General features: G+C 61.6%; 61 protein-coding genes (1 of these 61 running past the window's edge). 14 read left to right on the forward strand and 47 right to left on the reverse strand.

Annotation, left to right across the window (positions count from 1 at the left end):
- From R3F07_15160 to gspG, 11 genes are all read right to left on the reverse strand, one after another.
- The coding region (locus tag R3F07_15160) for a hypothetical protein (protein MEZ5277718.1) at positions 1-330 on the reverse strand (330 nt) is incomplete at its 3' end.
- A gap of 290 nt (positions 331-620) precedes the next feature.
- Complete coding sequence (locus R3F07_15165) at positions 621-2,345, reverse strand: GspE/PulE family protein (protein MEZ5277719.1); 1,725 nt, start codon at positions 2,343-2,345, stop codon at positions 621-623.
- Positions 2,346-2,377: 32 nt separating this feature from the next.
- Positions 2,378-3,007 carry a hypothetical protein gene (locus R3F07_15170; GenBank protein MEZ5277720.1) on the reverse strand — a complete coding sequence of 210 codons (630 nt, stop codon included), beginning with the start codon at positions 3,005-3,007 and terminating at the stop codon, positions 2,378-2,380.
- 20 nt (positions 3,008-3,027) lie between these two features.
- Positions 3,028-5,241 (reverse strand): secretin N-terminal domain-containing protein, encoded by a 2,214-nt coding sequence (locus R3F07_15175; GenBank protein ID MEZ5277721.1) that lies wholly within the window; start codon positions 5,239-5,241, stop codon positions 3,028-3,030.
- A 28-nt stretch (positions 5,242-5,269) separates the two neighbouring features.
- On the reverse strand, positions 5,270-5,818 hold the full coding sequence (locus tag R3F07_15180; protein ID MEZ5277722.1) for a hypothetical protein: 549 nt from the start codon (positions 5,816-5,818) through the stop codon (positions 5,270-5,272).
- Positions 5,815-7,305 (reverse strand): hypothetical protein, encoded by a 1,491-nt coding sequence (locus R3F07_15185; protein ID MEZ5277723.1) that lies wholly within the window; start codon positions 7,303-7,305, stop codon positions 5,815-5,817. The genes R3F07_15180 and R3F07_15185 overlap by 4 nt, the downstream gene beginning before the upstream one ends.
- Positions 7,305-8,372, reverse strand: coding sequence for a type II secretion system protein GspK (locus R3F07_15190; GenBank protein ID MEZ5277724.1), 1,068 nt, complete (start codon positions 8,370-8,372; stop codon positions 7,305-7,307). The genes R3F07_15185 and R3F07_15190 overlap by 1 nt, the downstream gene beginning before the upstream one ends.
- A 379-nt stretch (positions 8,373-8,751) precedes the next feature.
- Positions 8,752-9,579, reverse strand: coding sequence for a prepilin-type N-terminal cleavage/methylation domain-containing protein (locus R3F07_15195; protein MEZ5277725.1), 828 nt, complete (start codon positions 9,577-9,579; stop codon positions 8,752-8,754).
- On the reverse strand, positions 9,576-10,115 hold the full coding sequence (locus tag R3F07_15200; protein ID MEZ5277726.1) for a prepilin-type N-terminal cleavage/methylation domain-containing protein: 540 nt from the start codon (positions 10,113-10,115) through the stop codon (positions 9,576-9,578). Before R3F07_15200 ends, R3F07_15195 begins: the two co-directional genes overlap by 4 nt.
- Positions 10,105-10,587: a hypothetical protein gene (locus R3F07_15205; GenBank protein ID MEZ5277727.1), complete on the reverse strand. Its 483-nt coding sequence runs from the start codon at positions 10,585-10,587 to the stop codon at positions 10,105-10,107. Before R3F07_15205 ends, R3F07_15200 begins: the two co-directional genes overlap by 11 nt.
- Before the next feature lie 43 nt (positions 10,588-10,630).
- Positions 10,631-11,065 carry a type II secretion system major pseudopilin GspG gene (gene gspG, locus R3F07_15210; protein ID MEZ5277728.1) on the reverse strand — a complete coding sequence of 145 codons (435 nt, stop codon included), beginning with the start codon at positions 11,063-11,065 and terminating at the stop codon, positions 10,631-10,633.
- A gap of 124 nt (positions 11,066-11,189) precedes the next feature.
- On the opposite strand from gspG, the gene R3F07_15215 reads away from it, so the two are divergent.
- From R3F07_15215 to R3F07_15225, 3 genes are all read left to right on the forward strand, one after another.
- Positions 11,190-11,867, forward strand: a complete 678-nt coding sequence (locus R3F07_15215) for a YceH family protein (protein ID MEZ5277729.1) — start codon at positions 11,190-11,192, stop codon at positions 11,865-11,867.
- A 238-nt stretch (positions 11,868-12,105) separates the two neighbouring features.
- A complete protein-coding gene (locus R3F07_15220) occupies positions 12,106-12,747 on the forward strand; it encodes a response regulator transcription factor (GenBank protein ID MEZ5277730.1) in 642 nt (213 codons plus the stop codon).
- Positions 12,748-12,784: 37 nt separating this feature from the next.
- On the forward strand, positions 12,785-14,815 hold the full coding sequence (locus tag R3F07_15225; GenBank protein MEZ5277731.1) for a PAS domain S-box protein: 2,031 nt from the start codon (positions 12,785-12,787) through the stop codon (positions 14,813-14,815).
- Here the strand turns inward: R3F07_15225 and R3F07_15230 are convergent.
- From R3F07_15230 to fliD, 6 genes are all read right to left on the reverse strand, one after another.
- A complete protein-coding gene (locus R3F07_15230) occupies positions 14,779-16,254 on the reverse strand; it encodes a sigma-54 dependent transcriptional regulator (GenBank protein MEZ5277732.1) in 1,476 nt (491 codons plus the stop codon). The genes R3F07_15225 and R3F07_15230 overlap by 37 nt on opposite strands.
- Before the next feature lie 185 nt (positions 16,255-16,439).
- On the reverse strand, positions 16,440-16,817 hold the full coding sequence (locus tag R3F07_15235) for a hypothetical protein (protein ID MEZ5277733.1): 378 nt from the start codon (positions 16,815-16,817) through the stop codon (positions 16,440-16,442).
- A gap of 3 nt (positions 16,818-16,820) precedes the next feature.
- A complete protein-coding gene (gene fliS / locus R3F07_15240; GenBank protein MEZ5277734.1) occupies positions 16,821-17,249 on the reverse strand; it encodes a flagellar export chaperone FliS in 429 nt (142 codons plus the stop codon).
- Between the two features lie 73 nt (positions 17,250-17,322).
- Positions 17,323-17,598: a hypothetical protein gene (locus R3F07_15245; GenBank protein ID MEZ5277735.1), complete on the reverse strand. Its 276-nt coding sequence runs from the start codon at positions 17,596-17,598 to the stop codon at positions 17,323-17,325.
- Between the two features lie 112 nt (positions 17,599-17,710).
- Positions 17,711-18,358, reverse strand: a complete 648-nt coding sequence (locus R3F07_15250; GenBank protein ID MEZ5277736.1) for a hypothetical protein — start codon at positions 18,356-18,358, stop codon at positions 17,711-17,713.
- Between the two features lie 61 nt (positions 18,359-18,419).
- Positions 18,420-20,132, reverse strand: coding sequence for a flagellar filament capping protein FliD (fliD, locus tag R3F07_15255; GenBank protein ID MEZ5277737.1), 1,713 nt, complete (start codon positions 20,130-20,132; stop codon positions 18,420-18,422).
- Between the two features lie 316 nt (positions 20,133-20,448).
- Here fliD and R3F07_15260 point away from each other — a divergent pair, with 316 nt between their 5' ends.
- Positions 20,449-21,246 carry a flagellin gene (locus tag R3F07_15260; protein ID MEZ5277738.1) on the forward strand — a complete coding sequence of 266 codons (798 nt, stop codon included), beginning with the start codon at positions 20,449-20,451 and terminating at the stop codon, positions 21,244-21,246.
- A gap of 381 nt (positions 21,247-21,627) precedes the next feature.
- Here R3F07_15260 and R3F07_15265 read toward each other — a convergent pair whose 3' ends face one another.
- From R3F07_15265 to R3F07_15335, 15 genes are all read right to left on the reverse strand, one after another.
- Complete coding sequence (locus tag R3F07_15265; GenBank protein ID MEZ5277739.1) at positions 21,628-21,840, reverse strand: hypothetical protein; 213 nt, start codon at positions 21,838-21,840, stop codon at positions 21,628-21,630.
- Positions 21,841-21,921: 81 nt separating this feature from the next.
- Positions 21,922-22,749 (reverse strand): flagellin, encoded by an 828-nt coding sequence (locus R3F07_15270; protein MEZ5277740.1) that lies wholly within the window; start codon positions 22,747-22,749, stop codon positions 21,922-21,924.
- 24 nt (positions 22,750-22,773) lie between these two features.
- Complete coding sequence (csrA, locus tag R3F07_15275; protein MEZ5277741.1) at positions 22,774-23,040, reverse strand: carbon storage regulator CsrA; 267 nt, start codon at positions 23,038-23,040, stop codon at positions 22,774-22,776.
- Between the two features lie 15 nt (positions 23,041-23,055).
- Positions 23,056-23,502 (reverse strand): flagellar assembly protein FliW, encoded by a 447-nt coding sequence (locus R3F07_15280; GenBank protein MEZ5277742.1) that lies wholly within the window; start codon positions 23,500-23,502, stop codon positions 23,056-23,058.
- A 43-nt stretch (positions 23,503-23,545) separates the two neighbouring features.
- Positions 23,546-24,292 carry a hypothetical protein gene (locus R3F07_15285; protein MEZ5277743.1) on the reverse strand — a complete coding sequence of 249 codons (747 nt, stop codon included), beginning with the start codon at positions 24,290-24,292 and terminating at the stop codon, positions 23,546-23,548.
- Between the two features lie 173 nt (positions 24,293-24,465).
- Positions 24,466-25,899, reverse strand: a complete 1,434-nt coding sequence (gene flgK / locus R3F07_15290) for a flagellar hook-associated protein FlgK (protein MEZ5277744.1) — start codon at positions 25,897-25,899, stop codon at positions 24,466-24,468.
- Between the two features lie 9 nt (positions 25,900-25,908).
- Positions 25,909-26,415 carry a flagellar protein FlgN gene (locus R3F07_15295; protein ID MEZ5277745.1) on the reverse strand — a complete coding sequence of 169 codons (507 nt, stop codon included), beginning with the start codon at positions 26,413-26,415 and terminating at the stop codon, positions 25,909-25,911.
- A complete protein-coding gene (locus R3F07_15300) occupies positions 26,399-26,737 on the reverse strand; it encodes a hypothetical protein (protein MEZ5277746.1) in 339 nt (112 codons plus the stop codon). The genes R3F07_15295 and R3F07_15300 overlap by 17 nt, the downstream gene beginning before the upstream one ends.
- A gap of 10 nt (positions 26,738-26,747) precedes the next feature.
- Positions 26,748-27,857: a flagellar basal body P-ring protein FlgI gene (locus tag R3F07_15305; protein ID MEZ5277747.1), complete on the reverse strand. Its 1,110-nt coding sequence runs from the start codon at positions 27,855-27,857 to the stop codon at positions 26,748-26,750.
- A gap of 1 nt (position 27,858) precedes the next feature.
- A complete protein-coding gene (locus R3F07_15310) occupies positions 27,859-28,503 on the reverse strand; it encodes a flagellar basal body L-ring protein FlgH (GenBank protein ID MEZ5277748.1) in 645 nt (214 codons plus the stop codon).
- Positions 28,475-29,296 carry a flagellar basal body P-ring formation chaperone FlgA gene (flgA, locus tag R3F07_15315; protein ID MEZ5277749.1) on the reverse strand — a complete coding sequence of 274 codons (822 nt, stop codon included), beginning with the start codon at positions 29,294-29,296 and terminating at the stop codon, positions 28,475-28,477. Before flgA ends, R3F07_15310 begins: the two co-directional genes overlap by 29 nt.
- 2 nt (positions 29,297-29,298) lie before the next feature.
- Positions 29,299-30,078: a flagellar basal-body rod protein FlgG gene (gene flgG, locus R3F07_15320; GenBank protein MEZ5277750.1), complete on the reverse strand. Its 780-nt coding sequence runs from the start codon at positions 30,076-30,078 to the stop codon at positions 29,299-29,301.
- Positions 30,079-30,104: 26 nt separating this feature from the next.
- The gene (locus R3F07_15325; GenBank protein MEZ5277751.1) at positions 30,105-30,842 is read right to left on the reverse strand and encodes a flagellar hook-basal body protein; all 738 of its coding nucleotides are present in this window, start codon (positions 30,840-30,842) and stop codon (positions 30,105-30,107) included.
- Between the two features lie 459 nt (positions 30,843-31,301).
- A complete protein-coding gene (locus tag R3F07_15330; protein MEZ5277752.1) occupies positions 31,302-31,826 on the reverse strand; it encodes a TlpA disulfide reductase family protein in 525 nt (174 codons plus the stop codon).
- Positions 31,827-31,949: 123 nt separating this feature from the next.
- Entirely contained in the window at positions 31,950-32,846 is an 897-nt protein-coding gene (locus R3F07_15335) for a LysR substrate-binding domain-containing protein (GenBank protein MEZ5277753.1), read from the reverse strand.
- Positions 32,847-32,918: 72 nt separating this feature from the next.
- Here R3F07_15335 and R3F07_15340 point away from each other — a divergent pair, with 72 nt between their 5' ends.
- From R3F07_15340 to R3F07_15355, 4 genes are all read left to right on the forward strand, one after another.
- Positions 32,919-33,626, forward strand: coding sequence for a YggS family pyridoxal phosphate-dependent enzyme (locus R3F07_15340; protein MEZ5277754.1), 708 nt, complete (start codon positions 32,919-32,921; stop codon positions 33,624-33,626).
- A 139-nt stretch (positions 33,627-33,765) separates the two neighbouring features.
- Positions 33,766-34,635 (forward strand): transglutaminase-like domain-containing protein, encoded by an 870-nt coding sequence (locus R3F07_15345; GenBank protein ID MEZ5277755.1) that lies wholly within the window; start codon positions 33,766-33,768, stop codon positions 34,633-34,635.
- A 74-nt stretch (positions 34,636-34,709) separates the two neighbouring features.
- Positions 34,710-35,618, forward strand: coding sequence for a shikimate dehydrogenase (locus tag R3F07_15350; GenBank protein MEZ5277756.1), 909 nt, complete (start codon positions 34,710-34,712; stop codon positions 35,616-35,618).
- A gap of 72 nt (positions 35,619-35,690) precedes the next feature.
- Positions 35,691-36,596, forward strand: a complete 906-nt coding sequence (locus tag R3F07_15355) for a prepilin peptidase (protein MEZ5277757.1) — start codon at positions 35,691-35,693, stop codon at positions 36,594-36,596.
- 37 nt (positions 36,597-36,633) lie between these two features.
- Here the strand turns inward: R3F07_15355 and galK are convergent, their stop codons facing one another.
- From galK to R3F07_15375, 4 genes are all read right to left on the reverse strand, one after another.
- Complete coding sequence (galK, locus tag R3F07_15360; GenBank protein MEZ5277758.1) at positions 36,634-37,794, reverse strand: galactokinase; 1,161 nt, start codon at positions 37,792-37,794, stop codon at positions 36,634-36,636.
- Between the two features lie 77 nt (positions 37,795-37,871).
- Positions 37,872-38,147: an HU family DNA-binding protein gene (locus R3F07_15365; GenBank protein MEZ5277759.1), complete on the reverse strand. Its 276-nt coding sequence runs from the start codon at positions 38,145-38,147 to the stop codon at positions 37,872-37,874.
- Positions 38,148-38,269: 122 nt separating this feature from the next.
- Positions 38,270-38,518 (reverse strand): hypothetical protein, encoded by a 249-nt coding sequence (locus R3F07_15370; GenBank protein ID MEZ5277760.1) that lies wholly within the window; start codon positions 38,516-38,518, stop codon positions 38,270-38,272.
- Positions 38,511-39,434, reverse strand: coding sequence for a folate-binding protein (locus R3F07_15375; protein MEZ5277761.1), 924 nt, complete (start codon positions 39,432-39,434; stop codon positions 38,511-38,513). Before R3F07_15375 ends, R3F07_15370 begins: the two co-directional genes overlap by 8 nt.
- Before the next feature lie 262 nt (positions 39,435-39,696).
- Here R3F07_15375 and R3F07_15380 point away from each other — a divergent pair, with 262 nt between their 5' ends.
- Complete coding sequence (locus tag R3F07_15380) at positions 39,697-40,752, forward strand: 3-deoxy-7-phosphoheptulonate synthase (protein MEZ5277762.1); 1,056 nt, start codon at positions 39,697-39,699, stop codon at positions 40,750-40,752.
- Positions 40,753-40,837: 85 nt separating this feature from the next.
- The gene (locus R3F07_15385; GenBank protein ID MEZ5277763.1) at positions 40,838-41,821 is read left to right on the forward strand and encodes a malate dehydrogenase; all 984 of its coding nucleotides are present in this window, start codon (positions 40,838-40,840) and stop codon (positions 41,819-41,821) included.
- 108 nt (positions 41,822-41,929) lie between these two features.
- On the opposite strand, the gene R3F07_15390 is transcribed toward R3F07_15385, so the two are convergent.
- Together R3F07_15390 and R3F07_15395 are read right to left on the reverse strand one after the other, a co-directional pair.
- Entirely contained in the window at positions 41,930-42,271 is a 342-nt protein-coding gene (locus R3F07_15390) for a hypothetical protein (GenBank protein ID MEZ5277764.1), read from the reverse strand.
- 49 nt (positions 42,272-42,320) lie between these two features.
- Positions 42,321-43,364 (reverse strand): Gfo/Idh/MocA family oxidoreductase, encoded by a 1,044-nt coding sequence (locus tag R3F07_15395; GenBank protein ID MEZ5277765.1) that lies wholly within the window; start codon positions 43,362-43,364, stop codon positions 42,321-42,323.
- Between the two features lie 53 nt (positions 43,365-43,417).
- Here R3F07_15395 and R3F07_15400 point away from each other — a divergent pair, with 53 nt between their 5' ends.
- Positions 43,418-44,410 (forward strand): Gfo/Idh/MocA family oxidoreductase, encoded by a 993-nt coding sequence (locus R3F07_15400; GenBank protein ID MEZ5277766.1) that lies wholly within the window; start codon positions 43,418-43,420, stop codon positions 44,408-44,410.
- 86 nt (positions 44,411-44,496) lie between these two features.
- On the opposite strand, the gene R3F07_15405 is transcribed toward R3F07_15400, so the two are convergent.
- Genes R3F07_15405 through R3F07_15415 form a run of 3 tightly spaced genes read right to left on the reverse strand, consistent with a single transcriptional unit; the run spans position 44,497 to position 47,745 of the window.
- Positions 44,497-44,871 carry a RidA family protein gene (locus R3F07_15405; protein MEZ5277767.1) on the reverse strand — a complete coding sequence of 125 codons (375 nt, stop codon included), beginning with the start codon at positions 44,869-44,871 and terminating at the stop codon, positions 44,497-44,499.
- A complete protein-coding gene (locus tag R3F07_15410) occupies positions 44,868-46,388 on the reverse strand; it encodes a M81 family metallopeptidase (protein ID MEZ5277768.1) in 1,521 nt (506 codons plus the stop codon). The genes R3F07_15405 and R3F07_15410 overlap by 4 nt, the downstream gene beginning before the upstream one ends.
- A 16-nt stretch (positions 46,389-46,404) precedes the next feature.
- Positions 46,405-47,745: an aspartate aminotransferase family protein gene (locus R3F07_15415; GenBank protein MEZ5277769.1), complete on the reverse strand. Its 1,341-nt coding sequence runs from the start codon at positions 47,743-47,745 to the stop codon at positions 46,405-46,407.
- Positions 47,746-47,798: 53 nt separating this feature from the next.
- Here R3F07_15415 and R3F07_15420 point away from each other — a divergent pair, with 53 nt between their 5' ends.
- The 3 genes from R3F07_15420 to R3F07_15430 are packed head-to-tail and all read left to right on the forward strand — an operon-like array spanning position 47,799 to position 50,453.
- Positions 47,799-48,554, forward strand: coding sequence for an SDR family oxidoreductase (locus R3F07_15420; protein MEZ5277770.1), 756 nt, complete (start codon positions 47,799-47,801; stop codon positions 48,552-48,554).
- Complete coding sequence (locus tag R3F07_15425; GenBank protein ID MEZ5277771.1) at positions 48,551-49,645, forward strand: alanine racemase; 1,095 nt, start codon at positions 48,551-48,553, stop codon at positions 49,643-49,645. The genes R3F07_15420 and R3F07_15425 overlap by 4 nt, the downstream gene beginning before the upstream one ends.
- Positions 49,646-49,664: 19 nt before the next feature.
- Positions 49,665-50,453, forward strand: a complete 789-nt coding sequence (locus R3F07_15430) for an SDR family oxidoreductase (GenBank protein ID MEZ5277772.1) — start codon at positions 49,665-49,667, stop codon at positions 50,451-50,453.
- Positions 50,454-50,485: 32 nt separating this feature from the next.
- Here the strand turns inward: R3F07_15430 and R3F07_15435 are convergent, their stop codons facing one another.
- The 6 genes from R3F07_15435 to R3F07_15460 form a co-directional block, all read right to left on the reverse strand.
- Positions 50,486-51,430, reverse strand: coding sequence for a dihydropteroate synthase (locus R3F07_15435; GenBank protein ID MEZ5277773.1), 945 nt, complete (start codon positions 51,428-51,430; stop codon positions 50,486-50,488).
- Positions 51,431-51,480: 50 nt separating this feature from the next.
- Positions 51,481-52,458: a corrinoid protein gene (locus R3F07_15440; protein MEZ5277774.1), complete on the reverse strand. Its 978-nt coding sequence runs from the start codon at positions 52,456-52,458 to the stop codon at positions 51,481-51,483.
- 68 nt (positions 52,459-52,526) lie between these two features.
- Positions 52,527-53,582 carry a uroporphyrinogen decarboxylase family protein gene (locus R3F07_15445; protein ID MEZ5277775.1) on the reverse strand — a complete coding sequence of 352 codons (1,056 nt, stop codon included), beginning with the start codon at positions 53,580-53,582 and terminating at the stop codon, positions 52,527-52,529.
- Between the two features lie 60 nt (positions 53,583-53,642).
- On the reverse strand, positions 53,643-53,978 hold the full coding sequence (locus R3F07_15450; GenBank protein MEZ5277776.1) for a hypothetical protein: 336 nt from the start codon (positions 53,976-53,978) through the stop codon (positions 53,643-53,645).
- Positions 53,975-55,207: a hypothetical protein gene (locus R3F07_15455; GenBank protein MEZ5277777.1), complete on the reverse strand. Its 1,233-nt coding sequence runs from the start codon at positions 55,205-55,207 to the stop codon at positions 53,975-53,977. The genes R3F07_15450 and R3F07_15455 overlap by 4 nt, the downstream gene beginning before the upstream one ends.
- Positions 55,200-55,577: the end of an ASKHA domain-containing protein gene (locus R3F07_15460; protein ID MEZ5277778.1), read on the reverse strand. 1,323 nt of this gene lie beyond the right edge of the window; the window shows 378 of its 1,701 coding nt (coding positions 1,324-1,701); the start codon falls outside the window, past its right edge — the gene reads right to left on this strand; its stop codon occupies positions 55,200-55,202. The genes R3F07_15455 and R3F07_15460 overlap by 8 nt, the downstream gene beginning before the upstream one ends.

The raw sequence follows: 55,577 nt of genomic DNA on the forward strand, positions 1-55,577 counted from the left end.
GGTCAACCGTTTGGCGAGCAGCCGGATGGCGTCGCCCACCTGAATGCCGCAGGCCAGCAGATCGGAGAGCGACCGGAAGAAAGGCAGCATCTGTTTGCGGGAAAAGCCCGCCCTGGCCGACCGGGTCGCCCCGTTCTTGCCGAAGAGACGGCCGAGCCCGCTCCTGCCCTCCGAAGGGCTCTGCACCTTCTCCGCCCGTTCGGTCAGGCTGACCGGCCGAAGCTTCAGGCCGCCCAGTTGCTGAACCGCCCGTTTGCGGTCGGGCGCCTCCAGGCGCCCCTTGACCACCTGACCGTTGGCATTGCGCGCGGTATAAGCGAAGGTGGCCATCGGTCAGAAGTTGCGGCACGGACCAAGGTCCGGCCCTGCAGGGTGCCGCCCGGAATCATCCTGTAGGAGAGGGTTTATCCCTCGATTCCACGACGATTCGAGGCATGGAGCCTCTCCTATCGATGGCATGAATCCGGATTCCCAGCTTGAAGGCTGTAGCCACTTCGCTGTGTCGAAGTGCCTGAGCAACCGACGGGAACGCCGACGCAGCGGCGTTGCTACAAGGCTGTTCAGATCGAGTCCGGATTCGAGGCGTAAAGCCTCTCCTACAGGCGATGCGGCGACGCCCATCATCCCCCCTCCTTCATCGAGATGATGCGGATGACTTCATCCGGCGAGGTCAGGCCGGCCTTGATCTGCATCCAGCCGGATTGCTCGAGGGTGCGCATGCCGGCCTGAAGGCCGAGCTTGCGGATGGCCCGGGCGGATTCCCGCCGGACGATCAGATCGTGAAAACGCTCATCGAGCCGCAGGATCTCAAACAGACCGACCCGGCCCCGATACCCGAGATTGCGACAGGCCTCGCATCCGACGGCATGCGGCAGGTGGGTGACCGTGTCCGCCTCGGCCGGATCGATCTCCAGCACCCGGAGGGTTTCGCGGAGAGAGACCGGATCGACCGGACGCATCTCCTTGCAGGAAGGGCAGAGCCGGCGGACCAGACGCTGGGCCAGGACCATCTCCACGCTGGACGCAATCAGGAACGGCTCGATCCCCATGTCGATCAGGCGGGTGACCGCCCCGGGCGCGTCGTTGGTGTGGATGGTAGAGAAAACCAGGTGACCGGTCAGCGAGGCGCGAATGGCAATGTCCGCAGTGTCCCGGTCGCGGATTTCCCCGACCATGATGACGTTGGGATCCTGACGGAGGATGTGGCGGAGCGCTTCCCCGAAACCGAAGCCGATCTCTTCCCGGACCTGCATCTGGATGACGCCGGGGACTTCATACTCGATCGGGTCCTCGATCGTGATGATCCGCAGGTCGATCGAATTGATCTGCCGGATGAAGGCGTTGAGCGAAGTCGACTTGCCCGATCCGGTCGGGCCGGTCACCAGGATGATGCCGTGCGGCACGGTCAGGGCCCCGTCGATCATCTTGCGATCCGAAGCGGGGAAACCGAGTTGCTCGAGGGTGAGCGGCTCGCTCTTCTTGTTAAGCAGGCGCAGGCTGACGCTCTCCCCATACATGGTGGGCATGGTGGAGAGGCGGATGTCGAGGGTATTGCCCCCCAGCCGGTAGTTGATGCGGCCATCCTGGGGCAGGCGGCGCTCGGAGATATTGAGCTTCGCCATGATCTTCAGGCGCGAAGTGATGGCGTCCTGAAACCGGCGGAGGTTCTCCGGCACCGGCACGGTGACAAGCAACCCGTCGATCCGGTAGCGGATGCGAAGCGACTCTTCCTGGGGCTCGAAATGAATGTCCGTCGCCCCGTCCTCGATCGCCTGGGAGATGACCTGGTTGACAAAGCGGATGACGGCGGCCGTCTCGTCCTCCTCCTCGTCGGCCGCCGCGGCCTCGTCGCCCAGCTCTTCGAGCGATTCTTCCAGGCTCTCCGCGCCGACGCCGAGATTGGCTGTAATGAACTTCCCGATACGATCGGCCGGCGCCAGCCACCATTCCGGTTCCCGGCCGCAGGCCGCGAAGACCCACTCACTCATGGTCGGGTCGGGCGGCCAGCCGGTGGCCAGCCGCAGGGGGGCCTCCGGGTTGTCGGCGGACTCCCCGCCGGTTGCCGGCGCTGCGTCCGTTTCGAAGCGCACCGGCACGCAATGGAATTCGTTGATCAGGCGGATGGGCAGGCCTTCAAGCCGTGCCAGGTCGAAGTGCTCGTGGGAGGCGATGGGCAGGCCGCTCTCCTCCGCCAGCCGGGCCGTGACCTGGTCGAGAGGCAGTTCAAGGAAACCGGCGAGAGCCTCGGCCCGCTGAGCCCTCGAAAGGGCCGCCAGGGCGGCCCGCTGCTCGTCGGTGAGCCGCGAGAGGGTCGGCAGGATTTCCGGTTCGGCAAAGAGAGTCATTGAAGTGAATGGGGGGACGGACTCCGATCGTCTCACTGCTTGGGCTGGCCGGCGGCCTGTTCGGCCATCTCACGGCGCATGGCCCGGCGGCGGCGGATCTCCTCCGCCACTTTCTGCATACGTGCCCGGACTTCGTCGTCCGAAAGATTGTTGATGGCGGCCGGGGGCGCCCCGGTGTTGACCGCGGTCCCGGTCGTCATGTTCGGGGCTCCCGCTGCGGCAGTGACTGCCGGCCCCCCGCCAACGGAGGGTTGCACACTGGGGGGCGGCACAGTCAGGGCGATGATCTTTGCTTCCTTGAGCTTCAGACGCTTGGAGAATCCACCGCTACGGACAAGCACGCTGCCTTCCGACTTGTTGTAATCGGAGACGGAAACGCCCTGAATCGTCTCGTTCAGCTTGATCCAGAAGCCCTTCGAAGTGGAGGTGTCGTAAAGGCTGAAGTGCTGAACCCCGGCCAGGACACTGACGCTCCTGAGCTCGAGCTTGTCCAGCGGACTGGCCTGAGGGGGGGGCGGCGGGGCGGCGGGCTCCTGCTGGTAATCCGCCGGCAGGAAAGGCGAATCCTCCTGCAGGTCCTGGCCGGAGGCCGAGGCGACGGCGGCCAGAGCCACCACCCACCCGGGAAAACCACCGAACAACCTCCAACAGATCGCCTTCATGACCGGATGATAAACCAGAATTACTTTTTGTGAAAGTGCGATGTGGGTTTGGTGGAATCCTTCGAGGACTCATTCTCTTCGTTGGATTCCTCCGGCTCGTTCTCCATAAACGCTCGAACCGACTCTGCGTCTTTTGTCTGGTTCAAACGCTTTGTAGCGTCGACAAAAGCATCGTCCGTGTTGCGAATGACCACTGGACGGATAAAAACGACCAGTTCCTGGTCGATGTCCTTATCCGTATAGCGAGTAAATAGCGGAGCAATTCCCGGCACATAACCAAAGGGAAACATGCGAGACTTGTTGCGCTCAATTGTCTGACCACGCAGACCGCCAAGAACGATCATCTCGGAGCTTCGCACGCTGACAAATGAGGTCGCCTGGCGGCGGCCGATTACGGGCTGCTCGTTGCTGTCGATCGTGACATTCCCAATGATGTCATCGACGGTCTGGTCAATCTCCATCTGAATGACATCGTTCGGACCAATCAGTGGCTTAACCTTGAGGGTTATACCGATGTCCTGAAACTGAAAGGTTGAACGGGTCGAATCGCCGATATTCAAGCTAGTCTGGCTTGAGGTAATGATCGGTCTGGATTCGGCCACGATAATGGTCGCCTCCTTGTTGTGCGTCGTGACAATGGTGGGCGCCGAGAGCAGCTTGATATTGTTGTTCTGTTTCGCTGCTTTGAAGACAGTATCGAGGATATAGTCGTCTCCTGTGGCACCCTCTCCGGTGATCAGGTCGCCGGCAATCTTGATTGTCGGCACATCCACGCCAAACGAAGTCACCCGCCCCAAAGCCGTGTCATAGGTCAGGTTGAACTGATCGATCCCGCGATCATTGTTCTCCTCCAGGCGGACTTGTGCGATTATTACTTCAATCCGAACCTGAGCCAGCACGATGTCGATCTGCTTGATAATCGCCACAATTAGGTCGAGGTCGTTGTTCGTTCCTGAAACAATGAGCGCGTTGCTGCGCTCGTCAGCCACTATCGTCATAAATTCGCTGAACTGACTTTCGCGACCTTCCAAAGTTGTGGCCACCGCATCAAGCACAGCGGCTCGGGCCGAAGCATTCTGAGTCCCAGGCTGCCGACCACCCGCAGTAGAGTCACCCGAACCAAAAGTCGGGCGGCTGGGAGTCGCCCGTTCTTGCCCGGTATTCGTACTCACATCGAGGCCCTGCTGCTTGGTTTCGCCGGAAACAAGCTGACTGAGCAGCGAACCCACCTCGGTCGCGTCCGCGTGCTGGAGAGGGATGACTTCGATACGGGTCGGGGGATCGGCTGCGATGTCGAGTTTTTCGATGATATTGTCGAAAAAGGGCAGGTTAGAGGGATCGGTGATGACGATCAGCTGATTGGTCCGGTCGTCCCAGTTGATCGAGGTATTGCCGCCGAGGACCACCTCAATGGGAACGCTGCCTTCACCGGTTGGCGCGGGAACCGGGGGTCCGACCGGCTGGACTGCCGCCTGGGGATCCTGCCCCCGGTTGGGCGTGGTCTTCTGGGTGCCGAACCCGCTGCGGGCCGATTCGATGAGCGAATTGATCTGCCCGCCGACCTCGCTGGCCGTGGCGTATTGAAGGGTGTAGAACTTGGTTTCAATGTTCAACCGGGACGGGCGGTCGACTTCGCTGACCACATACTCGAGCCGCTGCAGGTTGCTGATCGTGTCGGTCACGATGACGGCGTTGGAATTCTGGAACGGAATGATCGTCCCGAAACCCGGACTGAGGAACGGCTGGATCTGGGTCTGGAAAGTGGCCGAGTCCAGGTAGGTCAGGCGGAAGAGTTTGCTGACGACCTTGCCGCTCGGTGGGTCTCCGATCAAGGAACGGACCACCAGTTCGGGCGCTTCGGTCCGGATGGTTGAGATGGGCACCACCTTGATGAACTTGTCCCCGAGGGGGGCGACGCCGATTCCGTTGATGCTGAGCAGACTCTCGATCGCAAGGATGGCCTCCTCGCGGGTCAGGGGCTGCAGGCTGTTGAAGGTGAAGGTGGGCGAAGGCAGGGCCTGGGGGCGGATGACCGAGCGGCCGGTCAGCTGCTCGAGGAGGTAAAGCACCTGGGCGAGGGTCTCATCGCGCAGGGAGAACTCGATCACATCATTGGGGTCGCCGGCCGGCTCGATCCCCACCGGGGTGGTGGCATCCTGGGCGGTGGCCACGGTCGCGAGGAGGAGTCCCGAGGCCAGGAACCACCAGCGGATTCTGCGGATTATTGAGGACATGGTCAAAAAAGAATACGGTTAAGTCGGATCACCGATTGAATTCGATCGCCACCAGGCGGAGGCGGGCATCAATCAGCGCGGGATTGCGGCGATCGGGAATGAGGGTCAGTTGTTCGAGACCGACGTAGGGAAATTGTTCCTTGATCTCCCGGGTAAACTCGATCAACGGCGCCAGATTGGCCTTTTCGATCGATACGGTGACCGTGTGTTCGGAGATGGTGTTCCGGGCCTTGGTCTGGGGCGGGTCCACCCGGAACCCGAATTGGTACTTGCGCAGCATGGTGTCGATCTGCCCGGCGAATTCGTTGCGGGTGGGCAGCTTGGCTTCGTTCAGGCGGGAGAGCGAAGCCTGGTAATTGCTGTCGATCGTCTTCCGGTCCTTCAACCATGCATCCTGCACTTCCTTGTTGGCAAAGAGGGTCCGGCTCTCCTCCCTGACCGCCTTGACCCGGCCGGAGAAACTGGAAAACCAGATGGCCGCCATCACGAGGAGGAAAAGAACGGCGAGCACCTTCTCCCGACGGGAGCGGGCCATGAAGGCCGGACGAAGACTGAAGTTTTTCAGGAATTCCTTCATCGGGATGCGGTCTTGACCCCTCCCGCGGCGTTTTCAAAGGCCCCCGGACGGAAAGTCACCACCAGGGTGAAGGTGGTCCCGTCATCGCGGGGCTTCAGGTTGCGGACTTCGACTTCGAGCACCTCGGGGGTGGCCCGCAAGGCGGCTTCGTACTGGTTGACGTCGGCCACATTCTTGGTCGCCGCGTCGATGATCAGGCTGCTCAACCCTTCGGTCGCCGCCCGCGTGAAATAAACCGTCCGGGGACGAGCCGTATTGATGGCCCTGAGCATCTCGAAGGGAATGAGGTTGCTGCGATCAAACTCGGCCAGTCGTTCGACGATCTTCTGACGCTCCTCGATCCGTTCCACCTCACCCTGGCGCCGGGTCGTCAGGTTCGCGATGATGCCCAGCGAAATCTTTCCACCGACGAGCAGGAACTCCCCGGCGAGCAGGATGACCAACAGAACGGCCACCCCAAGCACGCCGCGCCACATGAAGGTGTCGATCCGGACCGCCTGCTTGCGGCCGGCAAGGAACTCCGGATCGCGGATGTCCATCGCCCAGAGATCGCTGAAGGACACGGTCTCGACGTAATCCGGCCGGGGTGGAGGCGAGTCCGACAACACGGAGGCCTTCACATCGTCCGACTCCACTTCCGTCTCGATTCCCGACACCGGCTCGCCCGAGGCTTCAGACTGCGCTTGAGTTTCGGTCGGTGTCGTCTGCGCAAATTCGAACGGCACTGAGTCAGGCCGATCTTCCGGCTCAGACTCGGGAATTTCTACTCGCTCGTTTGTCTGGTGTAGCCGCCCCAGTCTCTTGGGGCGTTCCGACGTGGATTCGCGGCAAGAGACTGCCGCGTCAACATCTCCTGATCCGTGATGAACGCCCCCTGACTCAGTGCCATTCTGCGCTGAAGCCATTTGAAAGGTCAGACCAGAGGTATTCTCCTGGACAACCCAGCGCCCTGAAAAACAGACCTGATGATCGAACAGGAGGCCGCGGCGACCGGCCGCTTCCCTCAACGCCTCACGCCGTGCCGTCCGGGCGGCCGGATCGGCGGTATCCGGAAGGGGCCGCGAGAGGACCGCTTCAGGAAGCGACTCTCCGGCCCGGAAAGCCAGGACCGAGGTGTCGTCCGCCGTTTCCAGAAAGACCGTCGTATCCTGATCGTGGGAACGGCGCAGGAGTGGAAGAAAATCAGGAAGGACAAAGGACTGTCCCGGCCAGTCACGGGTGACCTCGGCCGGAAAACGTCTCCGGTAGGCGGCGTAGACAAAGACTGCCCCCCCACCCTCGGCGGCCACATACCCGTAGAAGAGCTGGTCGGTCGGAAAAGGGGAAAGACCCTCGAGACTCAACTCAACAAACCCGTCCAGTTCAGATACTTGGACCTCCCCAGGCAAGGTCAGGCGCCGCGTAAAAAACACCGAGCCGGGCGCAAAGGACACCGCAGGCGGCGTCGCCTTGAGCAACCGGGCGAGATTGGTGGGAATGGACGGCATCAGGTCTTGGGCGTTTCCTCTTCTTCCTCCAGAGGTACATGCGCCATTTCGTTGTGAGATACGTCTTCGGTCAGCTCAAGAAAAACAAAAGGATACTCGATGGCGGTCGTCGAGGCGGTTGAGCGGCTCACCTGACTCAAGGGCGCTGACGAAGCCGCTTGGCCAGTTCCCGTCTGAACCGACGGAATTCCACTCCCGTCAAGTGAGAGAACCGCTTTCAGTTCAAAAACCGAGTCGCCTTCCTTGACCTGGATGAGGATCGAGAGGACCGAGATATCCACTCCCAGGGTCAGACCGGCCGGCATCTCCACGATCACCTCGAGCAGCTCATCCGTGCTGGCGAAGTAGCGGTCGTCACTGGTACCGGGCTTGCGATCCGCGCCCGCCAGGTAATCCGCGATCGCTTCCAGTTGGGCGTCTCCGACACTGGCGGCGGCCCGCAGGGTCATGGCACTCGCCGCATTGGCGTTGAGCCTACTCCCCCCATAGGGCGAGACCATTTGAGCAAACGCATCAAAAAGCGCATTGGGCCGGCCATCCTCATCGAAGAAGTAGAGGTCGAAACCCTCGATCACCGCGAGTTCGTCAAGGTTGCGGATCGGGCGGTTGGCCGCCCGGTGCGGGATCTCACGGAAGCTGTATTCGTCGGATTCCGCCCCTTCGATCCGGGTATCGTCATCTTCGTCGATCCAATCGAGCAGGCTGTTGGTCAACAGAAGACTGTCCTCCGGGGTGATGCCCATCTCGTCAAAGAGCAGGTAAAGGGTGCCTTCATCGAGGCTGTTCAGGGGAAGCTTGGCCGATTCATCCTCGAAGGAGACCGTGACCTGCAGACCTTTACCGATCTCCACCCCGGCAAAGCCGATCGGGTCGCCCCATCCCTGGGCCGGTGACTGCAGGCCGCCTTCGATCTCCCTGAAGTCGGCCAGGACCGCCAGGGTCGTCTCAAGAGCGCCGTAGGCTGCGTGCCGAAGCCGGTCGCGCTCCACATAATAGCCCTCCCCGGCAATTTCCGACAGACCGCGCTCAATGAACTGGGTCAGCACATAACCCATGACCACGACCATGACCAGGATGAGCAGGAGGATCGACCCCCGACGGGAGTTCCCAGCGGTCGGAAAGGCACTCCTCAGGCCCCTTCCACCTGGTGCAGGAGAGGCTTCACGCCTCGATCCGACTTGTGTAAGAGAGGCTTTATGCCTCGATCCGACTTGGGTAGGAGAGGCTTTATGCCTCGATCCGACTCGTGTAGGAGAGGCTTCACGCCTCGATCCGACTCGTGTAGGAGAGGCTTCACGCCTCGATCCGACTTGGGTAGGAGAGGCTTTATGCCTCGATTCAGCGGTTGATCGAGGCGTAAAGCCTCTCCTACAGGTTCGCCAATGGCGGAGCACGCTGTCCCTGACATCATCCAATACCGTAAACGAAGTCATTCGCAGGCGCATCTCAATAAAGCGGTACACTCGCGGTGGCGCGGGGGAGGATCAGGTTCACCGTCCGTGTCTCCTCCTCGTAGGTGAAGGTGATCCGCAGGCGGCTCGGGACCATCGGTTTCCCGTCGGAATCCGTTTCCGGATCCGGCGACTGTTCCCAGACCGGCGGATCCGATTCTTCGTCATAATAGTAGTATTCGATTTCCCGGGCAAAGGGTGAAATCCGGGTTCGCCGCGGAGACACGTCCCCATAATCCGTCTCAAGCCGCGATTTCCAGACCAGGAACAGACCGTCGCGGTCCAGGAGAAGGGAACAGACCACGTTCGGAAGGGCCTCCCCCGGCCAGACGAGAACCCCCGGGCTTTCCTGCACTTCAAAAGTCAGCAATTCCTCTCCGTTGAACTCATTCCCGGCCGGCTCCTCCCACCAGATGGCGCCGGTCCCGCCGGAGGCACTGGAATTGGCCGCCGCATCCCGGAGCAAACCATCAAGAAACCGGCTGACGCCACGGACGTGGCGGTCGAAAAGGCGTTCGTCCGTCCCCCTTCCCCAAAGCTCACCCATCGAAAAGACAAAGGTTGATGCCGCCACCATCAACATGGCCCCGATCGTGATGGCCATGAGAACCTCCAGCAGGGTGAAACCTGCTGGGGCCCGGCGTGCCCGATTGCGAGTCGCTGGAGAATCCGTAGGAGAGGCTTTACGCCTCGATCCACCGTCGTATCGAGGCGTAAAGCCTCTCCTACAGGTATGGATCATAGGCCCTGGATCAATGCCTCCGAGGATCCCAAAATCCGGAAATAAGCCGCTGGACCGTCGACGGGTGGGAAACTCGCTCATAGCGGCCGGTTCAGTTTGAGCTCGGCGATGCGCTCCTTCGACTCCGCCCGCAATTCCTCCCGATCGACCGGCTCCGACCAGCCGGGTCGGAGAACGATCAAACGCTCGTTGAGGGTCTTGCCCTCCGTTTCCCGGGTGCCCTCAATCGTGATCGAGACACGGACAACGAAGAGGTCGGCAATCGCCGTTGGCTCCAGCTCCGCTTCCCAATAGGCCAGCCCCAGCTCGCCGGTCGGCAGTTCGCCGCCCTCTTCGAGCGTCTCCAGATCCGGAGCAGTCAGGACAGCCGATCGGACAAACGCCATCTCCTGCTCAAGGACGCGATCGACCCGAACCGACTCGAGACCGACGATCACGTTGATATAGGCCGACGCCAAGACCACGACCGAGACCGAGAAGAGGGCGAGTGCCAGCAGGACCTCGATCAGAGTGAAGCCGGAACGCCGGAAGGTCGCCCCCGGCGGCCTCGCAAAGCCGGCTCCGTCATCGACCGACCCGGACCGCGCCACCCTGTTCCTGCCGGTTTCAGCGCTCATCGTCGGCGGAGAGAAGCTCGGCTCCGGACCAGGGATCAATCTCGATCGACCGCAGGTCGTCCCCGGCCTTGATCTCGAGGACAAAGGGCATGCAGGTGCCGTCCGGGTAATAGCGGACAAGCGGAATTTCCCGCTGCGTCACGAGTTTCCCGGCTACCAGGCGGTAGCTGTCGTCCGAAAGACTCTGCTTGAAGAGGACCTCCGCCTCAAGGTCCTCTTTCCAGCTGGAAGTATCGACCTCATAACGTTTCGCGCCTGCGCCCGTTCCGACGGTGTAGGCCACCGCCTCGGGGTCGTAACGCAGATCCTGGGGCCGGCGCTCAAAAAGGGCACGGTTGCGGGCTTCGCTCGATGCCTGCCAGAAGGCCTGTTCGAGGGAATCCGCCTCATTCTGCCGAATCAGGGTGTCGAAATTGATGACAAAGACCGAGGCCATCACCCCGATCAGGGCGACCACCAGAAGAATTTCCACAAGAGAAAATCCCCAACGCCGGCCATCGGGGCCGGTCCGTTCATCACCAGTTGCCAATATCGTCGGCAGATTCCTGTTTGTCCGGCCCGAGAGAAAAGAGGTCATAACCATCCGGGTTCCGTGTTCCCGGATATCGGTATTGGTAGGGAGAACCCCAGGGGTCGGTCGGAAGCGCCCCGCCCTTGGTCTCGATGTAAGGACCCTTCCAGCGGCCGCTCGCGCCATCCGGCGCAGTGATCAGGGCCTGCAGCCCCTGGCTCGTGGTCGGATAGGACCCGGTGTGGATGCGATAACTGGTCAGGGGCGCCTTCATCGCATCGTTGACGAAGATTTCCGCAATCGACTCCTGGCCACCGCCGAAGATCTTGCCGACATTGGTGATGGCCACGCCCGCCAGGAGCGCGATCAGCGCAATGACGATGAGGATTTCAAAAAGCGTGAAGGCGGCTCGGCGGGAGGGTTTCCGGGATTCAACCATGATGAGACGAGGATACGGGGTTCGCCTCCGACGGTCAAGCGAGGCGAGACGACGTATTTAGGACGTCATTCCGGCCCAAAAGTTTCGTGATTGCCACGGAAAGAGCGGCCCGGAGGATGTTTTCATGAGTGAATCGCCCCCTCCTGTCGCCTCCAGGCTGTCGGTCGTCGAGGCCCGCGTTCTCGCCGTCCTCATCGAAAAGGAACAGACCACCCCGGACAATTACCCGCTCTCGCTCAACGCCACGGTCAACGCCTGCAACCAGAAGTCGAACCGCGATCCGGTCATGGCTCTGAATGAACTCGAGGTGGAACATGCCCTCGACAGCCTGCGGCGCCGGAAACTCGTCGTCATCTTTTCCGGAGCCGAATCCCGCGTCCCCAAATTCAAGCATTCCTTCGACCAGGTCTTTCCCGTGGGTCTGGCCGAAAGGGTCGTTCTCTGCGAACTCATCCTCCGGGGTCCCCAGACACCCGGAGAACTGCGCGGCCACTGCGAACGCATGCATGCCTTTGCCGACACGGCCGCCGTCACCGCGGTCCTGACCCAGTTGATGGAGGGACCCGGGGATCCGCTCGTCACTCGTCTCGAACGGCAGCCCGGTCAGAAAGAACAACGCTATCTCCAATTGATCTCGGAGACACCCGAAGGATCGAACGCCGAGGCTCTGGTGACCCAGCCCCTGACCGTAACCCTGACGCTGCCCCCGGAAGTCGAGGAACGGCTCCGCTCGCTTGAGGAGACCTGCGCCGAATTGCGCGCCGAAGTGGCCCGGCTCAAGGAACTGATTCTGGGTTTATGACCCGGGAATGAAAAGGCGGGAACCCTTCAGGTCCGCCTGATCATATGCCTCCATTCCTGACTCTTGAGTCTTCATCCACATCACGGCCCGCCTGCCTGAGCAGACCTACTCATGGCCTCGGTTGGTACTACTGCGCAAAATCAAGTAAAACCCATCGTTAGCACGGCCGAAGTCACTCCGTTGGGTTAAGTATTCGGACCACGTTCCGTTTACACTGCTCACACAGGATGTGGACACTATGAAAACAGTGGTAGTCATTGAGGACCAAACGGCAATTCGGGAAATGCTCGCGGAGTTCATCCGTATGAGCCCGGGTTACGAAATACTAGATATGTTCGGCGATGGTCAGGTAGGCCTGGATCGCTGCCTGGAACTGAAGCCGGATATCGTCGTCCTCGACGTCGGTCTGCCCGGGCTGAACGGGATCGAGGTGCTGCGACAGCTCACCGCAAAACTCCCTTCGGTCAAGGTGCTGGTCTTCTCCGGCAAGGGAAGCCCGTCGAACATCCGCGAACTCCTGTCGGCCGGAGCCCAGAGCTACGTCGACAAGATGGACGGTTTCCAGGAATTCCGGAAGGGCCTGGAGATCATCACGGCCGGCGGAACTTTCATCGGCCCGAAAATGGCCAGCGCGATGCGGACTCTGATCCGCAATCCCGACGCCGGCCGGACCGGAGGAACCCTCTCCAACCGGGAAAGACAGATTCTCCAATTGGTGGCCGAAAGCTTTTCCACCCGCGAAATTGCCTCCCGCCTCGGACTCAGCATCCGGACGGTCGACAACCACCGGACCAACATCATGCGGAAGCTCAATCTGCACAACGTCGCCGCCCTGACACGTTACGCCATCAAGCACGAGTTGGTCGAATCATTCGCCTGATCCGCCACGAGGCCGGTTCTCTCCCGTTTCCGCCCCCATGGCCTTCCCCACCCCCGCCCAGTCCGATCTTCGGGTCAACGGTTCCAGCAAGCGGGCGCCGAAGATCGCCGCGGAGACCTCCCCGGCCCCGACCGCCACCGAGCACGAGGCACTGCTTCAACTGACCCAGGCCCTTTTCTGTTCGGTCACTTTCTCCGGCTGTATCCGGTCGGTCAGCCAGACCTGGTGCGACAAACTCGGGGTCGGACACGACGAAGCGATCGGGGAACATTTCCTCAGCTTTGTTCACGAAGACGACGCCGAATTCTGCCAGGAGGAATTCCAGAGGCTTCTGACCGGAAACCCACCCCGCGACAATGCCGTCCGTCTGAATTGCCGCGACGGGTCGGTGCGCTGGATGAACCTGAAGGCCGGCGTCAACCGGGAACATGAAGTCATCCATATCCTGGCGACGGATATCACCGTCGATCGCTGCTCAAAACACGCCCTTCCCGATCCCACTCTGATCCTCGACCAGGTCGGCCAGGGTGTCGTCGTGGTCGACGCCGGGCAACCCGGCATGCCCATCGCCTACGCGAACCTCGGTTTCGAACGACTCACCGGCTACCTCCGCAATGAGGCCAAGGGGAAACCCTTCCACTTTCTGACCGGTCCGCGGTCCGATCCCGCCACGCTGGAAACCATCCAGAACGCCATGAGCCGGGGTGAGTCCCTGACCGAGGAGATTCTCCACTACCGAAAGGACGGATCGGAGTTCTGGGACCAGCTCATCCTCTCGCCGGTCATCGACAACCGCGGTCGGATCACCCACTTCATCGCCGTCCTCGAAGACTTCACTGGACGCAGACTCGTCACCGAGGCTCTTCGGGAGAACAATCAGAGCCTGAACGACGCCCTTCGCGATCTGAAGAAGACCAAGGAAGTCGTCATCCAGCGGGAACGCCTCCACGCCCTCGGCCAGATGGCCAGTGGCATCGCCCACGACTTCAACAACCTGCTTGCTCCCATCGTCGGATTCTCCGAGCTCCTCATCACCATGCCGGAATACCTGCGGGATGAGGACCGCGCCCGTGGCTACCTCGAGAAGATTCGCAAGTCCGCCCAGGAAGGTGCGGCCGTGGTGAGTCGGATGAGGGAATTCTACCGGAAACGCGATGACGAGGAAGACCTCGTCCCGGTCGACATGGCCGAAGTGGCCCGGGAGGCCATCAACCTGACCGCCCATCACTGGCGCAACCAGGCCGAGGCCAGGGGCCTCCGGATCAAGGTCGACTCCCGCATCGATGCGGTCTCCCGCGTGCTGGGCAGCGGTTCCGATCTGCGCCAGGCGATCACCAATCTCATTCTCAACAGTGTCGACGCGATGCCGTCCGACGGCCGGATCACCGTGGTCTGCCGCGAGCGCGATGACTGGGTGACCCTGGAAGTGGAGGACACCGGCTCGGGGATGGACGAAGAGACCCGACGCCAATGCCTCGAGCCTTTCTTCACCACCAAGGGACAGGCCGGCACCGGTCTCGGTCTCGCCATCGTCTTCGGCATCGTCCAGCGCCATCGGGGAAGAATGGAGGTTGACTCGGCTCCCGGACGGGGAACCCGCATCTCCCTCGAGCTCCCGGTCTGCCGCCAGCTGCATATCCAATCCAAGGATACCCAGAACCAAGCCAAGGCCGACGCCATGGACATTCTGCTCATCGACGACGAAAGCCTCCTGCTCGAAGCCGTCTCCGAACACCTCATGAACATGGGCCACCGCGCCTCCTGCCATGTCGACCCGAGCAAGGCGCTCGAATGCCTCTACAAGGAGGACTTCGATCTTGTCATCACCGACCGGGCCATGCCCGGCATGACCGGCGACCAGCTCGCCAGGGCGGTCAAGGAATTCCGGCCGGACCTGCCCGTCGTCCTGCTGACCGGCTTCGGGGACATCATCCTCCAGACCGGCGAGCAGCCCGAAAACATCGATCTCGTCCTGAGCAAGCCCGTATCCGTAAATACAATACGAAACACCCTCGCCCGCTTTGCCCGGGATCAATCCCCCTCGATGACCACCCCGTCCTTGCGGTAGGCGTTCAGTTTGTTGCGCAGGGTGCGGATGCTGACTCCGAGCATATTCGCCGCCTGGGTCCGGTTGCCCCCGGTCTGACCAAGCACGTTGAGGATATGCCGCTTCTCGATTTCCTCGAGCGGCAGGATCGGCTCCGTTTCATTCACCACCGGGGCCGGGGGAAAACCGCTGAAGACCTCCGGAACAACCGATTGCGGCGGCGGCGCGGCCGTCATCCTCTCCGCCGGCGCAGCCTGAACCGGCGCAGGCGCGGCGGCCAGCCCTCCCCTCCCCGCGGGAACAAGCGCGCCGAGGGCTGAAAGATCCAGCAAACGGCCGGGTTCGGTCAGGATGACAGCCCGCTCGATCGTGTTCTGGAGTTCACGCACATTGCCCGGCCAATCATGGGCCTGCAGCGCCTTGAGGGCCTGCTCGTGGATGCCCTTGACCCGGATGCCGTGCCGCCGGGAACAGCGCTCCAGAAAAGTGCCCGCCAGGCTGGCGATGTCTTCCCGGCGATCGCGGAGCGGTGGCACGACAATGGGAAACACATTGAGTCGGTAATAGAGATCCTCGCGGAATTCACCCCGGTCGACGCAACTGCGCAGTTCCCGATTGGTCGTCGCCAGAACCCGGACATCCACCTTGATTGTCTTGTTGCCCCCCACCCGTTCGAATTCCCTCTCCTGGAGCACGCGCAGGAGCTTGGCCTGGACCTTGAGGGAGATCTCACTGATTTCGTCGAGCAGGATGGTCCCGTGGTTGGCCAGCTCAAAGCGCCCCTCCCGCCGCTGGAGCGCGCCGGTAAAGGATCCCTTCTCATGCCCGAAGAATTCACTCTCGATCAGCGATTCGCTGATCGCGGCGCAATTGACCCGGATGAAGGGCTGACGCGAGCGGGTGCCCGCCCGGAAAATCTCATTGGCGACCAACTCCTTGCCCGTTCCGTTTTCTCCCGAAATCAGGACGGTGGCCTCGGTCGGCGCCACGCGCCGGATCATCCGTCGAAGCAATTCCATGCCGGGCCCGTCACCGATCAGTTCGGTCGCATTGACGCTTTCCTGATTGAGAAACTGGTTGACCTTGACCAACTGGCTGAAGGATTCCGCCTTCTTCAGAATGACGTCGATCTGGTTGATGGAGAAAGGCTTGATCACGTAGTCAAACGCCCCCGCCCGCATGCAGTTGACGGCTGACTCGATCGTCCCGTGGCCCGTGATCATGACGACCAGGGGGCTGGCCGGGGAGGCCGCCAGGCGCTCCAGCAACTCGGTGCCGTCACCGTCGGGCAGGCGGACGTCGAGAAAGACGAGATCGAAGTCGTCCTTCTCCAATTGGCGGGTCGCTTCAGCCAGGGTGGCCACCCCGACCACGCTGTAGCGCCGGCGCCTGAGTTGCTCTTCGAGTGCCTTGCGGATGACCATCTCGTCGTCCAGCACCAGAATTCGTTCCAACGCCATAGGGGATTATTCGGACATTATCGGGTTTTCGCTTCCAGGGTGACTGGCCGGAATCAAGCAGAAGGGAACGGCCCGCCAAAAAGGTCAAGCTACGGACCGACCGACCGCATTCCAAGAAAAACCTGAAGGGCCGGATTCCAGCGTCGGGTGATGGGCCGACGGCACCGCTTCGTCCCAAGGGGTCTTCAGGCCTGACCGGCCAGGGTGCCCACCCCAGCGGGGACCGCCCTGCCATAGGTCCGGTGCAGTCGGCTGCACCGGGAATGCGTCCGGCCGAGGTCGGCCAGTGATTCGGAAACCGATTTCATGGCCAGCTCGAGAACCTCGAGGTTGGCCTTCTCGGTGGTCTGCAGAGCCCGGAGGCGCCCGTCGACACGCCTGGATTCCGACTCCGGGAAGTCCGCCTCTCGACGCATCGGCGCCAGCTTTGCCGCCAACGGGCGCTTGCGCGCCTGGAGTCGTGTAAGGTAGGCCAGATTGTTTTCCTTCAAGGCAAAGGTCTCGAGGCGGGTCAACTCCTCATAGGCCTGCAGCAGACGGTAGAACTGAAGTGCCCGGTCCATCTTTCAGGCCGTTCCGGAGAAATGGGTCAACTCGGACCGGTCCACGGTCTGCTTCTCCAGCATCTCCTGCCAGGAATCGCGGATCTCCCCCAGCAGGCGGCCGACGGTCCGAATCGGTTCCACTTCCTTGCGCAGATTCGCCTCCATGATCTGGGTGTTCATGAAGTCGTAGAGCGCATACATGTTGCCGGCGAAGTCGCCGCCCTGCCTCAGATCGAGGCAGCGCTGCAGTTCCGTGACGATATTCTGGACGCGGATCAGGTTGTTGTTGATCGCTTCGTTCCTCGCCCGGAGATCCTCCATCTCAAAACCCGCCTCGGCCGCGTTGAGAAACCGGAGTGCTCCATCGAAGAGCATCAGGATGAGGCGGCCGGGCCCGGCGGTTTCCACCGCCAGGGTCCGGTATGACTGGGAACTGTTGGATCTGATCATGCTTCCTCCCGGGAACTCCCGCCCGGTCGGTCACTGCGTCATCCGGTCTTTCGTCCGGATCGGGTTGGGGTGGCTAGGATTCGTCGAAGGGCACGATCAGAGCTGCGATCTTTCGGGTGATGTCCGGGCCGGGATAATTCGGATCCGCCAGCAACTGGCGACCGCGCTCGACGACCTCAGGGCGGACCTCCGGAATGGCGGCCATCGCGTTGCCGATCAATACCGAACGATCGACGGACAAGGAATCGCGCCGGCCACCGGGTCGGACCCCGGGGTCTCCCTGCCGTCGGGCGGCGTGACGCATCCCGTTGATGGGGATTCCGCTGTTATTGAGAGGATCAATGTTCATGGTGTCTTCCTTGATTGATTGTTTGTGGTGACTGCTTGTTTTTACCCTTTTTTACAAACAATCGGCCAAATTGCGGAAAGCTTTAGAGTAGTTTGGTTCTTTTGAACTGTATTCACCTCTCAGGGAGGGTCGCAAAGACCGCATCCGCCACGTATTTGGAGTAACGCAGGGGGCTCTGCAGGATGCTGGACGAATTCTGAAGCGGGTATGGGGGCGCAGATTCGTCGAGGTGGAAGCGACGGGCGGCGGTGGAAACCGAGGGGTTCCCCGAGTCAAAGACCGTGTCAAATGCCCAAAGCACATCCGCCGTCCCTGAAGTAACCAGCTTGCAGCGCACACCCATCACGATCGGGCGGTAAGGATGGTAGGAGGTCAGGTCGGAGAAGAGAACCGCATCCACCCCGAAACCTTCGATCAATGAGTTGTAACGGTCAGCCGGAATCGACTGAACCGAGGACACCTGGTCCCTGCCGAAAATCTGGCGGACCTGCACCGGAGAGACCAGGACCACCTCGAACCGGTCGCGTTTCTGCAATTCCGCCGCGAAGGTCTGCTGCATTTCGGTCAGGTCCAGATGGTCCCACTCCTCCGAATAGAGGGGCAGGACCGCGACCCGTCGAACCGAATCCGGCAGAGGTCCCTTCTGGTAGAAATTGACCGGGACAAAAGCCTCGCCCACGGGCTGATCCCAGTCCTGGTCGATCGTCCGACAGGCGCCGAGTCCCAAGAGGAGGCACCCGCCGAAAAGAACACCGGCCAAACGGGCTGGAATTCGATCGGGACGAGAGGTTGATCTGGATGAGAATGAAGGGACGGGACGGCTACTTCTGATTGATGGCATTGTTCAGCGCCTGGAGTTGGCTGTTCATCGACGACTGGGCTTCTTCCATGCGGATGAAGCTCGCCGTGAGCGCCTCTCGTTGCTGAGTCAGGCGCCTCTCGATGGCAGCGATCTGTTCATCGAGGGATCGATTCTCCTTCTCGATGGTCTTGATCTGGGTGTCGAGCGTGCCGTCCGTGGCCGTGATATTTCCGATAAATGTGTCCAACCGCTTGGCGAGGCCACCGGTCGAATCACTAAAAAGTGTCTTCACCAGGTCGAGCTGCCCCGCCAGGGCATTGTCGAGAGTCGCCTGGTCGCGGATCTCGAGGGTAGTGCCTTCACTGGCAAAGCCGATCCCGATGTCGTCCAACCTACGGATCGCGCCGGCCAACGCACTGCCGTCTCCAAAAACCAGCGAGCGAAGCCGGCGGCCGATTTCGTCGACCTCCCGGTTGGAGGTGAGAGTCGAGGTCGTGACCTTGCCGTCTTCGCCGATGGTGATGGCGGTCTGTGCCTCGATGTAGGCCTGAACCCCGTTGTACTTCGCGATGAAGTCGTTAACCTGGGCCTTGAGATCCTCGGTGTCCGAGGTCACCGTGACCGTCTGGGTGCCTTCGGTCTGGGCGGTCACGCTGAGGCCCTTGATCCCGTGCAGGGTTTCATCGAAGGTGTTGTCGGCCGCGATCAGGACCGGTCCGCCATTGACCCGCACTTCCGCGTTCCGGCCCCGGGTCAGGGATGAACCGGCGAGGAGCCCGAGTGAGTCGAGGAGTCCGCCGGCATCCTCGGTCAGCACCAGGCCACGGTCGCCGGTGATCGCGTTCTCCATGATGAACCGATCGTCCCGCGAGTCGTAGCGGATGGTCGCGCCGGCTTCCGAGGTGTTGATCCGGGACATGAGGGTCCGAACGCTGTCCGTATTGACGTTGAAGGTGATTTCCGTGCCGTTGACGAAGAAACGGCCGTTCCCATCGGCATCGACCGCCGTCACGGGGAGGAGTCCGCTCGTCGCGATCGGCTGATCGAGATCGACCGTTCCCAACGGAGCCGAACTGGTCACATTGCCCGTCCCGTTGTTGTAGAGCTGGGTGGCAAAAAGGAAATTGCTGGTGTCGTTTCCCCCACCAAGGACGACTTCGCCGGTTCCTGAAAGGGTGATCCGGTCCGTCGCCTGGTCATAACTCGCACTGACCTGTCCATTGGTGGCCGTGGCGATCTTGTCGAAAATGTCCTGAAGGGTATCCGTCAATTCCACGTCAACCGCCTCACCGTTGATGTGAAAACGACCATCGGTGATCTCGGTTCCCATCCGGAGGTTGCTCAGGAGCAGCCCGGAAACATCGGAGTTTGCGCTGATCGAGCCGCCCACGTTGGCCGCTCCCGATCGGAGGGTCCGGGTGGCGACCTGCTCGACGCTGAAGGAGTAGGTCCCGGCCGGGGTCCCGTCCGCCGCGCCGGCCGTCCAGTTGAGATCCTCGTTGGAGAGCGAGGTGGCCCGGCGATCGTAAAGCGCCGATTCGTTGAGCCCCTTGGCCGTATCCTGCAGCTCGGTCAAGCGGGTCTTCAAATCGGCCAACGCACCCAACTCCGTGGTGTTCTGGCTCTTCTCCGAGCGGACCCGATTCTGGGGTACACGCTCCACCGCGATCAATTGATCGACGACCGTCTTCCAATCAAAGCCCGAGGCCAGTCCGCTGAGCGATAGATCCATAAAGTAGCCCGCAGGAGGAGTCCTGCTTCACCTCTAGGTATCGGCACCGGACTGGGGGGCTTTACCTATAATATCACCATGGAGGAAAGGTCGGCCGTCCATCTCGGACCTGGCCCGTTTCCCCATTGGCCCGATGGGAAACCCCTCCCTCGGTCTGGCGTCTCTTCTCCGGGATCTGGATAATTTCCCCTAAACCGCGTACGAAACCCGCCGATACACCTCCCAGCAGATAACATCTTCTGCCCGGTGAGGTCGACCACCGCAAAAAAGCGGCCCGCCTCGGCACGGAAGCCGAAATCATACATCAAGGAAGATCATGTCAGTAGTCATCAACACCAACTACGCTGCGACGGTTGCCAACAACAACCTGTCGGCGAGCAACTCCATGCTCCAGCGCAGCCTTAATCGCTTGTCGAGTGGTCTGAAGATCGTTCAGCCCTCCGACGATGCCGGCGGACTTGCCGTTTCCATGAAATTGGAAGCCGCCATGAAACGGACCGATGCGGTCAGCACCAATATCGCCAACGCGATCTCCTTCCTGCAGACCCAGGACGGCGGACTCAAGACGGCCGGCAAGATCCTCAACCGCATGTCGGAGCTCAAAACCCTGAGCACGGACGTGACCAAGTCGACCACCGATGTCGCCAACTACGACACCGAGTTCACCGCCCTGAAGGCCCAGCTGACCGATCTCGCTTCCGAGACCTTCAACGGCGTCGATCTCTTCGGTGGTGGATCCCTGACCGTGGCCACGAGTGAGGACGGAGCCCAGAGCTTCGACATCACCCAGGCCGATGTCGCCACCAATGTCGCCACGATCACCGGTGCCGCCAATCTGGCCGCACTCGAGATCAGTGATCTCACCACCGCTCTCGAAAACGTGGCCACCAGCCGCGCGCAGAACGGTGCGGAGTCCAGCCGCCTGAGCTTCTCGGCTGACCTCCTGGTCAACAACCGGACCAACCTGGAAGCCGCCAACAGCCGCATCATCGATGTGGATGTGGCCCAGGAGTCCACTCAGCTGGCCCGCTACAGCATCCTGGTGCAGTCCGGCACCGCCATGCTCGCCCAGGCCAACGCCTCGTCCCAAGTCGCTTTGAGACTACTCGGCTAGTCTTACCTGACGATGATTGGCCGGCTTCCCTTTTTCCGGGGAAGCCGGCTCAATCAGCCGGTCTGAACGGCAAGAAGACCGGACCCGGTTGCCCACAGGCAGCCGGGTCCGGCTGTTTTCAGACCCCAGTGGTCGGACACGCATGATCTGAGGGGTTGGGTGGGAGAGGCTTTACGCCTCGATTCTCGTCCAAGCGGCTCTGGATCGAGGCGTAAAGCCTCTCCTGCAGGCTCTCGTCGATACCTGACACCCATCAGTTGATCAGTGTCGGTCTGCCAGCCCCGTCGAACAATCGTCCTACCGGCAATACGGGAGTGCCCATTTGTAACATAATACGTTACAAACGCCCGTGGAGATCGGGAAAACGGGTGTCCCGGGATTTCACCGGCCGCAGGTGGCGAGGAAGAAGCGCTGATCGGTTCCGTGTTCCCCCACCCTTGCCCGGACAGTTGCTCCGCAACGGGGGCAGCGGCCGACATAGGCCAGCCCGTCCGCATTCAGATAGAGTCGGCCGTAGACGCGGCAGTTGACAAAGTGAACTCCGAGAAATCGACGTTCACTCTTCTTGAGACTCTCCGGATTCTTGTTGGACATCAGGCCGGGAAGAAGAAGGCCGGGGGGTCCGGAAGGGCCCCCCGGCCTTGATCAGGATGGGTGTATGCTATGGGAAAAGGATCACTGCAGCAGCTTGAGAACGGTCTGCGGAACGGCATTGGCCTGGGCGAGCATGGCGGTGCCCGACTGCACAAGAATACTTGCCTTGGCCAGCTCGGTCGATTCCTCGGCGACGTCAACATCGCGGATCCGCGAGATGGCCGCCTCCAGATTCTCATTCTGGACAACAAGCTGGGCACCCGCCACCTCCAGTCGCGACTGCGATGCCCCGAGGGTCGCCCGTTCAGTCGCGATCTGCTGGATGGCATCGGTCACCAGGGCCGCCGAGTTGGTCACATCGGTCGAACCGGCCAGGAGCTGGGCAAACGGCTGGGTCGCATCCTGAAGATTGGTCTCACCGATGGTCATGACCTGGTCGGAGGCTTCGCCGATCGTCACGGTCAGGCCGCCGGGATTGGGACCGAAGAGCTCGATCCCGTTGAAGGTGCCCAACGGGCTGCTGCTGCCCAGTCCGATGGTATCGGCCAGTTGTTCCTTCAGGGCCTGGAACTCCGTATCGTAAAGGGCGATATCCTCGGTGTTCTTGGTCACGTCCTTCGCCATCATGGTCAGCTCGCTCATCCGGGTGAGCACCTTGGTCATGCTCTTCATGAACCCGTCGGCGGTCTGCACGTAGGAGACGGCATTCTGGACATTCGTCCTGGCCGCCTGGATACGCGAACCCTGGGCGTCGAGTTTTTCCGAGACGGCGAGTCCGGCGGCATCGTCCGAGGGCTGGACGATCTTCGAGCCCGAGCTCAGTCGGGCAAGTGACTTTCCCAAAAGGGCCTGGCTGTCCGCCAGGTTGCGGGAGGCACTGATGGCGTGGATATTTGTGTTGATGACCATGAGGTTTCTTCTCTTAAGACGGGATTAGCGATTGGATGAAGGCAGGGCGGCACCGGCTTTGCGTTCCGAGATGGTCCGGGCCAGGCTCTTGAGATTGGATGCGGGGCCGCCGAGGACGGCTTCGCGATTGTTTTGCTTGATCTGGTCGAAGAGCTCCTTGCGAACGATGGGAATCTCGCGGGGGGCCTCGATACCGATCTTGACGATGTCACCGTCGATCCGGGTGATGCGGATCTCGATCGAGTCGCCGATGATGATGGACTCGTTGATCTTCCTTGATAGTACCAGCATTTCAGTGGATCTCCTTCAACTGGCGGTTTCCTGCCCGATCAACGGGTGACGGGCGGAATAGTCCTGGAAATTGCGCAAAACGACCTGGCGACCGACACAGGTGGATCGATTGACCACGATGGGACCGATCAGATTGACGGTGGCCTCGGCCAGCCCGCCCTGCCGCACCGTCACGATATTCAGGACAAGCGCGTCGCCTGGATCGGACAGACCCAGATCGCTGGCATCCTCGTCCGTCAACTCCAGCCGGTAATCGGGGATGAGACCGTCGGGATGAACCACGACGAAGGCAAGACCCCGGTCCTCGGTCGATCGCAACCAGCGGAAAGGCAATTCCTCGATATTGTGAATCAGCTCGAGCTTCTTCACTTCGGGAAAGCCCATCAGTCCGGCAGGGAGGGTGATCTCGGCCTCCTTCTGCCAGTGTTCGGCAGATGAAGCGGTTTCGGTGTCAGGTTTCATGATTGGATGGTGGCAGGTTCGGCCTTGATGTGTGGATTGGGAATCAGAGGTAATCGAAAAGGGACATGTTCATGACGCGGGCCGAACTCTGGAGCGCGGCCTGGTAGGCGGTTTCCACCCGGCCCAGTTCGACCAGGCTCTCGGCCAGATCGACATCCGCCTGACGTGAGATCTCCGCATCCATCTCGCCGTACTCGGTGGCATTGCGGGCCGATTCCACCCCGATCCTCATCTGGACGGCGCCCAGGCTGCTCAACATGACGAGGAGATCGTCCTCGGACTTGCCCAACTCGGCGCCGGCGGTCCGGACCGAATCGTCCGTCCCGGTTTCGAGGGCATTGCGCAGGCTGATCAGGCGATCAATGAAGTTGGCGATGCCGTCGTTATCCTGCTGGGTCGTGAAGGGACTCAATTCGGTTCCCTCGGAAATCCGGAAGGAGGCTCCCTCAACCATTCCGTTGTTGGTTATGGCAATGATCTTCCCGTCGCCGTCCCGAGTGGGCTCAAAGGGATTTCCGGCTCCGATGGTGCCTCCAAAGACGGCTTCTCCGGCAAACTTCATATTGCCGTTCTGCACCGCCTGCTCGATCATCTGATCGAGTTCAGCCGCATAGGCGCGGGCAGCATCCTGACCCATCAGATCCTTGCCAAGAACCGCGATCTCACCCGCCCGATCGGAAAGGTTGATCAGACTCCTCACCCCCGCGATCGACGTGTTGTTGATATTGGCCGCGCGGGCCGCATTCCGCTCGTATTGAGCCAGCAGAGACTTGCTTTCGCGCAGGTCCATGACCAGCCGACCGCTATCGGGTCATCCTCCGGGCGGGTGATCCGCTGACCGGTAGCCGTCTGGTTCTGCAGGCTGCCCAACCGGCCGCCCAACCCTTGCAGGTGGTCGATGAGACTCTGCGGAAATGTGTTTGATGTGACCCTCATTGGTGCGTGGATAAAGATCAGACGCGGCTAACGGACGAGGCCGGTGACGACCAGTTCGAGCATTTCGTCGATGGCCCGCATCACTCGGGCCGAGGCCTCGAAGGCACGTTGATAACGGAGCAGGTCGGCCATCTCCTCATCGAGTGAGACTCCGGAAATGGAGTCCCGCCGTCCCAGGAGCATCTGCTGGACGTTTTCCTGATCGGACACCCGATCGGTCGCCGAAGCCAGGTCGCTGCCGACCCGGGTGACGAGCTGTCGATGAAAATCGCCGAAGGTTCCGCTGATCCCGTCGCCCATCCCCGTGTTGTGGACCTGCTCGCCGGCCTGGGCCACGGCCTTGGCGACTTCATTGGCTCCGGGCTCAAAGGTCTGGGTGGCCCGGATGCTGAGTGCGGTCAGGCCGGAATCAAGGGAAAGGGTCGTCGCGGTTGTTCCCGACGAGGCAAAGAAATCCTCGGTCATCCCGCCCGGGTTGTAGGCACCATTGACCGAAGCGACCAGTTGGGCGGCGAGACGATCAAGATCGGTCATGGCCGTGAGGAGACTGCCATCCCTGACCTTCAGGGTTCCGAACAGACTGCCTCCGCTCAGCTCGAGAGGCGACGCAGTCGCACCCGCGGTAAACTGGACCCCATCAAAGGAAACCGGGTGAATCTCCCGAATTCCATTGACCAGAACAACCGATGTGCCACCCGGTCCCGCAGCCGAAACCTCGATCTGGCCGGCCTTGTCGGGGATCGAAGCCACCTGGACATCCATCAGCTTGGACAGGGCTTCCAGTTTGGCCTGCCGTTGATCCCTCAAATCGAGAGCCGCGCCGGGATGACTGATCTCGATGTTTCCAATCTGCTCATTGAGCGAGCGGATGCTCTCAAGCATCTCATTGACCGAGGCGGTCTCCCGGGTGATCGAATCGGTCAGGGTTGTGGACAATTCACTCAGGCGGGCGCCTGAAAGATTGATCCGGTCGACGAGGATGGAGGCGTGCTGGAATACATTCTGCTTTTCAGCGCTGGAGGTTGGATCCGCCGCCAGCCCGTGAAAGGCATTGAAGAAACCCTGGAGGGCTTCGGCCACTCCCGAGTCCCCGCTGGAAACCGCGGAGGCTCCATCGATGAACGAGGAATCGCTGCCGCGATCGATACTCTCGCCAAGATTCGTCTGGAGCCAGCGCAGGGCATCTTCCTCCGCCTGGGCCGAACCGAGGAGGGAAGTCTCGCGGAGAATCTGCCGATCGAGGAGAAGGTCGCGGATCTGGGTCTGCTGAAGCGCTTCCACCCCCATGCTCTGCGGGCCGTTCGGGGTCCTGATCGTCCCGGCATCGCCGATGACCACACGCTGGCGCGAGTAGGCCGGGTTGGTCACGTTGGCCATGTTCTTGCCAGCGGTGTTCACCCCTTGCGTCTGGGCATTGAGAGCCCGTGCGGCGCCGAGGAGATCTCCAATCAATCCGGACATGACAGGGAATCAGCCGACCGCCTGATAGCGGGAAGTTTTCTCTCCGGAGACAGAGACCTGGCCCGACCGCGCATAGGTCTTGGTGAAGGACCCCGGCTGCAGCAATCGGAGGGTCTCCTGGGTCAGTTCCACCGCCCGGGCGAGAAGGATATGGTTTTGCCGGGCCTTACGACGGGTCCGGTTGATCATCAGGTTGATGTCGCGGACAAGTGCCTCGAGCAGCGGGCGCACATAGTCGGGAAAGCGATCGAGCATGCGGGTCAGGCGGGTTCCGGCCGGAAGTCCGTCCCGCTTGGCCAGATCGTCCATCACCTCCCGGCGCCGCTCACGGGCCGCGGCGATCACCCGGGCCTGACTGTCGAGATCCCCGTTGATCTCGAGGACCGTGTCGACCTTCCGCGCGAAGATTTCCTCCTGCTGGCGGGTCAGATGGTTGAACAGGGCGCCGTACTCCTCGAGTTCGGTCCGGAGCGCCTCAATCAGAGGCTCCCAATCATTGTTACTGAAGGTTGTCATCAGGAAGGGAATTGGCGGCGGACCGTCCGGCCGCGAGTTGTGCCTGGATCAGGCTGGAATAGCCGAAGACATCGGACTTGCTCAGGCTGTTGGCGAGGGTGTCCGTGACAAAGTAGCTGTAGACCGGATTGCCGCCCCCGAACACGTCGCCGTCCTCGGACAACGGCTTGAGCGCCTCCGTCAGGAATTGGCGCAGAAGAACCGATTGAAACTCGGTGCCGACCGCCTCGAGCTTGGCTTCCTCCGTTCGTCCGTCTGCCAGAACCATCTCCTTCCAGCGGAGAGGATCAGCCGAGTTGAACTGGATTGATGTCGCATCCATGCTCTTGGCGTCAGTTGATGACGAGTTCGGCCTGGAGAGCCCCGGCCCTCTTCATCGCCTGAAAGATCGACATCATCTCCCGGGTGGAGACGCCGAGCGCATTGAGCGCTGCGGTGATCTTCTCGATCGAGGGATAATCCTCGATCATGGTGAACCCGCCCTGGACCTCGTTCACACCGGTCTGGGTGCTGGGCAGGATGGCCGTCCGGCCGTTATCGCTGAACGCGTTCGGCTGGCTGGCCGTCAGACTTGAGGCGATCGTGATGGTGATCGCGCCGTGGCTGACCGCGACCGTCGAGACGCGCACATTGGCGGTGGCCACGATCGTTCCCGTGCGTTCATTCACGATGATCCTTGCCGGCGTGTCCGGGATCATTTCGAGTGCGCCGACCGCGGCGACAAAATCGACCTCGCGACCACGGAACAGCTCGGGCAGCGAAACCTGGACGGTCGAGGCATCGACTGCATAAGAGGTTTCCGGATACATACGGTTGATCATGTCCGCCATCCGGGAAGCCGACGAAAAATCGGGATTGATCAGGAGGAGACGCATCTGTCCGTCGGGGAAGAACTCGGTGGGAATCTCCCGCTCGACAATGGCACCGCCGGTAATGACGCCGACCGTGGGATGATTTTTCTGGACGGTGGCGCCTCCGGGACCGCCCACCCCGCCGATGAAACCGCCGACCGCGATCGCCCCCTGGGAAACCGCATAGACGATATCGTCGGCGCCGAGCAGGGGGGTCTGCATGAGGACGCCTCCCTGGAGGGACCGGGCGTCGCCCATCGACGAGACCGTCACGTCGATCCGCGCACCGGGCTTGAGAAACGCCGGAATGTCGGCCGAGACCATGACGGCCGCGACATTCTTGGCCTTCAGGCCGGTCAGGGGCACGTTCACCCCGAAGCGTTGGAGGGCGTTGGCAATCGACTGGATGGTGAAGGAAAGGGTGCTGTCGCCGTCGCCGGCCAGACCGACCACCAGGCCGTAACCGATCAGCTGGTTGTCACGCCCGCCTTCCACCAGGGAAAGGTCCTTGATGCGTGCGCCGGAAAGGGTGCCGGCGCACGCAACGAGCAGACAGACCACACCAAACAAGGACTGACAGGAAAGCCGCATTTCAGAAAGGATTGATCGCATCGTAAAAACGGGTCCACCATCCCTTGCGCTGCGACTCGCTGATCGCGCCTTGGGAGATGAATTCCACCCGGGCATCCGCAATGCTGGAGGAAAGGACGTTGTTGCCGTTCGCGATGTCTTGGGGCCGGACCACCCCGCGGAGGATGGCATACTGTTTCTCACCGGAAAAGGAAACGAGCCGGGAGCCTTCGATGACCAGGTTGCCGTTGGGCAGACGATCGATCACCGTGACCGCCGCCCGCGCCACGATACTCTGACTGTTGGAGATCTGGCCGCCGCCGCTGAAGTCGTTGCTTCCACCCAGGTCGAGGCCCGGCATGACCCCGTTGTGGGTCAGGAAATCACTCCCGTCGGGGCTGTAGAGGAACTTGTCGATGCTGGCCTGCGTGCTGGCCGATTTGTCGGTCTTGGTCCGCCGGGAACTCTGGGCCGAGGCCGTCTCCTGGACAATCACGGTAAGGATATCACCGATCTTCTGAGCCCGCATATCCGCCACGATCGACGACTCGTTCGCTCCCTTTTTCGTCCAGAGCGAACCGGCCGACGCCTCTGGAAGGAGGCCCGCGGCGAACACGGCAAACCCGGTCAGGATCGGGCTAGAAAGAAACCTGGACAGTCTTTTCATCAATTACTTCAGCAGGAAACTCCCGCTTCGATTCGAGGTTGCGCACGGCGACGACATCACCGAGTGACCCGGTGTTGACCGCCAATGCCTTCATGGAGATGGAAAGGATTCCGTCCCGGACCACCACGTCGACGAGTTCTCCCTTGCGGACCAGCGATCGCGGGGTCAGGTCCGACCAGGAGATGGGTCTTCCCGGATAGACGGATCGCGCCAGTTCGTAGCGGTAGAATTGCTCCTGATCGGCCACGACCGACTTGGCATTGCGGACCAGGTCGACCTCGCGGGCTTCAAAATCCGAGGGAAGCATCGGTTCACCCGGATCCAGCCGGCGGGTTGGCACCCAGACTTCGGCCAGATGGCGGCACCGGAAGACGCCGCGCCATTCCCCGGCACTCTCGCCGGCCTTCAGGATCTCATAACGAAGAACCACTCCGGACCCGGAAAGCCGCTGCGGATTCTCGATCAGTACGACGTCGACCGGCTCACCGTCGTCGGACACGGCCGGCAACAGACCGGTCGGGATCAACTCAACACGGCCGGGAAGCCCCAGCTTGTCGATCAGCGCGGATTCAAGCAGTGAGACCAGGTCCAGCGGGGCTGACCCGGTTTCGGTGCCGGCCGGGATTTCACGGTTGAGAACGGACTCGGCCGGTCCGGAAGCGGATCCGGGGGCGCCCGCCGCCCCGGTCGCCTCGACCGGGAGGAGCCATCCTTCCATCGGCTCCGTCTCGGCACCCGAGGCCAGACCGGCGATGAGCAGGTAAAGGGCGACACATCCTTGTATCTTATTCATCACTACGTGAGTTGACTGATGACCTGGAGCATCTCGTCCGAGGTCTGGATCGACTTGGAATTCATCTCGTAGGCCCGCTGGGCGAGAATCATGTTGACCATCTCCTCCACTACGTTGACGTTTGATGCCTCGAGGTATCCCTGGAGGAGGGAGCCGGTGCCATCCTCGCCGGGATTGCCTGTTTCCGGGAGGCCGCTCGCGGCCGTTTCCACGTAAAGGTTTCCGCCCAGGCTCTCCAGTCCGGTCGGATTGGCAAACCGGGTCAACTGGACCTTGTAGGACTGGGTTCCGGTGGCGCTGGTGACGGTCACGTCGCCTGTCGGTGAAATGGCGATTGAAGTTGTGCCGTCCGGGATCGGTTGAAAGCCGCTGAGGACGGGCAGGCCGCTGCTCGTCATGATCCGCCCGTCCGGGCCGACCTTGAGGGCACCGTCACGGGTGTAGGCGCTGTCCCCGTTCGGCCGCTGTACTTCGAGAAAACCGTCTCCCTGGATGGCGAGGTCGAGTTCGCCCCCCGTCTGTGTCATCTGTCCCTGGGTGAAGACTTTGGTCGTCGAGACGACCTCGGCTCCATTTCCATAGGCCACGCTGGTGGGAACGACATTGCCGTCGCCCGACTCGGACCCGGCCGGCGACTGGGTTGTGTAGAACAGTTCCTGAAACTCAACCTTGCTCTTCTTGAAGCCCACCGTGTTCACGTTCGCGATGTTGTTCGAGATCGTGTTGAGGTTGATCTGCTGGGCCTCCATTCCGGTGGCCGCTGAATACATGGAAAGGTTCATGATCGAGAGTAGGGAAAATGCGGGGATCAGGTATTGCCGAGGATTTCGACCGCTCGCTCCATGGCCCGGTCGATACTGGAGATGACCCGCTGGTTGGCCTGAAAGGCGTTGTTGACCGTGATCATGTCGACCATTTCGTGAATGGAAGAGACGTTGCTCGACTCGATCGCGCCCTGGACCAGCTGCGGATAGGGCACCGCAGTGCCGAATTGGGGGCGATCCGGATCGATCGCCATTCCGCCCGAGACATCAATCAGCCAATCGGGGCGCGTGAACTCGACCAAAGAAAGCCGACCGACTTCCTGGTCGCCCTGGCGAAGGGTGCCGTCCTCCTCCATCGTGACGACTCCGCCCTCCGGAAGAAGCTGGATCGGACCGCCGACGCCCATGACCGAAAAGCCCTCTTTGTTCACAAGAGTGCGTTCACGGTTCAGAATGAATCCGCCGTCCCGAGTGTAGACCATCTGTCCATCGGGTCGTGCCAGTTGGAAGAATCCTGACCCCTTGATGGCAAAATCCGTCTCGAGACCCGTCGTCCGGACTTCCCCCTGGGCAAACACAGTCCTCGTGACCGGGCGCGGCATCCGACTCGGCATCCCGTCGGAACCGACCGATCCCGGTCCGCCGGTCAACGCAGCTTCAAATGAAACCGCTTTTCCCTTGTAGCCTGGACGGGACGCCGCGGCGATGTTCTGGGAAATGACATCGTTCCACGACTGGAGCGCATTGATGGAGGCTGCATTCTGGTAGACACCACTGATCACGCCGTCGACAAAGCAGTGGCCATGCCAATATGCTTAAGTCGTTGATGAACAATACCAAAAATCTTTGAGCAACCGAACAGGCAAGAATTGCCCGGTCTCCGACAGTCCCTTTTTGCCGCCTTCGTCCGCCCTCTCAATGAATCGTCAGCGGCGTATCATTCACCGCTCGGAAATCCACCAGCAACTCCCTGGGACTTACCGAAGGCACCGTCAAAACCCGTTCAATCTCCCAAGGCAGCGCCGTATCGCAATCAAAGGCTGATCGCGGGAGCCGAAGGAACTCAGCGTCATGAGATTCGGCAAATTTCCCGCTGTCCTGCTCGTCGCATCGAGTCTTCAGTTTCTCCCGGGGTGCGTCAGCTTTGAATCGGACATCATTGTTCACAAGGCCCCCCGACCTTCCGTGCCGTTCGAGCCGTCAACGATTGTTCAGACCGATCCCACCCTGCTCGCGGCCGGTCAAAGCAATCCGGAGATAATCTCCTCCAGATAGGATTTGGGTTTATAGCCGACCTTCCGGTGGACCAGGCGGCCTTCGCGATCGACCACAAAGGTCGTCGGAAACGCCAGAATACCGCCAAAGGCCTCGGCCACGGCATAGTCACCCATGACCACCGGATAATTGATCTTGTAGTCCTCCATGAACTTGGCGACCCGGGCTTCCGCGTTGGCGCCCTCATCAAAGGAAATACCCACGATGACCAGGCCTTTCTCGCGGTAGGCTTCCTGCATTTCGACGTAATCCGGGACTTCCGCCCGGCAGGGAGGACACCAGGTCGCCCAGAAATCGATCACCACGATCTTGCCCGCTAGGTCGGACGAATTGAACGTTCCGCCGCCAATCAGCGGCAACTCCCAGGCCGGCGCCACACCGCCGATCTCTTCCGCGGGACCATCGCCGCTGCTGGCCGCGCCGCGCTGGGCCAGAACGACGAGAACGGCGATAAAGACAAACAGTGAACTGTATTGGAGCAGACGCTTCATAAGGGAATCAGACGCACGAACCGGGATTGATATTCCGCAAAACAACGGGAGAAGGGCCAAGATGAGTCAGATCCTGAAGAATCTCAACTCGATCGGCGCCTTCCCCGGATACCGTTGTGCTTTTCAATCGACCCCTGGCGGCGGACCTGATTCCAGGGTTTCGATGAATTTCTTCATGGCGGGTGCCAGGACCCGACCCTTCCGGTGGAGCAGTGCAAGGGGTCGGGAGAAGCCCCGACCTTTGAAGGGGATCGCGCACAGGGTGCCCTGCTTGACCTCCTGGGTGACCGTCGCCTTCGGGACTATGGCAATACCGGCATCGATCTCGACCGCCCGCTTGACCGTCTCGATATTATCAAACTCCATCACCGGCTCGATCTCGAACTTATGATCCCGGAAAATGGTGTCGATCGCCTTGCGGGTGGGGATATCCGGATCGAACCCGATGAACTTGTGCTTGGCCAACTGCTTCACATCCACCTCTTTGTGCTTGGCCAACGGGTGATTCGGATGGCATATCAGCAGGAGCCGATCCTCCCGGAACGGGATGATCTCAATCTGGCGCACCTTGACCGGGAAAGCGACCAGGCCGAAATCCACCGCGTTGTGCAGGATGTCCTCATACACAAGATTGGAACGACGGTACTCCACCCGGATATTCACAGAGGGGAAGTCCGTCAGAAACTTCTTGATGTAGGGCGGCAGTTCATGAAGCCCGATACTGTAGATGGTCGAAAGGCGAATGGTCCCGCTGATCACCTTCTTCATCTCCTGCAGCTCACTGGCGAGCTTTTCGTAGTTGTGCAGGATATCCTTGGCCGTCTCGTAAACCCGGGCCCCTTCGCGGGTCAGCTGGAACTGTTTCTGACTCCGGTCGATCATCAGCGTCTTGAAATGCCGCTCCATCGAACGGGCCTGTTGGCTTACGGCGGATTGCGTGATACCGTTCAACTTGGCCGCCTTGGAAAAACTCTTCGTCTCGACCAGGTCCGCAAAAATCTTGAAGTTCTCTATTTGCATGGGTCTAAAGGGGTAACGTAGAGAATACATAATTAGCTCTAATCATAAAGCAAATAATAAGTAGTTGGTGTAATGCATTTTTCTTCTGAGGGTCTGACCGATCGGCTCGCCCGGCGCTTGGCCGACGTACGCGAACGAATTGGACGGGCGGCGGAGCAGGCCGGACGGGATCCGGCATCCATCCAGATACTTCCCGTCACCAAGACCCTCCCGGCTGCCGCCGTCACCGCCGTCCGGGAGGTCGGTCTCCCGGCCGTCGGTGAGAACCGGGTCCAGGAAGCGATCGCCAAGATGGCGGAGGTTGATCCATCGATGCGCTGGGAACTGATCGGTCATCTCCAATCGAACAAGGTCAGAGCGGCCGTCCTGCACTTCAGCCGCATTCAGAGTGTCGACACTCGGAAAGGGATCGACCAGATCGACCGGCAGGCCGCCGAGGCGGGCCGGATCATCCCGATTCTCCTCCAGCTGAATGCCGGAAGGGATCCCGCCAAGTTCGGTGCAGGACTTGAGGAGGCACCCGACCTTCTCGAGCACGCGTACTCCTGCAGAAACCTCCAGGTCGACGGTCTCATGACGATTGCACCGTTGAGCGAAGACCGCCGAGTGGCCCGGGAGACCTTTGCCCGTCTCCGCGTCTGCCGCGACCGGCTCGAGTCGCAATTCGGCCGGCACCTCCCCGTGTTGTCCATGGGCATGAGCGGCGATCTTGAGGAGGCCGTCCTCGAAGGCAGCACGCTCCTGCGTCTCGGGACCATCCTTTTCGGCCCTCGAGACTGAGTTCGGAAGTTCCGCACCCGGACCATTACGGACCGCCCCTCGGGGCGCAACCTGATCGTCCCCTGCGCCAAACCCCTAACTGAAGTGAACACTTTTTTTACGGATTGCGCCTGCTCCCACCCGGGCTTTGATGGGAGCTGTGAACGGCGAAACCAAATCCAGCGCCCGCCAGGCGGCCCTGATCGAGCTCCTGGACGATCCATCTCCCTCGGTTCGCAAGGCTCTCCTCACCGAGTTCAAGAAGATGGGCGGGGAAGGGATCCGGTTCCTCCAGGATATCGGCCGCGGTCCAAACCGCCTCATTGGAAGATTCGCCAGTCGCTACCTGAACGAGCTGAAGTTCGCCGACCCCATTGCCGAGTTCCGCGACTTCATCCGCTCCCTCAACTATGAACTCGAGACCGGGATGTACCTGATGGCCCGGACCCTCTACCCCGAGTTCACCATTGCCGAATCCTGCTCGCATCTGGATTCCATCTCCGCCCGCTGCCGCCAGCTTATCGCCGAGCCCATGTCGATCCGGGAGAAATGCCGCGTCATCAACCGCGTCGTTTTCCACGAGTACGGCTTCGTCGGCAACGTCGAGCACTACAGCGATCCCCGAAACAGTTTCTTCAACCAGGTGCTCGAACGGCGGAAGGGAATCCCCATTTCGTTGTCCATCCTCTACATCCTGGTGGCCGACCGCTGCGGCATCCGGCTCGAGCCGATCGCCGTACCCGGCCATTTCATGGTGGGCTGCTTCGACGAACGCGAACCCTTCTTCATCGACCCGTTCCAACGAGGTCTTCTGCGGACGCCGGACGATGTGTTCGGCCTGATTCGAAGCAACAACCTTGTGCCCAAGGTGAGCGATCTCGCCCCCTCCCCCGTCCGGGAGGTTCTCTGCCGGTCCTGCCGGAACCTCGCCCAGCACTTCACCGCGGCCCACGACTTCGCCAACGCCCGTCTCTTCGCCGGCTTTGTCGAAGAATTCGAAGCGGTTCACCGGCAGCAGGTCCGAGGTTGATCAAACCGGGATATCCTCCCGCGGCTTGACAGTCTTTCCCGGCCTGTGGCTTGATCCCCGGGACCAATTCACCGGTGCCCGACGACGTCCTTACCCTCGAAGATCTCCGCACGTGGTCCGCACCCGGGACCGCTCTCGCCGTTCTCGGCCACCCCATCCGGCATTCGGTCAGCCCGCCGATGCACAATACCGCTCTCGCCGAGATGGCGCGGACCCGGCCGGAATTCAGGGACTGGCGCTACCACCGATTCGAGGTTCATCCCGACGATCTTCCGGTCGCTCTCGAGCTGCTCCACGGGAAACGCTTCCTCGGGATCAATCTGACCGTGCCGCACAAGATCCTCGCGGTTGACCTCATCAGGCGTGTCGACCCTTCGGCCCTTCCCATTAACGCGGTCAACACCCTGCTCTGGCAGCCCGGGGGGTATGTGGGCTTCAATACCGACGGCTACGGCCTGGCCGAGGGCCTTCGACACGACCTCAAGCTCGAACTCGGCTCGGATCCGGTCATCCTGCTCGGGTCCGGTGGCGCCGCCCGCGGGGCCGCCATCGAATGTCTGCAACGAGGCTGCCGGGAGATCGCCATCGGCAACCGCACCCGGCGACGGGCCGATGAGCTGACCGAGAGCCTCCGGGCGCTCCATCCCTCGGCCGCCATCCGGACCTTTGATCCGGCGGCCCCCCCCGCCGACCTCCCGCCGGATGCCCTTGTCATCAATGCCACTTCAGCCGGTTTGAAACCAGCCGATCCTGAGCCGATCGACCTTAGCCGCCTCCGCGGGCGCCCCTGCGTCTTCGACATGATCTACAATCCTCCGGAAACCGCCCTCCTGCGGTCCGCCCGCCGGGCCGGACTCGCCTGCGCCAACGGGTTTTCCATGCTCATCTTCCAGGGGGTCCGCAGTCTCGGAATCTGGTCGAAGGCCGAGGTTCCGGTCGACGCCATGTTCCGGGGCGCACGCGCCGGACTGACCCCCTCCTGAGAAACGGTCCGGTCCCGCGCGCCTTTCTTTTCCAACCACCCATTTCATCACTTCCCCGACAGACGCAAAATCATGCTGATCGAATTCGCCGCCATCAATCAGCAGTTTCCCTGGTTCTTCCTCGGACTCGCCTTCATCCTCGGCACCGTGGTCGGGAGCTTTCTCAATGTATGTATCTATCGGATACCTGAAGGCCGGTCGATCGTCACTCCGGGATCGCGCTGTGCCTGCGGCCGGCCGATCGCCTGGTTCGACAATATCCCGATCTTCAGCTGGCTCCTCCTGAGAGGCCGCAGCCGCTGTTGCGGTCGCCCCTTCAGTATCCGTTACCCCCTGGTCGAACTGTTGACCGGCCTGCTCTTTCTCGCGTGCTGGTGGCAGCTCCCCCCGGCCACCGCCGCAATCGGCATGGTCTTCGTCTCCCTCCTGATCTGCGCCACCTTTATCGATCTCGACCATATGATCATCCCCGATCGCTTCACCATCGGGAGTGCGGTCATCGGGGTGATCCTGTCGATCGCCGTGCCCAGCCTCCACCTGGGGTCGAGCAGCCAGCCGGTGATCGACTCCCTGCGGTCGGGTTTCCTGAGCGTGATCGGGCTGCTTGTCGGCTCCGGCATCATCCTCTGGATCGCCCTCATCGCCGAGCTCATCCTGCGCAAGGAGGCCATGGGCTTCGGCGACGTCAAGTTTCTCGGGGCGATCGGCGCGTTCATCGGCTGGCAGGGTGCGGTTTTCGCCATCTTCGGCGGAGCCGTCATCGGCACCTTTGCCATCGCCGTCGGGCTTCTCGTCCGTAACCTCCTGCCCCGGAAAAAGCACGAAGTGACCACCCCAGGCGAAGAGGAATCACCGGCCGTCTTCGGACGCCAGACTCCCTTTGGCCCGATGCTCGCAGCCGGCGCCCTTCTCTACTTCCTCCTCCTGAGTCCCTACGTCGACGCCTATTTCGCCAACATTGCGGACCTCTTCCGATAGCCCGCGACCGGGAAGGATCCGCACTGAAAGGCTTTCTTCACGGGCAGAGACTCGCACCGTCCGCGGTCCGGACGTGAATGATCTCGGCCGGCTGACCGAAGCGCGCGCCATAGCTCCCGCTGATCGCCCGTGCATCGTCCATCGCGAAAGCCTCGTCCGTCATGGCCAGGACCGCTCCGCCGAAGCCACCGCCGGTCAGACGGGCGCCATAAACTCCCGGTCGATTCCTCAAGCGGTCCACCAGATCATCCAATCCCACCGTCGAATTCTCGAAAAGCAGCCGTGAACTCTCATGGCTCGCATAGAGGAGGGCTCCCGCACCGGACAGATCTCCACTGGCAAAACAACCGGACGCCTTCCGGACCCGACTGATCTCCTCAACCACATGGCGGGCCCGACGACCGACCGGATCAGGCAACCGCTCAAGGACCTCCCTCAGCTGGTCGGGATCGATATCGGCGAGTTGCTGGATCTCGGGAAGAAACGCCTGCAGGCGCGTTACCGCCTCCATGCACTCCCGGTGGCGGGTTGAATAGAGCGACTCGACCAGTGCGTGTTTCTGGTGGGTGTTGAAGATCCAGAAGTGAACCCCGGCCGGTATGGGAACGGTGGAAAAATCAGGCCCGCGGCAATCAATGTGAACCAGTTGGTCGCGTCGACCGAAGGCCGACACCCCCTGATCGAGGATGCCACAGGGCATGCCCACGAATTCATTCTCCGCTTCGCGGGCTGCCATGGCCAGTTCACGGCGATCCAAGTCCAGACCGAACGCCTTCGTGAGAACAAGGGCACTGGACAATTCCAGGGCCGCGCTGCTGCTCAACCCCGCCCCGGAAGGAAGATCCGAGGTGATCGCCATCTCGAATCCGCCGGTCCGTCTCAAGCCACGCTTCTCCAGCGAAGCCAGAACGCCAATGGGGTAATTCGCCCAGGCGTCGGCGCCCTCCCGGCGGGCGATCCCGTCAGTCAGCCGGACCACGCCGGATGAAAAATCCGACACGAACGCCATCTCCCCATCGGTCCGGAGCCGGAAAGCCACCTCAATCGATCGATCGATGGCCGCGCCCAGGACGGTGCCTCCATTATAATCGGTATGGTTGCCGATCACCTCGATCCGCCCCGGCGCCCTGGCCAGCAGGGCCGGACTCGACCCGTAGGTGTTCTCGAAGAGGATTCGGGCGGCGCCTTGGCGGTTCATCTCGGATTCAGGATCGAATTGAACCTCCCGGAAACACCGTGGAATGCCTGATCGTTCGATGGCCCGGTGGCCAGGGATCAGGCAAGTTTCTTCAAACCAGCCCCGGCCTTGAACTTCACTGTCCGAGAGGCCTTGATCCGGATCGTCTCCTTGGTCCGCGGGTTGACACCCTTGCGAGCGGCCCGTTTCGCCACCTTGAACGCTCCAAATCCGATCAACTGGACTTCCTTGTCCTTCTTGATGCCCTTCATGATACCGTCAATCACGGCATCAACCGCACGTTCCGCTGCGGCTCTGGAGGTTTCACTGCCCAATGACTTCTGAACGGCCAATACCAACTCTGATTTATTCATGTTTAGGAGAATTCCGGGGTTAGGGGGGGTGCGGGTCAAACGACCGGCCCAACAGCCGAAGTGCTTCCCAATTCTCCGTCAACTGAAATATTCAGATTCTACCGGTCCCAAACACCAAAGGTTCAATCGGGATCCCCCTGCGTCCGCGGTCGCAAGCGATCCTCGACCGACCCGCCGGTCCGACCGGCCACGACGAGTTCCAGGAGATATCGGAGCTCCTCCTCCCGCGCCGTTCCCCGCTCCGCAGCCAATTGGCCGGCCCGCTTGAGGAGCTGACGCGCCATGACGACCGACTGTGTTTCGCCGGCCCCCCACTGACTGCAGAGCCGGGCCAGCATTGCCACCTCCGATTGGTCATCAACGTCACCCATGGTCATCCTCGATTGCTCCACCGGAAATCACAACCCGAGCCGGACCACCCGGCTCGATCGACAATTCCCGCCCCACCGCCTCCGTTCGAATCAGAGCCATCCCGTTCACGCCGATTCCATCCCCGGGGACAACCGACCGCAACTCCCCCACCTCCCGATCGCCATCATACAACCGGGCGGGAACCGCCGGATGACCCGCGACATGGACGGCTACCAGGCTGCGCCGCACCCGGCCCATGGCACGCAGACGGGCCATCACTTCCTGCCCGAGGTAACATCCCTTGGTGAACGAAACCGCGTCACGCTCCAAACCGCCCTCCTGAGGCAGATCCGACGGACCGATCTCTCTCGGGATGGAGGGCGCGCGCGACCGTATTCTTTCCCGCTCCATTACGGGACGTTCAAGCTCAACCAGACCGTCCGCCCGAAGCCGGTTCAAAGCGTCCTCAACCAAATCCCCAGGCAGAATCCACTCGAGTTGGGGACCGAGCGAGCGACGCCCCTGAAAAACCCAACCCGAGTCGACTTCAAGAAACTGTCCGGGTCCCGGTCGACCAACCTGCGTTTCCAGCCAGCCGACGGCTTCCTCTCCCAGAAAGGCGATACCCTCGACCTCTCCGGTCTTGTCCCCGATCTCGACATCGTCGGCGATGACAAACGCCTCCAACCGTTCCCGAAGGTCAGCACCGTCGCTCTCATAGCTGAGGATCCGGAAGTCGTTCTCTCCCGCCTGCATGACAAATCCATCCGCCCGGACCTTCCCTTTCCGGTCCAGAAACAGACCATATGTGCATGAATGTGCGATCTTGGCCCGTAAATCGTTCGTGAACTGTCCCTGCAAAAACGAAGCCGCATCACTGCCCCTCACTGAGAGCCACGTCCCCGGTCGATAGAGATGGAATCCGCCTTTCAACATGCTCGGTCTCTAGCCTGTTTTCTTCTGTCCGTCAAAAAAAGTGCAGGAAATTGCAGAAATATGTTTGACGAACACAAAATCCGCGTGCACCTTTTGCCATAGTTTCGAATTCCTCTGCTTAGCGGAGGTTTTTGGGGTAACTAAGAAAGCAATGGCGGGTCGCTTAGGGGTAGGCGGCCCGCCTTACTTTTTTTCGGGTTCGAGTTGTCTGATAGACGGTTCGCCCTCGACAGTCGATCTCCGATCGGAAGACTGCACCGCCGTGCGACAGACTTCCGATATCAATGTCACTGCGACCCGCGTCCTGCCCAGGCCCATTGATCTCCTGAACGAGATCCCCCGGACCGACTCCCAGACCGATCTCGTCATCCGGACCCGCCAGGAAATCCACCGGATTATCTTTGGCGACGACCCCCGTCTGCTGGTCGTCGTCGGACCCTGTTCCATCCATGACGTTGCCTCCGGACGCGAGTATGCCGCCCGCCTCGCGGATCTCGCCCAACGCGTCTCCGATCGGCTCTTCCTCGTCATGAGGGTCTATTTCGAAAAGCCGAGGACCTCAATCGGCTGGAAAGGCCTGATCATGGACCCCCACCTCGACGATTCGGGGGATCTTCCCGGTGGACTTTGCCTCGCTCGGTCGTTTCTTCGCGATGTTCTCGATCTCGGCCTTCCAACCGCGACCGAACTCCTCGACCCAATCACCCCCCAGTACATTGCGGACCTCATCTGCTGGTCGGCGATCGGCGCCCGGACAACCGAAAGCCAGACCCACCGTCAGATGGCCTCCGGTCTGTCCATGCCTCTCGGCTTCAAGAACGGCACCGATGGCAATCTCCACACGGCGATCAATGCGATCAAGGCGGCCAGTCATCCCCAGACCTTTCTCGGCATCGACCAGGACGGCCGGGCCTCCGCCGTCACCACCAGAGGCAATCCCAACTGCCATATCGTCCTGCGGGGAGGGTCCGGTGGACCGAACCACCACCCCGAATCCATCCGTGCGACCGAGGATCAGCTGAACCGGGCCGGGCTGGTCCCCGCCATCATGGTCGACTGCAGCCACGAAAACAGCGGCAAGAAGCCGGAGAACCAACCCGGAGTGATGCACAGCCTGCTCGATCAGATCGCCTCCGGCAGGAAGTCGCTCATCGGCGCCATGCTTGAGAGTCACCTGCAGTCCGGCAGCCAACCCTTTCCCGTTCCCCGCGATCAATTGAAACCGGGCGTCTCCATCACCGACGGCTGCATCGGCTGGGACGACACTGAAAGCCTTCTCCTCCACGCCCACGAGGCACTCGCTCCACGGTTCAGCTGAACCTCCTCCAACTGCCAAGATCCGCGCACATTTCGCCGGATTTTGCGTGAACTCGGCCATCGCAAGGCCCTATACTCAAATCCCTATGAAACCACCCATTCGTGTCGCCGTGACCGGTGCTGCCGGCCAGATCGGATACGCTTTGCTCTTTCGCATCGCCTCGGGCGCGGTCTTCGGACCCGACCAACCGGTCATTCTCCACATGATCGAAATCCCACCCGCCCTGCCCGCCCTCGAAGGCGTGGTCATGGAGCTCCAGGATTGCGCTTTTCCCCTCCTCAACGGGATGGTGCCCACCACCGACCTCGATGAAGGCTTCAAAGATGTCAGTTGGTCCCTGCTGGTCGGCAGCGTGCCGCGCAAGGCCGGCATGGAGCGCAAGGACCTGCTGGGGATCAACGGAAAGATCTTCACCGGTCAGGGACGCGCCATCGCCCGGAACGCCGCCGCCGATGTTCGCATCCTCGTGGTGGGCAACCCCTGCAATACCAATTGCCTGATCGCCAAATCGAACGCCCCGGAAATCCCCGCCGACCGCTGGTTCGCCATGACCCGTCTCGACGAAAACCGCGCGAAGACCCAACTCGCGATCAAGGCCGGCGTTCACGTCTCCGAAGTCAAGAAACTGGCCATCTGGGGAAACCACTCCTCCACCATGTATCCCGATTTTGCCAACGCGACGATCGCCGGGAAACCCGTCCCCGAAGTCATCACCGACACGGCCTGGTTCGCGGACAGTTTCATACCGACCGTCCAACAGCGCGGCGCAGCCATCATCAAGGCCCGGGGAGCCTCCTCCGCGGCATCCGCCGCCAATGCGGCCATCGACACGGTCCGTTCTCTCGTCAACCCGACCGCGGCCGACGACGTCTTCAGCGTGGCAGTCAGTTCGGACGGAAGCTACGGCATCGAGAAGGGACTGATCTATTCCTACCCGATGAAGAGCGACGGAAAGAAATGGTCGATCGTCCAGAACCTTCCGGTCAGCGATTTCAGCAGGACCCGGATTGTCGCCACCGAAACCGAATTGAAGGAAGAAAAGGCCATGGTGGCCGAACTCATTCCCTGACCCCGGCCCGGCGGTTTTTCCCCAAGGCGGCGGACTCCGGTCCGTCGCCTCTTTTTTTGGTGGCGTCCTGCAGGTCATGAGACTGGCCCCTACCTGCACGACGGTCTTCTAACCCGGCAAAGGATGCCGCGCCTCCACCCACGCCTCCACCGGTTCGCCCCCGATCAGGTGCCGCTCCAGGATAACGGAAAAACGCTCCGGCGTCATCGACCCGTACCAGATGCCCTCCGGATAGACCAACAACCATGGTCCCCCCCGGCAGACCCGCAGACAAGCCGCTTTGGAGCGGAGAATCGGCAGCCGGTTCGCCTTCAGGCCGGCCTTCATCGCCTTCCAGACCACCGCGCCTTCTTCCCCGGAACAGCAATCGGGACCCGTACAGAGGAAGAGGTGCCGCTCGGCCCGATCGAGCTCCATCTTTTCAAAAGCCGCCTTATAATTCCCGCTCATATCCTGCACGATGGCTCCCCATTGCTTCCAGGCAATCCATCACCATCGATCAGAGGCCGGCCATCAACGCTTCCGGATCGACTCCCTCCCCTCCGTTCAGCCTTCTCACTTCCGCGAAGAGCCGATCGCGCAAGCCATCAATCACCACCCGTGCCCCACCGGCCGCCCGGCTTTCCCGACCGGCGATGATGACGAGCATCTGCTCCACGGTCTCCCGAAACGGATGACCATCCCGACCCGTTCGGAACGCATCGATGACCGCCACCAATTGCGATCGAAAAGCCCGGTAGGTGCTCGCAAAACGCAGGCTTTCCGAACGCTCCGTGCCACAAACCTGGATGACACCGAAAGACCCGTAGGCATCGTGAATGGCCGGCAGGGTCACCGAGACTCCACCGGCGTGGCCCGCGGTGACGACATCACCACCATCCAGCGAGGCCGTCTGCACCCAGCTGTAACCCGGTCCGGTGATGGCGTAGGCCGCTTCCAACGCATGAATCCCATAGCGCTCCCAGGTCTTGGCCGTGAACGAACTGACCCAGCGCAGACCACCGAGGCTGCCGAGACGGGATCGCAGATCCAGGATCTCGGGAGCATAGCGGAGCGCGCTCGACGAAGTGATCATCGACCCGCGACAACGCGCCGCCACGAACCAGGCGAGGTCTTCCAGGTTGTCCGCCAGGGGCTTGTCCACAAAGACCGGGAGGCCCGCTTCGACAAAAGGCCGGGCGCGTCGCACATGATCGCTTCCATCATCCGTCGCGATGATGACCGCATCAACCTGGCCGATGACATCCTCCGGGGCTTTCGCCACCGTCGCAATCCGGTCGGCCGCCGCAATCAGCGGCGCCTCCGCCGGATCATCCGTCCACACATGAGTCACTTGCGCCCCGGGAATGCGCACTTCATCCAGGGGCTGCTCACCCAGATAGGCCGGAATAGCGGGATAGCTGCAGCGCTTCATGGCCTCCGGATCGTAGCCATTGACGATGGCCGACCAGGACCAGGGATGGGCGTTGCCCTCGATCATGCCCAGCATGGCCAGGCGCAGCGGTTTCTCGGAATGGTTCGAAGAAGTTGACGTGTTGGTCATGGCTCTACCAGATTTTGAACCACAGCAGGCGTCCGGCCGCAAGCTGAGTCCCCATGACCCGAAACAAGATTGTCATCATTGGCTGTGGCAGCATCGGCGAGCGCCATCTGCGGGCCTTCCTCGCCAATGATCGGATCGGGGTCATTGCCGCGGAGACACAGGCCGGATTGAGGGAGCGCATCGCGACCACCCATCACATCGAAGCGGTTGCCGACTACCGCGACCTGCTCCGCCGCGACGACGTGGTCGCCGCCCTCGTGGCCACGCCCGCTCCCAGTCATGTCTCCATCGCCACCCATGTTCTTGAATCGGGCCGGCACGTTCTGATCGAAAAGCCCCTCAGCCTCGATCAGTCCGGGCTCGATCAACTGGTCGCACTTCGGGACGCCTCGAAACGGGTCGCCGCGGTCGCCTACGTCTACCATTTCATTCCCGCGGTCGTCGCAGCCCGGGATTTCATCCGACAGGGATCGTTCGGCCCCGTCCTTCATGCCACGGTCGCCTGTGGGCAGCACTTCCCCACCTACCGACCCGCGTATCGCGATATCTACTACGCAAGGAAGGAGTCAGGAGGAGGCGCCATCCAGGATGCCCTCACCCACATCGCCAACGCCGTCGATTGGACGCTCGGGCCCGCCACCACTCTGGTGGCCGAGGCCGCCCATCAATGCCTTGAGGGCGTCGCGGTGGAAGACACCGTCAATGTTCTCACCCGGCAGGGACGCGCCCTGGTTTCCTATCAGCTCAATCAGTTCCAGTCGCCCAACGAAATCGTCTTTGACTTCCACTCGGCCGGTGGATCCGTCCGCATCGAGATCCACCATCAACGCTGGGGGACCTTCGCCCACGGCGCCGGGAGCTGGACCTGGCACGACTCCCCGGTCCCGGACCGCGATTTCCTCTTTCAGAATCAGGCCCGCGCCTTTGTCGAGGCGATGGAAGGCAGGCCCACCCGCCTCGCCACCCTGGAGGAAGGCATCCGCGCCGTCGCCTTCAATCAGGCGGCCTTCCAATCGATCGAGGAAGGGCGGAAAATCCTGCTTTGAAGGGGTCAGGCCGCTTTTTATCTACGAATGCGATCCGATTCGTAGACAAAAAGCGGCCTGACCCCTTCGACGAAGCGCGGCATCGCTCACTCTACCGCCACGCACTCGATCTCGAAGCGCAGGGTCTCCGGAAGGCAATTCGTGATTGTTGTCCGGGCCGGATACGGGGCCGGGATCAATTCGGCGTAGAGGCGGTTGAACTTCGCCAGATCCGCCGGATCGCGCACGTAGTTGCGCGTCTGCACGACCTTCGACAGATCGCTGCCGGCCGCCTCCAGAATGCGCTTCATGTTCTCAACGGATCTCCTGAACTCCTCTTCAAAGGTGCCCGGAACGATCTTCCCGGTCTCATCGACTGAGGCCTGGCCGCTGACGAACAGAAGGCCGGCGGCCTTGACGGCCGGGCTGAAAGGCAGGTGAGAAACCGGCATGCCGGGCTTATGGATGACTTGCTTATTCATGGGTAACGAAGGACGTGTGGCTCCGGATTGTCGATCGGGTCGAGGGGAAAGACCGGACGTCGAAGGTGTTCGAAATCAAACGATCGAGGATCGCCGGCGCAGGGGCCCGGGGTGTCGATGATGAACGACCGCACGGCAATCGGATCATAGGCCCGTCGATGGGCGACGGCCGCCTTGACCGCGATCGCCCATTGCTGCTCCGGCACGATCCCCTGGCTGCGAAGCTGGCCGAGATCGAACGGGGGCGTCCGCTTCGACGTGACCAGGATCTGCAACCGGTGATGACGAAGGACGACACAGGGCCCCATCTCAATGTGGACACCGTTCATCGAAGCGAGGTGACTCTGTCGATCCTCCAGGCTGAAAGCGCCATCCGAGGAAGAGACCTTGGTGCCGGCGATTTGAACCGGGCCCTCGTCGAAGCGCGAGCCCCGCCCTCCCAGGGCGACATCCACCTCCCGGCCGATCGATACGGAGGCAAGCCGGCGCACCGCATCAGGATCGTTGATCACCACAGCCGAGGGACGGTCCGGAAAATGAAGGAGCAGCCGGAGCAATCCCGTCCCGTCGCCCGGAGCACCCGCCCCGATATTGTCAGAGGGTTCGACCAGGATATTCGGGCCATCGGAAAGCGGGAGGAGAGTTTCGACGGCCTCTTCGACCGACAGAAAGGCGGGCAGGCAACGGTCCCGAAAGGTCCAGCTCAACCGACAGAGCTCATCGAGAATCCGTCGACCGGTCTCCACGGCCGCATCCTCGGCCACCGCAAGGAAGGAGAGACCGGTTTCCGGCAGATCCGCGAAGGAGAACCCGCCGGCCACACCCACCTCGAGAAGCCCGGGATGATCCCTCTCGGCTCTCCGGGCCACCGCAAGGAGGGAGCGCATCGGATCATCGTCCGTCCCGGTGACGGAGGGGGCCAGAACCATGGGCGGGTGGGCGTAGAGAACCCGGGTGCGTGCTCCTGAGGCAAGTCGGTGTTCCAGAAGATGAGCCGCCCTCACCGCGGTGGCCCGCGCATCGGTGTGAGGGTTTTTCTGATACAGGATCAACCCATCGGCATGACGGGCCATGCGCGGGGTTACATTGGCATGGAGGTCGAGAACCGCCACCACCGGCAACCTCTCCAGTCCGGGAATGCCCCGAATCCTTGCGAGCAATTCGCCCTCCACATCGCGATGGCTCTGCGAGACCATGGCCCCATGCAGGACAAGCAGGATGGCATCAGGCGGGGCGCTTCCGCGCAGGGTCGATATCAGTCCCTCCCAGAAGGTCTCAACGATGGCATCCGGCACGATCCCGCCCGGCGTGGCCCGGAGGTCCATCGCCGGAACAACCGTCCAGGCAAACGCCTCGGCCGCCTCAAGAACACCATCGATGGGCGATCCATCTCCGCGACAATCCAGCAATTCCTTGCCTTTTCGCACCGAGAAATCGTTCACCGTCGACGGTTGGTCGAGAAAGGTGTGGGTCTCGTGAAAGAGGCCCGCCAGCAAAATCCGCCGATTCGCCTTCATGCGCCCGATCACCCTCTCAGGAAACCGGCCATTCGGCGGCATGGCGCACAAACGCGCGGGAGGCCCGCTTCAGGGCCTCATCGACCAGAGCGTCCGTCGTCGCGAAACTGATCATCCAGATGCCCCGCTCAATCGCCCGGACTCCTTCCTCAAGCAGGCACCGACGCAGGTGAGCCCATCGGGCCTGATCGTGGCGAACGGCATGCTCGCGGTAATTGCGAACCGGCTCATCCTCAGCCCCGGCCTTCAGCATCGTGCTGAAGAAGACCAGGCCCGGGCCCTGCGGGCGGAGCGGGATTCCATTGCGATCCGCCAGATTCCGCAGACCCGTCATCAACCGCCGGCCCAGAAGGTTGATCGTCTCCGGATGGGATGGCCCCTGTCCGGCCACCTGGTCCAGGCACCATTTTGCCGCTGCCAGGCAGAGTGGATTGCCGTTCAGGGTTCCTGCATGGACCGCCTTTCCCAGGGTGATCGGCTCCATGGCGGAGGCTTTTCCGGCCAGCACGGCAAACGGGACTCCCCCACCGATGGCTTTTCCAAAGATCGTCAGGTCCGGTGTAAACCCGTAATAGCCCTGGGCCGATCCCGCCCCGAACCTCAATCCGGTGATGGTCTCGTCGGCGATCATCACAATGCCGTATTGGTCGCAGAGTTCCCGGATCGTTTCGATCATGCCGGGCACCGGTTCGATGCATGAGGTATTGCAGAGACAGGGCTCAAAAATGATCGCGGCCAGTTCGTCCGCGCTTTCCGCCACCAGTGTCCGCAGATGCGCGGGGTCGTTCCAGTAACCGACCACCACCGTGTCCAGAACCGCCGGGATGACCCCTCCGCTCGGGTGCCGGGCCCGGGGATGCCCGCCATCGTCCCACTCCGCGGGAGGGGTGGCGAAACCGGCGAGCCCTTCATCCGACCATCCATGGTAATGGCCCTCAAACCGCAGGATCTTCGACCGGCCGGTTTTGGCCCGGGCCAGACGCAATGCGGCCATGACCGCCTCGGTCGCTGAATTGCTGCAGCGCATCCGCTCCGCCGAGGGAACCATCGCCTGAACACGTTCGGCCACCTCGATTTCCAATTCGCTCTGGGCGGCCCAATGGGTGCCCAAGGACGCCTGCTTCGCCAAAGCCGCAGCCAGGCCCTCCGGCGCGTGGCCAAAGAGGATCGCGCCCTGCCCGATCTGAAAATCGATGTACTCGTTTCCATCGACATCATACAGGTGGGCGCCCTTTCCATGAGTGAAGTAGAGCGGCACCGGCTCCTCCATCTTGCGGATGCCGCTGTTGATCCCGCCCGCGATGCTCTTGCCAGCCCGGTCAAACATCGCCTTTGATCGCTCGAATGTATAGGGCATGATCCAAGTCACCCCAATATCCGTCATTGTCCAAGACCAAACCAATCGAAATCATGACGATAAACTCCCTTCAGAACCGGACCGTCCTCGTCACCGGCTCATCCCGGGGCATCGGCCGCGCCATCGCCGCCGCATTTGAATCCGCAGGAGCCACCGTCATCCGCCACGGCAACCGGCATCGTCCGACCGACTCGCCCACCGGAGGCACGTTCCTGCAGGCCGACCTCTCGTCACTCGAGGCTCCGGAAAAGTTGATCCAGACGGCCGTCGCCGCACATCCGGATCTCGACACCCTTGTCTGCAATGCCGGCTCCTTCTTTGACCTGCCCTTTCTGGAGATGACGCCGGAGCGCTGGGAGCAGACCATGAACCTGAACGTCCGAGCCGTTTACTTCATCTCCCAGGCCTTTGCCCGCCACCTCGCCTCCCGGCAACGCAAGGGGACGATCGTCGTCATTTCCTCGACCAATGGGTTTTTCTCCGAGGATGAATCCACCGCCTACGACACCTCGAAGGGCGCTCTCGTGATGATGACCCGGACCCTCGCCCAATCACTCGCCCCGATGGGCATCCGGGTGAATGGCGTCGCTCCCGGACTTATCCGGACTCCCCTCACCGCAAGATGGATGGACGTCGAACCCGAAAAGTGCCGCCACTACGAGAAGAAGACCCTGCTCGGACGCATCGGGAGCGAGCAGGACTGTGCCGGCCCCACCCTTTTTCTGGCCTCGGACGATTCAGCCTATATGACTGGTCAGATCCTGGTCGTGGACGGAGGACTGACCGTCGGCCAGATTGGCAAATCATGAACAAGACGCCCAGGACCATCGCCGACCTTCCCACGCCCTCCATCCTCGTCGATCTCCCGCGGCTCGAAAGCAACCTGGCCAGGATGCAGGAAACCTGCAACCGCCGCTCGACCGCCCTCCGTCCTCACATCAAGACCCACAAATCAGTGGCCATCGCCCGCCGGCAGCTTGCCGGTGGAGCAGAGGGGTTGACCGTGGCCAAGATCGGTGAAGCCGAGTCCATGCTCCCTTCGGGGGTGCGCCGGATCTTCATAGCCCATTCCCTGGTCGACCCGTCGGTCGCTCCACGATTGGCTGCTCTGGCCGATCAGCTCGACGAGCTTGTCCTGGCTGTGACCAGCGGGGCTCAGGCCGAGGCGCTCGAAGGGGTTCTGGCCTCGGCCGGCCTGACCCTTCCCGTATGGATCGCCATCGATTCGGGCCTGGGGCGCGAAGGCCTCCGCTCCCTTGAGAGCGCCCGTCATCTCGCCTCCCGTCTGCCTGCCCTGAAACACCTTCGGCTCACCGGACTTTACACCCACGAGGGACAATTCTATCAGACCACACCCACCGAGCGGGGCGCCCTCCTCGAAAATCTGGGCAACCGTTTGATCGCCTTTCGGGATGCCATTGACCCATCGCTGCCCCTCTGGCCCGGATGCAGCGTGACCGCCTCCGCCCTGGCCGGCCGGGAGGGAATCACCGGAGTCCGTCCCGGTGCCTACGTCTTCGGCGACCTCGCCCTGACCGAATCCACCGGCGTGATGGAAACCGACCAGGTGGCCCTTCATGTGCTTTCGACCGTGATCGATCGACCCGAGCCTGGACTGGCCCTGGTCGATGCCGGCACCAAGACCTTGAGCAGCGACAAGACCGGCCGGGGAATCATGGGACGGCCCGTCGACGGACGGGATTTCGTTCTCTCCCGAGCCAACGAAGAGCACGGGTATGTCGAGGGCCCGGATGTCGACCAGCTGAAAATCGGCGAAAGGATCCTCTGGATCCCCGCCCATGTCTGCCCCGTGGTCAATCTGACCGATCAGATCGTCATCACCGAGGGCGACGCCGTCGTGGATTTCTGGCCCGTCGATGCGCGTGGCCAGGTCCGGTAGGCGCAACCCCGATCAGTTTATGGAACAGGAACGCACCACTCCCGAACTCTTTTCATTGGCGGGCAGAGTCATCGTGTTGACCGGAGGCGCCGGACTTTATGGACGGGGCCTGGCCGCCCAGCTCGCCGAATCCGGGGCGACGCTCATTCTGGCCGCCCGCAACACCGGAGCGCTCGAAGAGGTCTGCCGCGATGAGGTGGCGAGGGGCCACGCGGTGACCTGCCTTCACCTCGATCTCGAGAATCCCCCTTCAATCGACGCGCTTTGTCGATCCGTTCTTGAGCGGCACGGCCGGGTCGACGGTCTTGTCAACAATGCGGTGGCCCGGCCGATGAAGGGTCCCGACGACGATCTCGCCTCCTGGGAAATCTCCATGCGGATCAATGCGACCGGCCTCTTCGCGATCAGCCGCTGCTTCGGTGACGTGATGGCCGCACAGGGTTCGGGCAGCATGGTCAATATCGGTTCGATCCAGGGGATGGTCGGGCCCGACCTCTCCCTTTACGAAGGTCTCGGCATGCAGACCGTGCCCGATTATTTTTTCCATAAGGGGGGGATGGAGAACCTGACCCGATACTTCGCCTCTGTTTACGGACGCCGGGGCGTTCGGGTGAACTGCGTCGCCCCCGGCGGCTTCTTCAACAAACAGCCACCGGCGTTCCTCGAGCGCTACAACCGCAAGACCTTCCTCGGCCGGATGGCCGGCCCGCGCGACCTCGGCGGTGCCGTCGTCTTTCTCCTCAGCGATGCCGCCGCCTACATCACGGGCGCCAATCTGCCGGTCGATGGCGGCTATACGGCGAATTGAGTCCGATCCAAAGTCAACTCGGCCCCAAGGCGTCAATCCAGATCTTCCCAATCGTCGTCATTGTCGTCACCGGCACAGATGGCCATGATGGCTTCCGCCTGACGGAAACCCGCCGTCTCCTGGGTTTCGCCCTCCCGGGCACGCCCCTGAGCCAGGGCTTTGCGCAGCCGCGCCACCATCTCATGTTCGGGTTCGAGTGGTGCGGGCGATTTTTCCGGGTTGGCCAGGGCAAAATCAAGGCCGACTTCCCGCGCAAGCGTCAGGTAGGCATTCTCAAGCTGCTCGCGGACTCCCTTGGGTGTCCCCCAGGCGAAATTGGAAAGGCCGACGACAAAGTGAACACCGCGGAGATCCGGATCGGCGTTGATCCGTTTCATGGCATCGAGCCCGATATTGACCAGGCCGTAGGTGTCGGCGCCGACCGGTGCCAGTCCAGGATCGATGATGATGTTGTCGAGTGTTCGATCCGCTTTGGTGACCAGGAGTTCAACGAAGTACTTGGCGGCCGAATAGGCGTCATCCGCATTGAGGCATTGGGCACTGCCTCCCGGCATGAAGCACTCCGATGCCATCACGATGACCTTGGTGTCGTAGGCCTTGACCAGCTCCACCATCTCGTCGAGGCGATTTCGTGACGCGGCCAGCGAGTTCACGATCGGTTGCCCGCTCCGCTCGCGATCATAATTGGCCAGGGCGACCCGGTGGTAGTCGACGGAGGGATTGTCGAAACTGATCGGCGTCGGGGAAACTTCCTGAATGGCGTGAATGACCTCCGGGAGAAAGGCGACCATCTCTTCGAGGCGGACGGAGATCCGCTGGGTTCCGTCGAGGTTCAGGGTCAGATAATCCGCGCCGAGTTCCGTCTGACTCCGGGCGAGAGCCTGGTAACCCTCGGGGTTGCGGTCGGTGAAGGCCCGGCGGGCACGGGCATAGGAATTGTTTATCAATTCGCCGATGATCCTGATGGGAGCGGACATGGTGTTGTTTTCGGATGGACGGTGAGGTGCGCGATGGTTCGGGACCTGTTTCAGCCGGCGTTTCCGCCGCTGTTTTCAAGTTCCTTGACCAGGGCGGCCGCGACATCGCGGGCATCGCCTTCACGGGTCTCTTCCCCGCCCCAACGGTATTGGGCGAGGTATTGATCGCCGGTGGTGAGGCCGCGGTCCTGGGCGGCCGCATCGATGCGCTCGACGAAGGAGGCGGGCAGCGGGATCTTCACCTCCTTGTATTCATCCCAGACCTTGATCTCGGAGGGCAACTCCTGCCAGTAGAGAATCTGGCAGGTCGAGCGGGTTCCCAGGGGGGCCGGAGCGGCGGGTTCGGCGGCGGCCGGTTTCGCGGACCGGGCCGGCCCGGAGCCGACGCCCATGAAGTCAAGGAACAGGTCCACGGCGCTGGACGCATCCTGGCCGTAGCCGTCCGCACCTATCTCGTCGGCGAACATCTGGCTGATCGGCGCACCCCCGATGGCAAACTTGACTTCGGTGCGACCCGCATCCCTGAAGCCGTCGATGACCGTCTTCATGTAGGTCATGGTGGTGGTGAGGAGGGCACTCATGCCGATGATGTCGGGTTGGCACTTGTCGGCGGCGGCCATGAATTTCTCGACGCTTTGATCCACCCCGATGTCGTGGACCTCAAAACCCGCCCCTTCGGCCATCATGCAGACGAGGTTCTTCCCTATGTCGTGCAGGTCACCCCGCACGGTGCCCATCATGAGGACACCGGTCGTACTGCTCCTGCCGGTTTCAGCATCACTCGCGGACAAGAGCGGTTTGAGCACGGCCATGCCCGCCTTCATCGCACGCGCTGCGATCAGCACCTCGGGAACGTAGAGGATATTGTGTTTGAAATCCTCTCCGACCACGCTCATGCCGGCGATCAGGCCTTCATTCAGGATCTCCTGTGGCGTCCGCCCTTCGTCAAGGGCCGCTTGCGTCATCCTGGCGATATCGTCCGCCTTGCCTTCGTAAAGGCATTGGTTCATCAGCGCGTAGTCTGGCATTTTTCTGGTGGGCAGGGGAATGGCGCATCGGGTGAAGCGCCGGGTTCAAGGGGTGAATGCCGGATCGGTCAGCCCAAGCTGCGCCCGGCATTGTATTCGTTAAGCGCGGACAACATGGCCTGGATGTTTTCGCGGGGCATTCCGGGACTGGTGCCGCCCCCGACCGACAGAATGATGCGTTCGCCTTCGCTCTTGTTCAGCACGTCCATGGTGGCGGCATGCACCTCCTCGGGCGTGCCCCTTACGCCGATTTCAAGGGGGTTGACATTGCCCATCAGCGTCATCCGGTCTTCCAGGCGGAATTTGACGTCTTCAATGTCGGTCTGCTTGCCCCAGTTCAACACGTTGAAACCGACGTCCGGGAGGTGCTCCAGGCAGGCCTCGACGTCGGCATCGTTGTGATAGAGCTTCACCCAATCATCCGGAAAAGCGTCGCAGATGCGCTTCAGGTAGGGGTGGCAGTATTCCATGTAGTGGTCCTCGTTGACGAAGCCGACGATGTCATCAAGGATGAAGATGCCCTCCACGCAGTCGCCGATCGCCGCCTGCTGGGCCTTGAGCCAGTCGATGATCAGGCGGGTGCAGAGATCGAGGAGTTTGTGGGCTCCCTCCGCACTCTCGACCAGATCGATCATGAAATCGGAGGTGCCGCGGACAAAGCCGGCCGTGCACATCGGTCCGCGTGAGGTCGCAAACGGCATGATATATCCGGCGTCGAATACCCGCTGTTTCTGCATGCGGATGCGGTGCAGGGTCATCCCCATGAAGGCGTCGGCTTCGACCTCGTATTCGTGCAGTTTGTCCACGTCTTCGATGCGGAAGAGCGTGTGGTACTCGCTCGGGGTGTTGTCCTGCCAGAACTTGATCTTGGAGCCGAGGGCGGAGGGCTCGGCGGCCATCCCGTACTCCATCCACCACCCGGGGACGAAGATGATGTCCGGGAATTCCTGATGGATCTTGAGGTGCGACTCAAACCAGACTTCGGGATTGAGGAAAAAATCCATGTGGCTGACGCCGACGTAGCCCGGAATCCAAGGGCTGTCGATGATCATGGCCATGGGGATCCGGTCCAGGCGTTCGCCGCGGGCGGCTTTCTTGAAGATTTCCCATTGTTCGGGGCGCATAGGTGATCTGGGGTCGGGTGGTTGAAAAGAGGGGATGTTGGGTGGAGCGGATCGCAAGCTTCAGGAAGCGGGCGGCTCGATGAAGACCGCCCGTTCCGTCACCTCGATCCTGGCACCCGCCTGCTCCGCCGCCTCCTCGAGAGCGTGGCGGAGCATTGTCTTCACATCGGGGCCGTATTCGAGGCGGCGCATCAGACCTTCGCCTTTGGCGTTGTTGATTCTCAGCATGAGCTTGAGTCCCTTCCGCTTGCACATGACTTTGGTGTTCTCGTCGACCTTGACCGTCATCTGCTTGATGAAGGCGCTGACGTAATGCACACCGATGCCGGATCGGTCCTGGAAATTCTCCGGGAGTTTCTGGTCGGTTGCCGGGTCGATGTCGCAGAGCTTGATCATGATTGTGAATCGGGGGATGGCGGGGTGGGCGCCCGGGTGTGCCTCAGGGCGTAGTGGATGGTTTCGAGTGCAAGACCCCATTTATGGGCCCGGCTGGCCTGATCGCAATAGCAACCGCTCTGGCGGGTTTCGCGCTTCCAGGCCATGACATCATCAAGCGGACGGCCCAGGATCTCGGGCGGTTCGGCGATCGAAGCGGTGAATTGTGCAGGGTTCCTCAGGTATCCGCACTGCAAAGCGTGGCCCGTGTCATCCGTGGCGGGCCGACATTCGGTTTTCAGAATCCGGTGCCCGTCGCCGCCGGAGGCCAGGACGACGCTGTAGTCGAAGGCGAGCGGTTGGCCCATATTCGAACAGGTGCTGCCGTCAAAGCGGAAGACGGCGGAGATCCTGCCTCCAGGCAGATGGGCAAAGCGGACGCGTTGTTCCGCCCATTTGGCCAAAGCCTTCGGGCTGACGGTGTAGCCCGCCGCAGCCTTGCGGGGCGTGGATTCTTCAATGGCGACGGCAGAGTGAATGTAGGGTCTCCGCCGATACCGGCAGGGCTCGAAGGCACACCGTTCGCAGGGAACCAGAGCCGGAGCGGCCAGGGCGTCACGGGTTCGCTCGACCAGACCGAAAACACCAAGGAGCGATTTCTTCGGTCGGAGCATTCCGCTGGGCAGGACTTCGAGGCTTCGTGGAAAGGCCACGCCGGCGCGGGTCGTGATCAGAGAAAACAGCCGCTCCTGTTCGGCGATCTCCCATCCGGAGTAACCCGGGCTGTAGTGCGGGATCGCCATGAGATTCCGGTCCGCCGCAAGCCCGCAGATGATGCCGTTCAGTGAGGCCACAAGATTTTCGACCACCGCGGCGCCATAAACCTCTGCGAAGAAATACTCGTCCGGCTTGGCCTCCCGCCAGACCCTGGAGGCGTGATCCACGATGGCGGTTCCGGCGCTGGCGGCCGCAAGGATCACGGTCCTGGCCCGGGCCGCATGCAGATAACCGACCAGTTTCGGAGAGATGAACTCGATTCCATCGATTCGAAGCCGTTCTTCCGAGATCTCCAGGGAAGCCTCGCGAAGATAGACCCACGGATCACCGTGGTTCGCGTACCACTCACGGGTCGCCTGGGCGAGGACTTTGGCGCGATCGCCGGGTTCCTCACCTTCCGGATAGCCCAGGAGGCGGCGGAACTCCGGTTCCGGCACGGACACGGTCGGGTTCAGATCGAGCTTCTCAATCATGCGTCCGTTCTCTCCCCGGGAAGGCCCTCAATGGGCGCAAACTGGCATCCCTCGACGAAAACATCGAAAAAGCGCGGATGGGTTTCGAGGCGGCAGTGTTCAACCCTCCTGACCAGGGATTCAAGATCCCCGCGTTTCGTCTTGGAGAGAAGGGCGATGCAGGCTCCTCGATCGAAGCGTTGCCCACCTGACGGATCTTTCCGGTGGGAATGTTGGGTATGAGCCCGATGCGCTTCGATGACTCCAGGTTGAGGTGCCGGCCGAAGCCACCGGCAAGGTAGAAGACATCGAGATCGCGGGTGGTCACTCCGTACTGTTGGAAAATGATCTGCAAGCCGGCGACATTGGCCCCTTTGGCCTGGGCGAGAAT

Source organism: Opitutaceae bacterium, assembly GCA_041395105.1.
Classification (GTDB): Bacteria; Verrucomicrobiota; Verrucomicrobiia; order Opitutales; family Opitutaceae; genus B12-G4.

Excerpts from the sequence above, each read along its gene's own strand:
- R3F07_15310 (MEZ5277748.1), bottom strand. The coding sequence starts at position 28,503 with ATGAAAAGACTGTCCAGGTTTCTTTCTAGCCCGATCCTGACCGGGTTT.
- R3F07_15220 (MEZ5277730.1), top strand. The coding sequence starts at position 12,106 with ATGAAAACAGTGGTAGTCATTGAGGACCAAACGGCAATTCGGGAAATG.
- R3F07_15440 (MEZ5277774.1), bottom strand. The coding sequence starts at position 52,458 with ATGCCAGACTACGCGCTGATGAACCAATGCCTTTACGAAGGCAAGGCG.
- R3F07_15190 (MEZ5277724.1), bottom strand. The coding sequence starts at position 8,372 with ATGGTCGTGGTCATGGGTTATGTGCTGACCCAGTTCATTGAGCGCGGT.
- R3F07_15385 (MEZ5277763.1), top strand. The coding sequence starts at position 40,838 with ATGAAACCACCCATTCGTGTCGCCGTGACCGGTGCTGCCGGCCAGATC.
- R3F07_15420 (MEZ5277770.1), top strand. The coding sequence starts at position 47,799 with ATGACGATAAACTCCCTTCAGAACCGGACCGTCCTCGTCACCGGCTCA.
- R3F07_15435 (MEZ5277773.1), bottom strand. The coding sequence starts at position 51,430 with ATGTCCGCTCCCATCAGGATCATCGGCGAATTGATAAACAATTCCTAT.
- R3F07_15375 (MEZ5277761.1), bottom strand. The coding sequence starts at position 39,434 with ATGTTGAAAGGCGGATTCCATCTCTATCGACCGGGGACGTGGCTCTCA.
- R3F07_15410 (MEZ5277768.1), bottom strand. The coding sequence starts at position 46,388 with ATGAAGGCGAATCGGCGGATTTTGCTGGCGGGCCTCTTTCACGAGACC.
- R3F07_15225 (MEZ5277731.1), top strand. The coding sequence starts at position 12,785 with ATGGCCTTCCCCACCCCCGCCCAGTCCGATCTTCGGGTCAACGGTTCC.
- R3F07_15280 (MEZ5277742.1), bottom strand. The coding sequence starts at position 23,502 with ATGAAACCTGACACCGAAACCGCTTCATCTGCCGAACACTGGCAGAAG.
- flgK (MEZ5277744.1), bottom strand. The coding sequence starts at position 25,899 with ATGTCCGGATTGATTGGAGATCTCCTCGGCGCCGCACGGGCTCTCAAT.
- flgG (MEZ5277750.1), bottom strand. The coding sequence starts at position 30,078 with ATGAACCTTTCCATGTATTCAGCGGCCACCGGAATGGAGGCCCAGCAG.
- R3F07_15230 (MEZ5277732.1), bottom strand. The coding sequence starts at position 16,254 with ATGGCGTTGGAACGAATTCTGGTGCTGGACGACGAGATGGTCATCCGC.
- R3F07_15395 (MEZ5277765.1), bottom strand. The coding sequence starts at position 43,364 with ATGACCAACACGTCAACTTCTTCGAACCATTCCGAGAAACCGCTGCGC.
- R3F07_15305 (MEZ5277747.1), bottom strand. The coding sequence starts at position 27,857 with ATGCGGCTTTCCTGTCAGTCCTTGTTTGGTGTGGTCTGTCTGCTCGTT.
- fliS (MEZ5277734.1), bottom strand. The coding sequence starts at position 17,249 with ATGATCAGATCCAACAGTTCCCAGTCATACCGGACCCTGGCGGTGGAA.
- R3F07_15285 (MEZ5277743.1), bottom strand. The coding sequence starts at position 24,292 with ATGGACCTGCGCGAAAGCAAGTCTCTGCTGGCTCAATACGAGCGGAAT.
- R3F07_15445 (MEZ5277775.1), bottom strand. The coding sequence starts at position 53,582 with ATGCGCCCCGAACAATGGGAAATCTTCAAGAAAGCCGCCCGCGGCGAA.
- csrA (MEZ5277741.1), bottom strand. The coding sequence starts at position 23,040 with ATGCTGGTACTATCAAGGAAGATCAACGAGTCCATCATCATCGGCGAC.
- R3F07_15235 (MEZ5277733.1), bottom strand. The coding sequence starts at position 16,817 with ATGGACCGGGCACTTCAGTTCTACCGTCTGCTGCAGGCCTATGAGGAG.
- R3F07_15185 (MEZ5277723.1), bottom strand. The coding sequence starts at position 7,305 with ATGCCGTCCATTCCCACCAATCTCGCCCGGTTGCTCAAGGCGACGCCG.
- R3F07_15175 (MEZ5277721.1), bottom strand. The coding sequence starts at position 5,241 with ATGTCCTCAATAATCCGCAGAATCCGCTGGTGGTTCCTGGCCTCGGGA.
- R3F07_15330 (MEZ5277752.1), bottom strand. The coding sequence starts at position 31,826 with ATGAAGCGTCTGCTCCAATACAGTTCACTGTTTGTCTTTATCGCCGTT.
- R3F07_15450 (MEZ5277776.1), bottom strand. The coding sequence starts at position 53,978 with ATGATCAAGCTCTGCGACATCGACCCGGCAACCGACCAGAAACTCCCG.
- R3F07_15260 (MEZ5277738.1), top strand. The coding sequence starts at position 20,449 with ATGTCAGTAGTCATCAACACCAACTACGCTGCGACGGTTGCCAACAAC.
- R3F07_15245 (MEZ5277735.1), bottom strand. The coding sequence starts at position 17,598 with ATGAACATTGATCCTCTCAATAACAGCGGAATCCCCATCAACGGGATG.
- R3F07_15165 (MEZ5277719.1), bottom strand. The coding sequence starts at position 2,345 with ATGACTCTCTTTGCCGAACCGGAAATCCTGCCGACCCTCTCGCGGCTC.
- flgA (MEZ5277749.1), bottom strand. The coding sequence starts at position 29,296 with ATGAATAAGATACAAGGATGTGTCGCCCTTTACCTGCTCATCGCCGGT.
- fliD (MEZ5277737.1), bottom strand. The coding sequence starts at position 20,132 with ATGGATCTATCGCTCAGCGGACTGGCCTCGGGCTTTGATTGGAAGACG.
- gspG (MEZ5277728.1), bottom strand. The coding sequence starts at position 11,065 with ATGGTTGAATCCCGGAAACCCTCCCGCCGAGCCGCCTTCACGCTTTTT.
- R3F07_15195 (MEZ5277725.1), bottom strand. The coding sequence starts at position 9,579 with ATGAGCGAGTTTCCCACCCGTCGACGGTCCAGCGGCTTATTTCCGGAT.
- R3F07_15265 (MEZ5277739.1), bottom strand. The coding sequence starts at position 21,840 with ATGTCCAACAAGAATCCGGAGAGTCTCAAGAAGAGTGAACGTCGATTT.
- R3F07_15215 (MEZ5277729.1), top strand. The coding sequence starts at position 11,190 with ATGAGTGAATCGCCCCCTCCTGTCGCCTCCAGGCTGTCGGTCGTCGAG.
- R3F07_15365 (MEZ5277759.1), bottom strand. The coding sequence starts at position 38,147 with ATGAATAAATCAGAGTTGGTATTGGCCGTTCAGAAGTCATTGGGCAGT.
- R3F07_15370 (MEZ5277760.1), bottom strand. The coding sequence starts at position 38,518 with ATGGGTGACGTTGATGACCAATCGGAGGTGGCAATGCTGGCCCGGCTC.
- R3F07_15455 (MEZ5277777.1), bottom strand. The coding sequence starts at position 55,207 with ATGATTGAGAAGCTCGATCTGAACCCGACCGTGTCCGTGCCGGAACCG.
- R3F07_15170 (MEZ5277720.1), bottom strand. The coding sequence starts at position 3,007 with ATGAAGGCGATCTGTTGGAGGTTGTTCGGTGGTTTTCCCGGGTGGGTG.
- galK (MEZ5277758.1), bottom strand. The coding sequence starts at position 37,794 with ATGAACCGCCAAGGCGCCGCCCGAATCCTCTTCGAGAACACCTACGGG.
- R3F07_15340 (MEZ5277754.1), top strand. The coding sequence starts at position 32,919 with ATGCATTTTTCTTCTGAGGGTCTGACCGATCGGCTCGCCCGGCGCTTG.
- R3F07_15300 (MEZ5277746.1), bottom strand. The coding sequence starts at position 26,737 with ATGGATGCGACATCAATCCAGTTCAACTCGGCTGATCCTCTCCGCTGG.
- R3F07_15425 (MEZ5277771.1), top strand. The coding sequence starts at position 48,551 with ATGAACAAGACGCCCAGGACCATCGCCGACCTTCCCACGCCCTCCATC.
- R3F07_15390 (MEZ5277764.1), bottom strand. The coding sequence starts at position 42,271 with ATGAGCGGGAATTATAAGGCGGCTTTTGAAAAGATGGAGCTCGATCGG.
- R3F07_15355 (MEZ5277757.1), top strand. The coding sequence starts at position 35,691 with ATGCTGATCGAATTCGCCGCCATCAATCAGCAGTTTCCCTGGTTCTTC.
- R3F07_15415 (MEZ5277769.1), bottom strand. The coding sequence starts at position 47,745 with ATGCCCTATACATTCGAGCGATCAAAGGCGATGTTTGACCGGGCTGGC.
- R3F07_15430 (MEZ5277772.1), top strand. The coding sequence starts at position 49,665 with ATGGAACAGGAACGCACCACTCCCGAACTCTTTTCATTGGCGGGCAGA.
- R3F07_15335 (MEZ5277753.1), bottom strand. The coding sequence starts at position 32,846 with ATGCAAATAGAGAACTTCAAGATTTTTGCGGACCTGGTCGAGACGAAG.
- R3F07_15400 (MEZ5277766.1), top strand. The coding sequence starts at position 43,418 with ATGACCCGAAACAAGATTGTCATCATTGGCTGTGGCAGCATCGGCGAG.
- R3F07_15405 (MEZ5277767.1), bottom strand. The coding sequence starts at position 44,871 with ATGAATAAGCAAGTCATCCATAAGCCCGGCATGCCGGTTTCTCACCTG.
- R3F07_15180 (MEZ5277722.1), bottom strand. The coding sequence starts at position 5,818 with ATGAAGGAATTCCTGAAAAACTTCAGTCTTCGTCCGGCCTTCATGGCC.
- R3F07_15200 (MEZ5277726.1), bottom strand. The coding sequence starts at position 10,115 with ATGAGCGCTGAAACCGGCAGGAACAGGGTGGCGCGGTCCGGGTCGGTC.
- R3F07_15270 (MEZ5277740.1), bottom strand. The coding sequence starts at position 22,749 with ATGGTCATCAACACAAATATCCACGCCATCAGTGCCTCCCGCAACCTG.
- R3F07_15295 (MEZ5277745.1), bottom strand. The coding sequence starts at position 26,415 with ATGACAACCTTCAGTAACAATGATTGGGAGCCTCTGATTGAGGCGCTC.